We start from the raw sequence: 56,387 nt of genomic DNA, 5'->3' as shown, positions 1-56,387 counted from the left end.
AAGCCACAGGTACACACAGCCGGACAGACGCATAGCCGTCGAAGCCAGGCGCCCATCTTGGTTAAGACAGGCTAACCTAATCTAAGCGTCGATCATCCGCCGCCCCCATGACGCAAGGCAAGTAGCATGCTCCACCCAAAACGGACGGAAACGAACGCTGTCGCCGGCGCACAGGACCCAGTGCGGTTCCTCAGGCATCCCATCCGGGGAGAGTCCGGGCCACCGGACGACGGGCGGGCGCGGGCGCCAGGCTTCTGGAACCGGCGCCCCGATTCGCCCGGACGGGCATTCGAGAACGCTTTGGTCGCGAGGCGTAGTCGCTCCGCAGCCGGAGGGCGGACGAGCGAAAGAAGCCCACCCCGTCCGCCATCCGGTCTTGGCACCGGCCGAGTTGGCCTTCACCGGTGCAGACCCGAGACCCACCGCACCCAGCGCCCGCCAAACCCTGCACCCTCGACCCCGCCGACACAGCAAGCCCCCGGAAGATCGCGAAGGCCCCCTTGCCGAGGAGGAGCCAACCGGCCGGAGCACACCCGTGTCAGACGAATTGCCGCTTATATTCCATCGAGCACCCAACCCGGTTCGGGTAGTTTCATCCGTTATGCATTCGACGAGGTCGTGTACGAGTTCCGCTACATCGACCTGGAACGGCCCTTGCGGGCGCTGTCCTCCTATCGAACGACGGCCACCGCACCAGTTGACGCTCTCCGGACAGGTGCACTGCCCGCTGAGGGCACACTCCGCGCTCGATCACTCCCCATCCCTGGCGTCGGGCGGAGTTGCGGGCGCTCACGAAGGCAGCTCGGTTCCGGCCTGCTCGGCCACCATGTAGTCCGCGTACCAGTCCGGCCAGTTCGGATCCTGCGCGCCGGTGCGCGCCTCGTGCTCGCCGTGTGCGGCCGCGGCGCGGCGCAGCGCGGCCGCGAGGTCCGGGGAGGACGAGAAGGTGGTGACCGTGGGGTCCATTCGTCCCGGGAGCCGGGTGGTGATCTCCTGCAGGACCCAGCCGTTGCCGTCCGGGTCGCTGAATGACAGGAACGAGCCGTAGCTGCTGCGTCGCGGATCCGGGCCTGTTACCCGGTCGTCGGTTCCGGCGTGGTGGAAGACACCGCCTGCGTCGTGGAACACCTCGCTCGGGTCGGCGCCGAGTTGCTTGAGCTGGTCGTGGGCGGCCTCGATTGCGTTGACGATCAGGTGGAGTCCCTGAGCCGAGCCCGGTGTCTGGGAGGTGACTGAGGTGCCGAAGATGACCGACGCCGGCGAGCCGGGCGGGGTCACCTGCACCACCCGGAAGTTCTCGTCGGTGGCGACGTCGGCGTCGAGCCGCCAACCCAACCCTGTGTAAAAGTCCTTGGCCCGGTCGACATCGGCCACCGGCACCACGACGACTTCGAGCTTCATGTCCATGACCCGCGCCTCCTGCGCTCGTCCGAAAATGCCGACAAGGCGAGACTTGCACGGCCCGATCACCGGGGCACCCCCAGCGCATGGCAGGGGTCGATGTGGGCCAGGGAGGTCACGGGCCAGAGCGTCCCGCGTGCCCGGTACGGCTCGTGCGGTGAGGCGTCAGCAACCGACGCTCAGGCAGCCCGCGTTGCTGCGGATCCCGCGAGTGGCGTACTCGAACGCGAGAGCCTTCGGGGCGGACCGGAGTCCACCTTGGTCAGCGAGCGAGCACGGAGGGGACGGCCAAGTGGGCGTGATCGACCAGGCTGGTAGTTCTGCACGACGTGGCCACCGCCCTGACACAACATCTGCCCTCGAGTACTACCTCAAAAGTCACCCGTCCGGCCCATCCGTGGTCGTGGTCACGCACGTGCTGGCGTTCGCTGGTGTGCAGGGACCGGTGCGCCACGCCTAGCGGGTTCCGTGCGGCATACGTGGGATGGCCCTCCTCGTCACCGTCTGGGGCCCGCTGAAGCCGGCAGTCAGCTGAACCGTGCGAGGAGGTTTCCTTGATGGCACACCATTCCATCGCCGCGGGCAGTTGCCCGTGACGCCGCAGGGGCGCCCCGACCGGGGGATGGCCGCGCGACGGCACACGCCCCGCTCGGCTCAGGGCGATTTCGAGCCGCACTCCAGAGAGCCAGGGCCCGAGGGAGGTCATCGAACGCCGGACGGGCCAGTCGAGACCCGCGTATGTATGCGCCTAGCGGGCGTAATGTCGGCTTCGCGCCCATACGGCGGCTGCGCTCGAGAGAATGGATATCGTATGGCCACTCTGATCGCCGTGAACGTCGGCATGCCGAAAGGCGTTGCCTGGCATGGCAGGACCACGCATACCGCCATCTGGAAGCACCCTGTCGCCGGACCCCTGATGGCGCGGCGGCTCAATCTGGACGGCGACGGGCAAGGCGACCTGTCCGGGCATGGCGGCGAGCAGCGTGCCGTACTGGTCTACCAGCTGGACTCCTACCGCCACTGGCAGGAGCACATGAAGCGGGACGACTTCACGTACGGCCAGTTCGGCGAGAACTTCACCGTGGAGGGACTCGCCGACGACGAGGTGTGCATCGGCGACCGCTACGAGATCGGCGGTGCGCTCTTCGAGGTCACGCAACCCCGGGTGACGTGCTACCGGGTGGGGTTGCGGCTGGGAGAACCTCGGATGGCCGCCCTGCTCGTGTCCCACCGCCGCCCGGGCTTCTACATGCGCGTGCTGGCAGAAGGGCAGGTGCAGGCCGGAGACGAGATCGTAAAAGTCGTCTCGGGCCCCGAGGAGATGACGGTCGCAGAGATCGACGCGCTGCTCTACCTGCCTGGTCACGCCCGGCCGCAGCTCGAACGCGCCTTGCGCATCCCAGCACTGAGCCCTGGGTGGAAGACGTCGCTGCAAGCCTTGCTCGACGACGCGGATCGCGGCCCTGGCGCCGTGGGCGGCAACAGTGGGCTCAGCGTCACCAGCCCGCCTCCGGCATGGCCCGGGTTCCGCCCGCTCGAAGTCGTCCGCATCGAACCGGAGAGCGCGAGTATTTTCTCGCTCACTCTGGCGTCAGTTGACGGTGAACCGCTCCCAGCCGCGTTGCCGGGGCAGTTCCTCGGAGTCCGCTTGCGGCCGGACCCACAGGCCTCCCCGGTCATCCGGAACTACTCGTTGTCCGGCCGACCGGGCGCCGAGACCTACCGCATCAGTGTCAAGCAGGAACCGCACGGTCTCGCCAGCACCTACCTTTCTCAGCACGTGAAAGTGGACGATGTTCTCGATGTCGCCGCTCCGCGCGGTACGTTCCTGCTGGCGGACGCGGATACTCCTGTTCTGCTGCTGTCCGCCGGTGTCGGCGCCACTCCGGTCCTGGCCATGCTGCACGCTCTGGCAGCGAAACCCTCACGGCGCCCGGTGTGGTGGCTGCAGGCGGCTCGAGACGGCGAGAACCACCCCTTCGCCGACGAAGTGCACGCGCTGCTCTCCCGGCTCGCCGCAGGCCGGTCATTCGTCTCCTACAGCCGTCCGCGCAGCGTTGACCGCCCAGGTATCGACTACACGATGACGGGGCGGCTCAGCGTCGAGCGGATCCGCGCCCTCGAGCTGCCTCCGGACGCCGACGCCTACCTTTGCGGTCCAGGCGCGTTCATGCAGGACGTGTCCGAAGCCCTGGAGTCCTGTGGCATGCCGTCCTCGCGTATCCACACCGAGATCTTCGGGGCCGCACCCGCCGTCACCCCCGGTGTGGTCGCGGGATCCGCCAGGGCACCGCACCAGCCGGCCCATCCTCCCGGCGGACAGGCGGGGCCGTCCGTGTCCTTCGCTCGCAGCGGGCTGACCGTCCCCTGGCACCGCGACTACGGGACCCTGCTAGAACTCGCCGAGGCATGCGACGTGCCCGTGCGCTGGTCCTGCCGCACCGGCGTCTGTCACACCTGCGAGACCGGGCTGCTTTCGGGCCACGTCGACTACTCCCCGGAGCCTGTAGACCTCCCCGCCGAGGGAAGCGCCCTCATCTGTTGTTCGACGCCGCCTGCCGATTTGGTCCTGGACATGTGACCGGCTTGCGTCCGCAGCCAAGGGCGTCACGCTGCTGCGCCCGTATCCGTTCGCTGCGCCGCTCCGAGCGAGTCCGCGAGGCGCTGGAAGACGTCCAGGAACAGGTCATCGACGGTGAGTGCGACGACGAGGCGTTCTCCGGCCAGGGCTGGGAGCCGTCGCACGCCGGACCGGCGGAAGGTCCGGTACGCGGCTTCCACGTTGTCCGTGGCGTCGAGCGCGGCGTCCCGCTCACCTTCCCCCCAGCAGAGCCCTCCCCTGACCTGGCCGACAGGGAACATCGGTCCTGTTTCACGGGCCGTTGAGCGTCCTCGGCTCCACGGCACAGTGGCGCGGCCGGCGAGAGCCCCGGCCGCGCCGCGGAACATCCGCGGCCGTACGTCGTCCGTACAGGCACAGGAACGGGCAGTTCGGTCCTCCTGCGCAGCCCCTGCACTCAATAGTGCGCGTGGTGCGGCTGCCGGGGCCGGGCCAGGACAGCATCCGGGATCCGGCGGATCTGCGACCGCCGCGTGCGCCGAGCGGACAGCCGGTCCACGACTGCCTCGGCGGCGAGGGTCGCAACCAGTACCAGCACCATTGCGGCGCCCAACATGTACACAAAGAGCGTCCAGAAGTCCGCGGTCAGGGTCGTATACACGGCGGTCATCTCCTCACATCTGCTCGTCAACAGGAGCTTCCGTCCCTCAGCCTCCCCCCGCTGCGCGCCCTCCGCCCGGGGCCGGATGGGTCATTCGGGGCCCGTACGGCCGGTCATGTGTAGGCCGTACGGCCCCTGATGCGGTACAGCAGGGAACAGGATCCTGGAATCGCACCCGCACAGTCCGTGAACGTTCGACGCGAGGAGGAAGCGATGAGTGCGAAACTGGAACGGCGCCAGGGATGGCCGCCGCTGCTGCCGGAACTGTTCGACTGGATCGAGGCCGGCATCCCCGCCGTGCCGGGCATGCGGAACGTGCCCGGACTGCACGGCATCCGCATCGAGCAGCAGCTGGCCGAGGGCGCGTACGTCGTGAAGGCCGAGTTGCCCGGAATCGACCCGGACCAGGATGTCGAGATCAGCATCGACAGTGATGTGCTGGTCATCCGCGCCGAGCGCACGGAGAAGGCCGAGGGCAGGCACCACTCGGAGTTCCGCTACGGAGCGTTCGCCCGTTCCGTCCGGCTGCCCGCGGGCGCCCGGGCGGACGAGACCACGGCCGACTACAAGGACGGCGTCCTCACCGTGAACGTCCCGGTCGCAGAGCCGAAGACCGGGGCGCGCACCATCAAGGTGCAGCGCGCCGACGCGTGAGAACCCCGTGATCCCCCGGCACGACCGGGACGGGGAACGACGACCCCGACCGCGCGACTCCGGTCCGCGGTCGGGGCGGCCGCACGCTCCCAGAGATACCGGTCCCACGCCAGGATCCTCCGGCGGCGACCGTCCACCGGAGCGGGGGGAGTTGCGTGCCCGGGTGGTAGAGGCCGGCAGGCACTTGCTGCCGGGGCTTGTCGTGCTGTCCGGCTACCGGCGGGCCTGGCTGCGCGGAGATCTGCTCGCCGGGGTGACCGTGGCGGCCTACCTGGTTCCTCAGGTGATGGCGTATGCGGGGCTGGCGGGGTTGCCGCCGGTCGCCGGCCTGTGGGCGATCGTGCCGCCGCTGTTGCTCTACGCGCTGCTGGGCTCGTCCCGGAAGCTGTCGGTCGGGCCGGAGTCCACCACGGCGCTGATGACCGCCACCGTCATCGGGCCGCTCGCCGCCGGGGACCCGGCCCGGTACGCGGTTCTGTGCGCTGCTCTCGCGGTCGCGGTCGGGCTGCTCTGCCTCGTCGCCTGGGCGGCGCGGTTGGGCTTCGTCGCCGATCTGCTGTCCCGGCCGGTTCTCGTCGGCTACATGGCGGGGGTGGCCCTGATCATGATCGTGGACCAGCTACCCCGGCTGACCGGCGTGCCCGTGCACGGGACGGAGTTCTTCCCGCAGCTGTTCTCCTTCGCCCGGCACGTTCCGCAGGCCCATCCGGCCACGCTGGCCTTCGCCACGGCGGCCCTGGTCTTCCTCTTCGCGGTGCAGAGCTCCTTCCCCCGGCTGCCGGGGCCGCTGCTCCTCGTCGTCCTGGGAACCGCTGTTGTCGCCGTCTTCGGGCTGGAGCACCACGGGATCACCGTCATCGGCGCCATCCCCTCGGGGTTGCCCCGACCCGCACTGCCGGACCCGGGCGACCTGCCGCACCTGCTGCTGCCCGCGCTCGGCGTACTGCTGGTCGGCTACACGGACGTCATCCTCACCGCCCGCGCCTTCGCGACACAGGACGGCGGTCACCAGCTCGACGCCAATCAGGAGCTGCTGGCGCTGGGCGCCGCGAACCTCGGCGCCGGAGCCCTGCACGGCTTCCCGGTGAGCAGCAGCGCCAGCCGTACGGCGCTCGCCGACGCGGCGGGCGGCCGCACCCAGGCCTACTCCCTCGTGGCGCTCGGCGCCGTGCTCGCCGTGCTGCTGGTCGCAAGCCGGTTGCTGGCCCATATCCCGGCGACCGTGCTGGGCGCCATCGTCGTCTACGCCGCTCTACGGCTGATCGACCTGCCCGGTTTCCGGCGGCTGGCCGCATTCCGCCGCAGAGAGCTGTTGCTGGCGCTCGGCTGCCTCGTCGGCGTCCTGGCTCTGGACATCCTCTACGGCGTGCTGGTCGCCGTCGGCCTCTCCGTCGCCGAGATGCTGGCCCGGGTGGCCCGCCCGCACGACGCGATCGAGGGGCGGGTCCCCGGGATGGCCGGGATGCATGATGTCGACGACTATCCGCAGGCTCGCACGATCACCGGGCTGGTCATCTACCGCTACGACTCACCACTCTTCTTCGCCAACGCCGAGAACTTCCGCCGCCGCGCCCTGTCCGCCGTCGACGAACACCGGGGGCCGGTGGCCTGGTTCATCCTCAACACAGAAGCCAATGTCGAGGTCGACATCACCGCACTGGACGCGGTCGAATCCCTGCGCAAGGAACTCGGCCGGCGCGGCATCGTGTTCGCCCTCGCCCGTGTGAAGCAAGAACTGCGCGACGACCTGGACGCGTACGGACTGACCGAGGCGATCGGCCCGGAAAGAATCTTCGCCACGTTGCCCACTGCCGTGGCGGCCTATCAGGACTGGCTCGCGAAGCGCCACGGGGCAGGCGCTCCCTGACGAAGGGCAGGACCGGGGGCGGGATCCGTGCGGCAGAACGGCAAGGAGGCCGCCGCTCCGACCACTCGGCACCGGATTCACCCATCCTTCGATCCTGCCGGAACAGCGTCGTAGCGATCGGACCGCCAACGCCACGATCGCCGGACTTCCGTCACGGTTTCGTCGCCTCTGTGCCCGTTCCGCGGTTCCTCAGAGCTTCCGGATCCAGTCGTCGGCCACACCGTGCAGTGCCGGTTCGGCAACCTTCAGGTGCGAGTCGTCGAGCTGGTACGTGAGCTTGTCGACCACGGCGACCACTCCGTCGATCAGCGGGGTAAGACGTAGCGCGATGCCGATCTCGCTGCGGCGTTCCAGCCGCCCCTCCAGCGTCACCACCCCATCATCCACGGTGACGCCGATGGCCTGCGGGACGACCCACAGGGTGCGGACCAGCACCTGGTCGATCACATCGCGGCGGATGTCGCTGTCCGGCCGCAGGAAGACCTGGAGCAGGTCGCGGCGGGTGACGATGCCGATCAGGCGGTCCTGCTCGTCGACGACGGGCAGCCGCTCCACCTTCTGCTCCATCATGGTGCGGGCGGCCTCGGCGATGGAGTCCTCTGCGTGCACCGTGACCGCCGGCTGGGACATCAGCTGCCCCGCGGTACGGGCCCGGACCTTGATCTGCTCCCGGCGATGGCCGTGGAAGAGCCGGCTCCACCGCGAAGCGGTTTCAGCGACGCTCGCGGCCTGGCGCATCATCAGGTCCGTCTCGGAGATGACACCGATGACCTTGTCGTCGCCGTCGACGACGGGAAGTCCGCTGATGCCGTGCCGGGACAGCTGCTCTGCAACCACTTTGAACGGCGTGGCGTGGACGGCCTTGACGACATTGGCCGTCATCACGTCGGTGATCCTGTTGTGCCTCATCACTGATTCCCCATCTCGGTGTGAACGCCCTTCTGCGGTGACGACTTCAGCGTCCACCTGTGCGAGCCGCCTTTCCAGAGGCCGCCCGGCCCTGCGGCGTGGGCCGTACGGTCCACTCATCAGCGGGCACCCCGCTGCAGCGGGATCCGTCCAGTCCGGCTCACCTCGAGAAGGCGACCCCGACGCCACGCAGCCTGTCCCATGCCGGTTGTCCCCAGCCCTGAGGCCAGAACGCTGTCCGGCTTCGGTGGTGGAACCGGCATCGACCCGGTCCTGTCACCGGCGGTGTGCGTCAGGCCGGAACGAACGCGACCGGACTCTCCGCGAATTCGGCGACCGCGTGCCCCACCGGGCCGAGCCCGTCCGGTCCGCGTCCCAACACGACCAGTCCCGCGTGCGAGGACGCGTTCACCAGAGCCCACGACGCGGTGAACAGCCGCACATCCGGAAGAACATCCACCTCGGCGTACTTCTCCCGCCAGCGACGCAACGCGTCATGGAGGACCTGCACTTCCTCGTCCTCCCATTCGGCCCGGTCCTCCTCCAGAACCGTGTACCGCGCACGGCCCTTCACTGGCGCCGGCAGCCGCCAGGCGTGCACCACGCGTAGCCGACAGCCCTGCCGTTGCGCGGCGTCAAAAGCGAAGCCGGTCGCAGTTGCCGCCGGGTGGCGCGCGTCAAGCCCAAGGACGATCTCGCCGGCTGTGGCTTCCCGTACCAGGACCACGGGGCACTGTGCGCCGGCGGCAATCCGTCTGGCATCGCGGTTCATCGCACTGATCACGAGGAGGCCGGCACCGGCCGAAGCCGAAAGGAGGGCGGACTGCGGGCGCTCATCTCGCTGAGTCGTCATCGACAGCGCGGGATGCCGCACCCTTACAGCGGCCAGCACCCCGTCAAGGCCACCAGGTAATCCGGAACCCATCAACCGTAATGCGCAGCGACGCCGTTGCGCCTCCGCCGCTGCCCATTCAGCAGTCTCCAGACCCTGAACGGAACCGTCCACACCAGCGACCACACAACGCTCCCCCATGGAGCTCACCTCCGGACTCCACTTTCGGCTCGTCATAGGAGTTTCCGCTTGGGTCGGTCAGTCCCTGGTCTGCAGCAGGCCGCAGACCGGTTGGGAGCATTACCGCTGATGCATCGTGGTCAGCGCGTTCATGAGCACTCGCGGATCGCGCTGTCCCTTATAGACCGACGGCGGCTCCTTGCCGAGCTTGAGGAGTGTGTTGACGGCGGTCCAGGCGGTGCGTACCGAGTACTCCACCGTGAAGACCACGTCATCGGGAACCTCGGCGAACTGGCCGATGAAGGCCAGGTTGGTGGAGCCCTTCGGTACTACCTGCGGACGGTCACCGTGCTCACGGACCAGGAACTGGCTGGTGATGTAGGGCATCAGGCACGGGATGACGGTCGAGGTCTCCGCAATGCGGTCCAGGTTCGCTTCGAAATTCAGGTGGTGCAGGACCTCGCGCAGAATCTCCTGCCCTGTGCAGTCGGTCATCGGCTTGCCGACGTAGTCACCGGATCGATCCGGGAAGAGCCCGTAGCCCCACCAGACCGTGACGCCGTCGGGCTGCTCGCGGTACACCGGCTGGTGGTTCAGCACGATGGTGAGCAGCCAACTGGAGGACGGGAAGGTCATCAGACCGCCCTCGCCGGCCTCGCGCCCGCTCAGCGCCTCCATGAGCTCGACGAACAGTGGGTCCTTGCAGGTGACCGTGAAGGACTCCCAAGTGGAGTCCTTCACACTCCGGTCGAAGACGTGAGGGTTACCGAAGTCGTCGCGTCCTCGGGCCAGCCACTGCCAGAGCCGCCAGGACCCCGGCTGTTCGGAGGCAGCAATGACGGGTATCGGGGCCGCGGTATCGGATCCCAGACTGGAATTGGCGGTCATGGATCCGTTGGTGACGAGAACGAGGTCGTCGGGCGCTACGTGGATGTCTTCTCTGAGACCACCGTGGGTGTACAGGATCCGCTCGACGGTGGTCGCGTCACCCGGTGCGAACGCCAGGTCGGTGACCAGGCAGCCGGTGCGGGTGGTCACGCCTTGGTCGTTCAGCCACTTCTGGAGCGGACGCACGATGGAGTCGTACTGGTTGTACCGGGTCCGGTAGATCCCTGACATGGTGGCGAAAGTCGGGAACAGGTGCACGAAGCGGTTGAGGTAGCGCCGGAACTCGATGGCACTGTGCCATGGCTCGAACGCGAAGGTCGTGCACCACATGTACCAGAAGTTGGTGGTGAAGAACTCTTCGCCGAAGCAGTCGGAGATCCGCTTTCGGTTCAGGAGGCGCTCGGGAGTGGCCATGCAGGCGACCAGATCGAGGCGGTCGCGTTCGGAGAAGCCCATGGAGCGGACATCGATGATCTTCCCGTCGCTGTCGACCAAGCGGGCAGCGTCATCCCAGGGAAAGGCTTCGTGAGCAGCGAAGGTGTCCTCGGTAACCGAAATCGACGGATCGTCGACGGAGGGGATGGACGACAGCAGATCGTAGGTACAACGGAACTGGCCCTCGAACATTCGGCCGCCCCGCATCGAGTACCCGGTCTCCGCGGTGCCTCCCGCATCCAGGCTGCCACCGATCACCTCCTGCTCCTCCAGCAGGTGGATGTCACAGCCCGCGAATCCGCCGTCGCGGATCAGGAGAGCGGCGGCTGACAGTGCAGCGATGCCGCTCCCCACAAGATATGCCTTGGCCATAACATGCTCCTCTTCATCGTCACTGCGCCCACAGCTGTCACCGGCCGAAACGCCATCTGCTGCGGGCCGCCGGCGGCTCGTCCCCCGGGATCACCACTCTTCGCGGTGATCAATGCTGCGGCCAGGGCCTAATGGCCACCCCCGGCCCGTCCGACCGGTCCAACAGTGTTCATGAGATCGAGCCGCAGGGCCCGGAACCCCAGCCCCGTCGCGCCAGGGCTCTCAGGCGTGCGGTACCACCGCGACCGGTGCCGAGCAGTGGTGGAGCACGGCGAGTGTGATGGGGCCGATATGCCTGCCGATCGGTGAGTGGCTGGTGCGCCGACCGACGACCAGGAGTGACGTGTCCGCAGAGGCGGTCAGCAGGTGCTCCGCAGGCTTTCCCGGCACGGACTCTTCGATCAGCTCTACTGCGGGATACTTGTCCCGCCAGGGACGCAGCATCTCGGTCAGGGCATGCGCCTGTTGAGTTACGAGAGCGGATTCCGGAGTGCTGCCGACCGTTGCGTCGCGGTGCTTGTAGGCCGACGGCAGCTTCCAGCAATGGATGACGCGCAACCTCGCGGAGCGTTGCAGAGCTGCGTCGAACGCGAACTCGAGCAGTTCGTCGCAGGGCCGTGCGAGATCGAGGCCGAGTACCACATCGCGGTACGGAGTGACGGTCGACGCAAGCCCGGCTTCGTCGGGTTGGTGTTCGTCCTGCGCGGTCTCGCCGGACCGTATGAGAACCACCGGCCGCTCGGCGCAGGCGACCGTTGCCAACGACGCTGATCCGACGAGGAAGCCCGAAATGCCCTTCGCCTGGAGGGAGCCGAGAACCAGAAGCTCGGCTTCTTCCGCGACGACCGGGAGAACAGCCGCGGGTTGCCCTCCCACCTGGTCAATGACGATCTCCAGCGCGGGGTACTCCCGGGTGAGCTCAGCGGCGGCCTCGCGCGGTATCCGCTGGGCCCAGTGGCGTTGTGCTTCCAAGCCGTCAGATGTCTCGCCGGGATGGGGATGCCAGTTCCAGACATGGACGAGCCGCACTGGCAGGTTCCTGCGCAGCGCATCACGGGCTGCCCAGCGAGCGCCGGCCATGCTTTCAGGGGAGCCGTCCAGGCCGACAGCAATGGGAGCGGACACGAGAGTTACCTCCAGAAGAGAGTTTCGGTGAACTCGTTCGACAGCAGCCTCCGGCTCTCCACACGCCCGGTACAGGGGCCGCACGGCCCGCTCCGGGGCCGATCGGCCTTACCCGCGGCACGGTTGACGCAGTATCGCTCGACCGTCAAGTGCCACCTGTAAGCGCGAGCAAGTCTGCAGGAGGGCGCCGCCAGGAAGGCCGGCACGACGCCGGTCACCGACGGTGACCCGCGCACACTGACCGTTCGCCCCGGGGTCGGGCACCGGCCCATGCAAGGGGCCTACTGCGCGGGCGAGCGGGACCGACCGGCCCTACCGCGTGCGGCACACCGCGTGTGAACTGACAGAAGGTGCGGTTTCGCACCCGCCGACGGATCGAGTCAAGCGACCGGTCGACAGGTCGTCGCACACATGGCCGGAATCGGCCTGTCGAGGTGTGGAGAAGATCATGAGCATTGCATGCGTGCTGGCGGCCGTTGACGGCTCTCCGGAGAGTCTGCGAGCCGTGGACTGGGCGGTGGACGACGCCTTCCGCCGCGGAGCGCGGCTGCGGCTCGTCCACGCTTCTGTCTGGGAGCAGTTCGAACAGGAAACCGTGGACGACATTGAACTCGCGCCCGAGCGTAAGGCAATCGAGGACATCCTGGACTCCGCGGCCGAACGGGCGTCCGCGCGCCGGCCCGGCGTAGCGGTGGATACCGAAATGCTCGCCGAGGACGTCCTGTCCGCGCTGCTGGGCCTGCAGCGCTACTCCCCGCTGCTGGTGCTGGGAATCCGCGGCCACGGCGGATTCCCCGGGTTGCTGCTCGGCTCGGTGAGCCTGCGGGTCGCCGCGAGGGCCGCGTACCCCGTCGTGGTGGTTCGCGGTGAACGTGAGCCCGCGGAGGTCGGGCGCGGCCGTGTGGTGCTGGGTGTGGGGTCGCACGATGTTTCAGCAGCGGCGGAGTTCGCGGTCGAGGAAGCGGCGGCGGGACATGCCGACCTGGAGCTCGTGCACGCATGGCGCCCCGAGATCGACATGTCAGGGGTGTCAGTGGTGATGGACGCCGGTGCGGCGGCCGACCGCGCACAGAACCTGCTGGGCGCAGTGCCCCTTCCCGAGACGGGAGTCAGCGGTCTGCGGGTACGGCGCAATGCTGTGCAGGGCCGGTCTGCCTCCAGCTTGCTGCGTGCGGCTGCCGGAGCAGACCTTCTCGTACTCGGCGCACGCCGCCGGCACGAGCATCCGGGCCTTCAACTCGGTTCGGTGAGCCACGCCATGCTGCACCATGCCCCGTGCCCGGTGGCGATCGTGCCCGCTCGCTGACCCCCGCCGCCGGAGGCGGCCGCCTTGCACCAGGGAGGACCACTCAGGGGCGCACACCACGCTGCGGCCGCGATACGGCCCGGTGCATCGCAGGTTCTGGTCCTTGCACGCACGGTTGTCGTCGCCTTTGAAGGGCCCGACCAGACTGATCCACGAGGACCATTCGGCGTTCAGCGGGACCTTCGGCCCCTCACGCATCCGGGGACGGCAGAGCACGCTGGGTGCAGAGCAACAGGCACTCGCTCACAGCGCCACTTCCAACCCGGACCTTCACCGGCGACTCCCGGACGTTTCGTACACGTCGCGTGTCTCCACCGGTGCACGTGACATCGATGCGGCGCTCGTCGCCGCATGCACGCGGACCCGGTCGATGCCATCCGTCCCCCGAACACCCGCGGTGGTCCCATCACAGCGGGTGTTCCTCAGCCCTTCCCCGTAGAGCTCGGTCGGCTCGAAAAGCGGGCAGCGAACCAATCTCAGGAGATCGACATGCCGAAGCAGACCCAGGGACCCGCCCGACGTGTGGTCGTCGGAGTGGACGGGCCGGAGTGTTCCACCTCAGCGCTGCGCTGGGCGATGGCCTACGCACAGTTGACCGATGCCACAGTAGAAGCCATCACCACATGGCAGAACCCCGACATGTACACGTACAGCTACGGGTGGGTACCCGGCGTCATCGACCTCGGTGACATCGCCGCCAGCATCCAGAAGAACCTCGACGAGGTCGTCGCGAACGAGTCGGAGCGCCTCGACCGGCCGGTCGAAGTGCTGGCCCGCGTGGTGGAAGGCCATCCCGCGGAGGTCCTGCTGGCCGCAGCAGCGGGAGCCCAGCTGTTGACCGTGGGCACCAGGGGACACGGCACCTTCGCCGGGATCCTCCTCGGCTCGGTCAGCCAGCACTGCGTCCAGCACGCACCGTGCCCGGTCGTCGTCGTTCCTGAATGAGATGCCTGCCGGCCAGCTCCTCCGTACCGCCCCGCGAAAGAGAGCTTGGTCGGCCCCTACCCATCGCCACACCGGCGCCATCGGATCCGCGGACCATCGATCATGCCGGGAGGCAGCCATGATGAACACGACAGCAGTGAAACCAGGACGAGGACCCGTCGAACGGCATCCGGGCGAGCAGGTGTCACTCGGCTCCTTCCCCACCTACGACGAGGCGCAGAGCGTCGTCGACTACCTCGCCGACCACGAATTCGAAGTGGAGACCACCCAGATCGTCGGAAGCGACCTCCGGATGGTGGAGCAGATCACCGGGCGGCTGAACTGGGAGCGCGCTCTGCTGTACGGAGCCACGAGCGGAGCATGGTTCGGAGCCTTCGTCGGCCTGCTGCTGAGCATCCTGAGCACGACAGCCTTCTGGAAGGCCATGGTCTGGGGCCTGAGCTGGGGTGTGCTGTTCGGCGGGATCTTCGCGCTGTTCCAGTTCGCCATGACCGCGGGACGCCGGGATTTCACGTCCAGAAGCGCCGTCATTCCCAGCCGTTATCAAGTACTGGTCATGGCGTCGCACGGCGATCACGCGCGATCAGTACTCGGCACCCGGTGAGCACCTGGCAGGCCGAGACCACGGTCCGCCGCTGCCCTCGACGCTAGGAGACAGTCCGGCCCCACAGAGCCGGCCGGCGGGTCCCCCGTCGGCCGGCTCTGTGGCGCTTCGGAACGCACCGGGTGGACGACACACTCACCGTGACCTGGTACCACCCAACCTGGTGGTCAGGCCTTCTCAAGACGGAATCCGGTGATGAGACCGGGCCGAATGCTCAGCACGCGGCCCATCGGGCCGCCGATCAACGGACGGAGCAGTTCCCCATACCGCTGGCCGTCGCGGCCGTCCGTAACGGGCATCGCATAGCCGGTGACGACCACGCTCCAACCGAGGTCCGTCTTCGGGTCGATGGCATCGGCCTCATAGGCCACGACAATGCCGGGGCAGTCGTCGGGCGCCGTGAGCGCGGCGATATCTCCGCCGTCGAAACCCCAGAGGACGATGTCCCCGGCGTCGATGATGTGGTTGACCGGGCATACTGCCGGCAGTGCGTGGCGGGTGAAGACGATGCGGCCGAGAGTGACCGTGCCGAGCAGTCTCAGGGCTTCGTCGGGTTCGAGCGTCGCCGTATGCCGCGGCCCGATTGCGGTGCGATCAGCCGTCGGCGTTCTCGGGGTGATCCCGTGGTACATCCTGATCGCCTCCCTCTCCAACTCCCCTACAGATCACCGCTGTGCCGAACACCGAGTGCTTCCTGCGCGGCTGGGGCCGTCGCCGTCGTGATCCTCAGCCGAGAGGAACCGTGAGCACCGGGCAGTGTGCCCGGTGGAGCAGTCCGTGTACGACGGAGCCGAGTTCCGAGCCGCTCGTGGTACTTTCCACGGTTCCTCCTCACCGAGAACCAGCAAGGGTCCAGCTCTCACGCTGCCACAGCGGACTCTCCACGCGGAGGGCCGTTCAGGTCTCAGACGTGGGCCAAGAGTCCCCGTGTACACCCTCCCCAACAGCAGGCTGCTGCGTGCGGAGTGCGTGATCCGGTCCGGCGTCCCGGGGGTGGGCGGGGGCTGGTCGGTCCGACCAGGGGCCGTTTGGCCCCTCCTCCGCATCCTTGTCCCGGGCCACTCTGAAAGACCGCAGACCCGCCGCTCCGCCGGCTACCGCTGGAACGTGCCCCCAGGAGGCTCCCGCCATGAAACGCCATGTGACCGTCGGCATCGACGGGTCACCCGAGAGCCGGGCAGCAGCCATATGGGGTGCACGGGAGGCATCCTTGCGGGAGGTCCCGCTGCGACTCGTCCACGCGGTCGACTGGCCCATGAGCCCAGCCATTCCGCGGTCGGGCCGGGAGAGCGCCGACCGATGGGCCGACGAGGCGCTCACCGAGGCTTCGGAGGACGTACGCCGCCGGTACCCGGGCCTGGAGATCACCATCCGCTGTCTCTCCGGCAGGCCGGCCGCAGCCCTGGCAGCCGAGGCCACCGACGCAGAGCTGCTCGTCCTCGGCTCCCGCGGCCTGGGCAGCCTGGTCGGCTTCTTCGTCGGTTCGGTGGGCATGTCGACGCTCGCGGCCACGGAAACCCCGGTGGCCCTCGTACGGCCGCCGGAGGAAACCGGGCCCACGGAGCCCGCCGGGTACGGCGAGATCGTCGTGGGCGTGGACATCCACGAAGCCGCCGACAGACTCCTCTCCTTCGCCTTCGAGGAAGCTGCCCGTCGCAAATGCGCCCTGCGGGCCGTGCATGGCTGGAAGCTTCCTCCCGCCTACGAGTACATCCCCTTCTTCGACCCCGACAACGAACGGGACATCGGCCGGAGTGTCACGCAGATGCTGGACGACATGCTGAAGCCGTGGCGAGACAAGTTCCCCTCCGTTCGCGCGGACTCCCAGGCGTTCATGGGACCTGCCGGCAGCCGACTGGTTCAGGCTTCGGTGGGCGCGGACCTCGTCATCGTCGGCCGGCATCTGCGCCGCTCGCCCCTGGGCGCCCATCTCGGGCCGGTCGCCCACGCCGTGCTGCACCACGCCATCGCCCCTGTCGCCGTCATCGCCCACGACTGACCACCCGGAGCACAGCCCCCGAACGGAGGCGGTGCGTCCACGGCCAAGGCCGTTGAGCTCACCACCGGTGTGCGCTGCGACTGCTCGCCCTCCAGCTCCGACATCCTCATGCGCTTTGATAGAATTGCAAAAAATGGCAATTCATTACATGCTGTGAGTGCTGTGTCTGCAGTCATCGATGGCACAGGACGAAGCCCAGTCCGGTGGAAGCCGGCGACGAGGAGGGCGCGCTGTGGCGGTTCCGCTGTATCAGGCCAAGGCAGACTTCTTCCGGATGCTCGCGCATCCGGTGCGGATCCGGGTGCTGGAGCTGCTGCAGGACGGGCCCATACCGGTCCGCAAGCTGCTGACGGCGATCGAGGTGGAGCCGTCGAGCCTGTCGCAGCAGCTCGCCGTGCTGCGGCGGTCCGGGATCGTCACGTCCACCCGGGACGGTTCGACCGTGGTGTACGCGCTGGCCGGCGGAGACGTGGCCGTGTTGATGTCCGTGGCGCGCACCATCCTCGCGCAGGTTCTCACCGGCCAGAACGAGCTTCTTGCCGAGCTGCGGAAGAACGAGGTCGTCTCCCGGTGACTACGGTGCTGCACGATGTCTGGGGTTCGATCCGCTCGCTGCTCCCGGTCCGGGCGGATTTCTCCGGGATGCGACGGCAGCCGCGCCGGGATCTGCTGGCCGGGCTGACAGTGGCGATCGTGGCATTGCCGCTGGCTTTGGGGTTCGGGGTCTCGTCCGGGCTCGGCGCGGAGGCGGGGCTGGCCACCGCTGTGGTGGCCGGCGCGGTGGCTGCCGTCTTCGGCGGGTCGAATCTGCAGGTGTCCGGGCCCACCGGGGCGATGACCGTGGTGCTGGTCCCGATCGTGGCGCGGTACGGGCCGGGCGGGGTGCTCACCGTCGGGCTGATGGCCGGGCTCATCCTGATCGCACTGGCTGTGGCGAAGGCCGGCCGGTACATGAAGTACGTTCCGGCGCCGGTCGTGGAGGGCTTCACGCTGGGTATCGCCTGCGTGATCGGACTGCAGCAGGTGCCGGCCGCGCTGGGTGTGGCCACGCCAAAAGGCGAGAAAGTACTCGTCGTGGCCTGGCGCGCGGTGGAGGAGTTCGCGGCGCATCCGAACTGGACGGCCGTCGGCCTGTCGGCCGGTGTCGCGACGCTGATGCTGGCCGGTGCCCGTTGGCGTCCGACGGTGCCGTTCTCCATCGTCGGGGTCATCGCAGCGACCCTCGCGGCACAAGCCGCCCACTTCGACGTGGCCCGGATCGGGCATCTGCCGGCCGGCCTTCCCGCGCCCTCCCTCGGATTCCTGGACCTGTCCACAGTGTCCTCGCTGCTGGGTCCGGCGATCGCGGTGGCCGCGCTCGCCGCCCTGGAGTCGCTGCTGTCGGCGACCGTGGCCGACGGCATGACGGTGGGGCAGAAGCACAATCCGGACCGTGAACTGTTCGGGCAGGGCCTCGCCAACCTGGCTGCTCCGCTGTTCGGTGGAGTTCCCGCGACGGCTGCCATCGCGCGTACCGCGGTCAATGTGCGCTCCGGGGCGGGTTCCCGGCTTGCCGCCCTCACCCACGCCGTGGTCCTGGCGGCGATCGTGTTCGCGGCGGCGCCGCTGGTGGCCCGGATCCCGTTGGCCGCGCTGGCGGGGGTCCTGTTGGCCACCGCGATCCGGATGATCGAGGTCGGTTCGCTGCGGGCGATGGTCCGCGCCACGCGGGGTGATGCGCTCGTCCTGATCCTCACCGCGCTGGCGACACTGGCACTCGACCTCGTGTATGCGGTAGTCCTGGGGCTGGTGGTCGCGGCGGTGGTCGCCCTGCGCGCGGTCGCCCAGCACGCCCGGTTGGACCGGGTCCCGCTGGAGCACGACCCGGCGGGCGATCACAGCGTCGAGGAGCATGAGCTGCTGGCCGAGCACATCGTGGCGTACCGGATCGAGGGGCCGCTGTTCTTCGCCGCCGCGCACCGCTTCCTGCTGGAGCTGACCGATGTCGCCGATGTGCGGGTGGTGATCCTGCGGCTGTCACGCATCACCGCACTGGATGCCACGGGGGCACTGGTCCTCAAGGACGCGGTGCACAAACTGAGTCGTCGCGGGATCACCGTGATGGCATCAGGCATCCAGGCCGGCCAACGGCAGGCTCTGGACGCGCTCGGTGTCCTGGATCCGTTGTATGCCAACGGCGGAGTCTTCAGCACCACGCCGGAGGCGATCCGCGCGGCCCGAACCCACCTGCAGCGCACGGGAGTTCTGGTGATCCCCGCTGAAGCCGCCAAAATCCCTACCGAGGAGCCGGCCGGATGACCTCCATGTCCCACAGAATGACGGAAATGATGGGGCCCGAAGCCCTGTGGCTGCTCAGAGGCACCACCGGTGGCCGTCTGGTGTTCGTCCAACGTGGGCTGACCCAGGTCCGGCCCGCAGTCCATGTCCTGGAGAACGGTCGTCTCATCGTCCGTGTCCCGGCGCCCGAAGGCGCCCTCGCGGGACCAGCCGTTGTGACGTACAACGCCGAGGAGATCGTTGCGGCACGGCGCAGCGGGTGGTCGATCAGCGTCACCGGACCGGTCGGACTGATCGTTGACGTCGACGAGGCCGCACACTACCGCCGTACGCTCCCCGGCTGGGTCTTCGGTCCGCATGACACGCTCGCCCACATCAGCCCGCAAACCGTTCGCGGCTATCGGCTCGCCGCTGCTACGGCCGCCACTGCGGAGATTGCCGATTCAGGAAGGTCGAACGGTTCGTGACCCGGATCGCTGACTTGCATCACCGGCACGTGATGACCGTTCCCATGGCGCCCGGTGCGGTGGCCCGGGCGCGTGAGACCGCCGAAGACGTCTACCGCGCCTGGGGCATCAACCGGGCTCACCCCGTCATGGGGCCCGCGCTGCTCATCCTGAGCGAACTGGTCGCGAACAGTGTCCGGCACGCCGCTACGGCGTCCCCGCAGGCCACCGTCACGTACGCGGCCGGGGCGGATGTTCTGGCCTTCGCGGTCCACGACCGTCATCCCCATCAGCCGGACCTGGTCGAGTTCGCCGTCGCCGGTGGTGGCCTGGCGATGATCGCCGAGCTGACCGCCGAGCTCGGGGGTACCTGCACGGTGCGTCCCGACGCCGACGGAGGCGGGAAGAACATGTGGATCACCCTGCCGCTGTAGAAGCCCGGCCCGCAGCGGTCACATCGAAGAAGGAAGAGCGAGAAACAGAACATGACCATCCAATGGCACTACACCACCCTCGAGGGTCTGGGGCTCCTGTCCGTCTCCGGCTTCCTGGGCGCTGACTCCGTCTCACGTTTCGGCGGAGCGGTGGGCTGGGTGCAGGCCCGAGGCGCCGGCCCCGTGATTCTCGACCTGGCTCTCCTGCAGGGATGGTCAGCAGCGGGGCAGGAGGCCGTGACCGAAGCGGGCCGCCGCCTCGCTGCCGCCGGCCGGCCGCTGGAACTCGCTGCGATCCCCGCCGACGGGCTGGTCGTCCCCGGCGAATCGCATCCGCCGGTGACCATCCACTACGACCTGGCCGCGGCCTTGTCAGCCCATTCCGTGTCTGCTGAGGACTCGAGCGGCCAGCAGGAGTGGCGGACCACCGGCTGGCCGGAGAACGGTCTGACACCCACCACCTGAACCACCGCCGGACCGACTCGTCAGGGCTGGCTCCGGCGGGGCCTCGAAGCCGAAGGCCGCCGGGTTGCCGGTGTTGAGTTTCACGATGGGGTGCCCCGCAGCCTCCAGCCGCATTGCCTCGTGGAGCACTGGTCCGCGAATATCGTAACAGACATTCGCCAGCTTGGCGGACTGGGTCACCTGCATGCGCATCGCCTTACGGGTAGAGAGCGACCAGGGGTGTGATCCCTGGGGTCAGACATCGGTGGGGTGCGAGGAGCCGGGCAGCAACGCGAGCGTCAGCGCCTGGACCAGCCCGGCTTGCCCGACCGGCGGCAGCAGGCCCCCTGCCGGAGCCCGTGCGGCCAGCGCCCGCACCGCGCTCACCAGGCCGTGCGGACCCAAGTGGCGGGTGCGGGCAGCGACGGTGAGCAGGGCCGGCAGTGCGTGAAAGGGGTGTGGCTGCTGAGTGCTCGCATGCAGAGGCGGGAGCTCCTGCGGGCAGGCACGCAGGACCGGAGTCCCGTCCCGGGGTGCCGGCAGACCGAATAGATCCACCACCAGATCAGCGGGAAACGGCGTGATAGGTGAGCCGGACGTATCGATGGTCAGGTCACGGATACCCGCGGACAGCAGTAGACCGGACAACTCGCAGCCGGCTTCGGGCCCGGACAGCACCACCCGCGCCGTGTCCAGCGGAATCCCTTTGCGGTCCAGGGCGTTGAGCGCGGCTGCCGCGGTGGCGACGGCATGGGCGTGGCAGACGGCATCGACGACGGGGGTCGAGGAGCCCTCCAAGGCCGCCCGGACGGCATGGGCGTACAGGGGATGGGTGTGGATCAGGCACAGGACAGCGAAGCCGGGTGCGAGAGCTGTGGCGATCGTGGCGAGGGCCCCAGGGGTGTCTGCCGCCACCGGCAGGGGGTGAATGTCCAGGCCGGTGGCACGGCGCAAATGGACCGCGGCGGACTCCAGAGCGGGCAGCACACAGGTGACCGGCAGGGGACCCAGGCCGGCGACTGCGGAGGCGTTGGACAGCAGCGCGATGCGCCGACCCCGGCCGGTGTACCGGTCCACGTCACCGCGTTGGAGGAGCAGGTGCTCGATGACGCGCCGGTCCGCCGTGCTGTCCAGCAGGGCCCGATCGCGCTCAGAGGCGGCCGGCACGCACAGTCGCTGCGTGGTCTTGCCGGTGGCGGCCGCTTCGAACACGGGGTCCGCCAGGTGGATCAGGTCGTCGCCGAGCCGGTCACGCAGCAGGTTGCGCAGGCGGTGCAGGGTCTGCGGACCATCGGTGTCGACCATCACGCGCTGCGCACCGGTGTCCGGATGGATGTCCTCAGCGACCAGTGCCGCCCCTGCGGTCACGGCGAGGATCGCCGCCACCGTGGAGAACGCCGGACAGCGGAACGTCACCTCAAGGCCGTACTCGGGTCGCGTTCGGGCAGGGGGCTGGGTCATCGGGCATTCCCCCTGCTGGACGCTGCCGACCGGTGCGGCACCCGGAGTGCACCCGTCACCAGGTGTCGCGGGTAAGGCGGTATCCCGTGATGCGCCGGGGGTGGATGAGCAGGAAATGCTCGGCGTGCACCGTTGCTGTGGCACCCAGTCGCGCCCGGTAGTGCCTCAGGCGGGTGCCGGTGATCTGGTCGGCGAGACCGGTGACGATGACGGTCCATCCGGTGTGGTCCCGCATGTTGATCTGGTCGACCTGATAGGTGAGCTGCCTGGGGAAGGCGAACCGGGATGCCGGGGCGGGCCGTTGCGCGCGCAGGATGAGTTGTCCGTCGTCGAGCAGGTGATGCTGGACCGGGATGGCCGCCAGGGCAGGATCGCAGCGTGTCAGCCGGCCGGCCCTGTCGGACGCCAGCAGGGACCGGGCCATGTCCGCAGAGACGGGCAGCAGGTTGGGCAGGGCTTGCGTCATCGGTGGGCTCCAATGTGGGAAGCGCTCTGTGGGCATGGGGCGGCCGAGGCCGCAAGGGTGCGCGGGCGAGCTCCCACGGCCGGATCGCCTGCGGTGGAACAGGTCGGGCCGAATACCCGCGCCTCCTGTCGCGCACGAGCCCACGTCATGGCTCGGCGCCAGATCCCCCTCGCCCCGGGCCCTGGCACGGGGATCCGCGGTGGGTGGCAGGAGGAGCTCGAGCCGCGGCACGACACCAAGATCACCTCTGCCTCACCGCGGCAGGCGGCACCGGGACCGGCAGTTCGACATCGTGCGTCCGTCCCAGACGCTGCAGTTCCTCCAGGTCGACCGAGTACACGGCGACCATCCACACGTCTCCCGCCTCGGCGGCATCAGCCAGCGCCTGACACAGCGTGGCCGCCTGCCGCTGCAGAGCGGCCCTGAATCCCTCGCCCATCAGCAACTCCCTTGTTTTCCGCCCACACCCGGTAGCGGGGAACGACGGACCGGCAACAGCCATCGGCGCACCTGTGCAGTGGGTGAAGTGGCCGCTCCGGATGTCAGGGCCCCGGAGCGGCCACTAGATGACAACCTTAGCACTTGCTAAGATTGGCAACTATGAAGAATGGAATGAAGAGGCGGATGCGCATCACACCCATCCGCGGCGACGAAGCTCCGGTCCTGTTCTGCCCCGCCTGCACCCTGCGCTGCAGGCCCGCCGCCCTCGACGCGAGCAGCCGCTGTCCGCGGTGTGGGAACGACCGCATGCTGCCCCCGTTCTCCAGCACCGCACGCCGTGCGGGCCGGAGCGCTCACGCGATGCCGCCCCATGAGAACGGCCAAGCCGGAGGCGACCTCGATCAACATCACCCCTGGCCGGGATGGCTCCCCTCCACATGGGCGCGGCGGTTTCGCGACGGGCACCTGGCAGCAGGGCCGGCGGTGGCCACCGCCGGCCCTGCGGGTGCGAGCCCCAGCAGTGAGCGACGGGGGCGGAAGTAGCCATGGAGTGGAATTTCGAAGACCGCAACGGCACCGGCGTGCTGCATCTGTACGGCCATCTGGGCCGACGCGTTACCGACCGCTTCGCCGGAGCGGTCGGCTGGGCCCGGGCGCGAACCACGGGAACGCTGGTGCTGGACGTGTCCGGGCTGATGGGCTGGAGCCCGGACGGAGAGGCCGCGATCCTCGCTGCAGCGCCCGCCGGCTTGGCGCTGTGCGGGCTCCGAGGTCGCCCCACCCCGCTGCTGACGGAGAATGCCCTGGTCGGTGTCCGGGTCTTCCCCGACCTGGATGTCGCTTTGACGGCTCTTGCCCAGGCTCCGGAGCCCGCGGAAACCGGCCGACGGCGGCAGGCGGGGCCCTCGCGCGCCGCCTGAACGAGGAGAACCGCACGGAATTGCTAAAGTCGGCAAGAGATCAGTTCCTTGCTTCGCCCGGGTCGGGACAGGGTGCTCGCACGCCGTTGCTGCCCGGAATCCACCGACCATGTGCCGGGACCCGGCCCCGGAACCCTGGAGGCGGCCCACGTGAGCGCCCCGCTGTACCAACTCAAGGCCGATTTCTTCAAAACCCTCGGCCACCCGGTCCGCATCCGCGTGCTGGAACTGCTCAGCCAGCGGGAACACGCGGTGGCGGAAATGCTGCCCGAGGTGGGAATCGAAGCCGCCCACCTCTCCCAGCAACTCGCCGTGCTGCGCCGCGCGAACCTCGTGGCAACCCGCAAGGAGGGCTCCACCGTCTACTACCGGCTCACCAGCCCCCAGGTGGCCGAGCTCCTGACGGTCGCCCGCACCATCCTCAGCGGCGTCCTGGCCGGCCAGGCCGAGCTCCTGCAAGACCTCCGTGCCACCAATCCCACCCTGACGACCTCGCCACCCGGCCACTCCTGACCGGACCGCGGGCCCGAACCTTGCGGAGCCGACCATGACCGATGCCGCCCGCCCGACCGTCGCCGACGCCATGGCGCCCCCCGAGCTACAGGTGAGCGACCACACGACCATCGACCGAGCCCTCGCCGTGCTCCACGGCGCCCGCACCGACCACGTCCTCATCCGCGACGACGAGGGCCACTGCGCCGGCATCGTCACCCGCGATCAGCTCACCGCCCACAGCGCCCAGCCCTGGTATACCGAGGCCACCCGCGTGCGCGACATCCCCCACGACTGCAGTCCCTTCGCCCTCTCAGACATGCCCCTCAGCGAGGCCGAGGCCACCATGCGCGAGAGGTCACTGGCCGTGTGGCCCGTAGTGGACGACGACGGCGTTGCGCTCGGCGTCCTCACCCTCGGTCCGAACCCAAGGACGGCGGCGTGACGGCCACCGGCGCAGCAGCTGGAAGCGGTTCCGCCGAAGAAACGCTCACCTGTCATGCTGTGGCCAACCTGTGGCCCGGGCGGGGAAATGGGCCCTACCGCCCGCAACATGCCGCCTAGCGGTGCCTGCCCCTGCATTACGGTCCCACCGCAGGCACAGCTTGCGCGTCCCCGCTCTACACAGGCTCTATAGTTGCTAACATTGGCAATTAACGAGTCTCGTAGATTCAGGTGGCCAACGGACCACCCCAGAGGGCCAACTTCCTGCGCCCGCCTGGTTCGACCTGACACCCACGAACGGCGGCCGCCCCGCAGGAGAACCCCCGCTCCGGCAATGCGGGGTGGCCGCTGCACCACGTGCAAGGCGCACCATCGATCGACGGGTAAGGGCCTGGATGATCCTGCTGCGCGGGATCCGCGACACCGGGCGGGTCGCGGAGGCCTCATCGCCACGACTCGTGCCGGATCCGCCTCCCGGCACGCGGACGTAACCCTGGTCACCGGACCATGACACGGAGCATTGCCGAGCCGCTGCACCGAACCGTCGCGGCAATGCCCCAGCCCTCTGATGGTGGCGGTAGTTGATCGCGTGATCGACTGTGGTGAGTTCGCCAACGGCCACGGCACCCGGGGCGCGGTACCGGACGTCGCGCCACGACGCTTCACCGGATGACCTGATCCCCGTTGACTGCGTCATCCGCTCCCTGGTCCGCGTGAAGTTCTGCCAGCAGTCCCTCCTGGCCCGCCAGCAACTGCCCCAGGGTCCGCCGTGCGGCTTGCAGCAGATCCGCCACATCGGCGCCCGCCAACTCATAGTTCACGGTTGCCCCCGAACGGCTGGCGACCACGATCCCCGAACGTCGTAGAACAGCCAACTGCTGCGAAAGGTTCGACGGCTCGACCTCAATTGCGGCCAGGAGATCCCGAACCAGCATGGGCCCAGCTTGGAGGAGCTCCAGCACACGGATGCGTACCGGATGCCCCAGCATTCGAAAGAACTCCGCTTTCGCCTCATAAAGCGGAATCTGCACGTTTGGCAACGTCCCATCTCCCACCTTCTGCAGCCTTCGCTTACGCCGAGCTCCGCCACGAACGCTGGGCAGCGTTCCGGTCCCCCAGCCGCTGCCCTCACGCCACGCGAGTCGACCTGTTCACACCTCACATCGATGAAGGGCCTCGTCACACCTCGCCAGTCGATCCTCATCCATTAAGCAGTCCGTTAAATGCCAAATTGAAGAACTCTTCAAGTGTAAGTCATGTTGGGCCGGTCGGACGGGCCTGCTGGTCGCCCGGACCGCCCGACCAGCCGAACGATGAACACCAAGGCCCAACCCTGTGAACATCGCCGCCACCGCCGCGTGATGGCCAGGGTTCATGGGGCCGGTCGGGCCCTTGGCCGGGCCCTGCGGCCCCTCCCCCAGCGGGTTCACGGCCTTCAGGCTGGAACGGAGCCGGTCCGCCGGCCACCGGCGGGCTCGGGGACGGAACGCGCTGCCGCGCCGCACCGAATTCGCCGGCTGTGAAAGCTGTCAGGAGACCTGTGATGACCGAACGCGTACTCGTCGCGTATGCATCGAAGAACGGCTCCACCGCGGGCATCGCCACGATGATCGCCGAGGCGCTGCGTGAGCAGGGTCTGGCGGCGAAGGCCCGGGCTGTCGGTGAAGTGGAGAGCGTCGGCTCCTACGACGCTGTTGTCCTCGGCAGCGCCCTGTACGCGGGCCGGTGGCGGCGGGAGGCGGTCCGCTTCGCCGGGCACCACGAGGCGGATCTGACCGAGCGGCCCGTCTGGCTGTTCAGCAGCGGACCTCTCGACGCCACAGCCGGCGAACGCATCCTCCCTCCGGTGTCAGGTGTCCAGCGCCTCGTCGACCGTCTCAAGGCCCGCGGACACGTCACGTTCGGCGGCTGCCTGCAGGACGGCGCCAAGGGCCGGATCGCCCGCATGATCGTCAAGTCCGGCCGGGGCGGAGACTTCCGCGACCCGGAGCAGATCCGGCTGTGGGCACGCGGTGTCGCACGCGAACTGGTCAAGGAGGTCGCGTCACCGTGAAGAAGCAACTGTGGTGGCGGCAGCGGCGGAGCAATCCGCTGTGCCGCCGCTCGGACGTGATCGAGAGTTGGGTGAACCTGGCAACGGCACTTGCGCTGTTGCTCCTTCTGCCCGCGGCCGCCTTCACCGCCGGGCGCGCGGCCCACACCGCCGCACTCCAGGCCTCGAAGGAGCAGCGGGCGTCGCGGCATCCCGTGGCTGCGGTCCTGCTGGAGAACGCGCCGGAGGCGGTTCCGCGACCGGGCGGCGGCACTGTGCACTATGACGTCAAGGTGCGCTGGACCGCCGCCGCCGGAACCACGGGGACCGGTGCGGTGCAAGCAGATGCCGGAAGTCTGCGCGGTTCGAGGACCACGGTGTGGCTGGACCGGACCGGCCGGCAGGTCCCGGCGCCCGTGGCCGGCGAAGAGCTCACGTCGATGACGTTGGTCGGTGGTGCGCTGGGCGCCGGCTGCGCGGCATTCGCGATCGTCATGGTGCGCGGACTGGTCCGCCGGGGTGCCGATCGGCGGCGCATGACGGAATGGGAAAGGGCCTGGGCGTTGACCGCTCCCGAGTGGGGCCGGCGTCCGGTGTGACGACGAACCGCGCCTCGACGCCAGCACCGAACAGGTCGGAATCAACGTACCCGGTCGGCTGAACGGGCCCTCGGAGTAGGGACGTTCGGCCCGGTCGTCGGGACTGCGGGCCCCTGCGCTCCCGCTCCCGGCGACGGCACATTGAGAGCGGACGCGGTTGCCGCGTCCGTCCTCCAGATCCCGGAAGGGGCACCGCCATGATGGCGCTGATGTGGATGGCGGAATGGCCGCCGGCCCGGCACGGCTCCGACGGAACGCTGAGCATGTCCAGCAACCCGCTCGTCGACTACCACCTGCTGTACGCGGCCGTCATGATCGCGCTCGCCGTCGCCTCCGCCGGCACCGTCTGGGGCCTCGGCCGGATCCGGACGCGACTGCCGGTCGTCCGCGACCACCGCTGGCTGCTCTGACCCCCACCCGGCACCCGCCCAGCACCGTTGCGTCCAGCCACGTCGCACGACCCGGCGGGACACGACGGACCATCACCGACCGAACGAGGAGACGTCATCATGGCCATACGTGTAGGCATCAATGGATTCGGCCGCATCGGGCGCAACTACCTGCGCTGTGTCCTGGACCGGGCAGACGCCGGCACCGCCCCGGTCGAGGTGGTGGCCATCAACGACATCGCCCCGGCCGCGACACTGGCCCACCTGCTGGAGTTCGACTCGACCTTCGGACGCCTCGGACGGGCGATCAGCCACGACGAGGAGTCGATCACGGTCGACGGCCGGCGCATCGTGGTGACCGCGGTCCGCGATCCGTCGGAACTGTCCTGGGGTACCTACGGGGTGGACATCGTCATCGAGTCCTCTGGCCGCTTCCGGACCCGCGACGAGGCATCGCTGCATCTGAAGGCCGGGGCTCGCAAGGTGTTGATCTCCTCGCCGGCCAAGGACGTGGACCTCACCGTGGTCATGGGCGTCAACGAGACCGACTACGACCACGGCCGGCACCACATCGTCTCGAACGCGTCCTGCACCACCAACTGCGTCGTACCCATGGTCCACGTTCTGCACGAACGCTTCGGGATCATCAAGGGCATGATGACCACCGTCCACGGCTACACCAACGACCAGGCACTGCTCGACGGCCCCCACAAGGACCTGCGGCGCGCCCGGTCCGCCGCCGTGAGCATCATCCCGACCAGCACGGGCGCCGCCCGCGCAGTGGGCATCGTGCTCCCCGAACTGGCCGGGGTCCTGGAGGGCATCGCGGTACGGGTTCCGGTGGAGGACGGGTCCCTGACCGACCTGACGGTGCTGCTCCGGCAGGACGTCACCTCCGAGGAGGTCAACGCGGCATTCACGGAGGCCGCCGAGGGGACGTTGCGAGGCGTCCTGCGAGTGACCGACGCGCCGATCGTCTCGCGCGACATCATCGGCGACCCGGCGTCGTGCATCGTCGACGCGGGGCTCACCCAGGCGCAGGGTGACCTGGTGAAAGTCTTCGGTTGGTACGACAACGAGTGGGGTTACAGCAACCGCCTGCTGGACCTCACCACCTACGTCGCGGCCCGGCTGTGACGACGGCGGGCCACGACGCCGCGCGACGGCTGCGCTCCCGGACGAAGGAGAACGCCGACGCGTCAGCGACGCCGATGCTGCCGATCCTGCAGTCGGTCCGGGCCGTGGTGTTCGACACCGACGGGGTCATCACCGACTCGGCCCGGGTGCACGCCGCCGCCTGGCAGACCGCATTCGACGCCTGCCTGCGGGCAGCGGGAGACGACCGCCCGTTCGACCCGGTGGAGGATTACCGGCGCTACGTCGACGGTAGGAGCCGCCTCGACGGCGCGGCCGCCTTCCTCGCCTCGCGCGACCTGCGGCTTCCCCTGGGCGATCCCGACGACCCGCCCGGAACGAGTACCGTGCAGGCGGTCACCGCCCGCAAGGAGCAACTGTTCACGCGGCAGCTGCGGTCAGGTGGCATCGCCGCCTGGCCGGGCACCGTGCGGGTACTGCACGCGCTGCGTGCCGCCGGTGTGCCCTGCGCCGCCGTATCCGCCTCCCGCCACGCGCCCGAACTCCTGGCGGGCGCGGGCGTACAGGACCTGTTCCGGACCGTGGTGGACGGCAAGGAGGCCGCCCGGTTGAAACTGGCGGGAAAACCCGACCCTGCACTGTTCCTGGAAGCCGCCCGTCGCCTGGGCGTACCCGCGGCGGAAGCGGCCGTGATCGAGGACGCTCTGGCGGGCGTGGAAGCGGGCCGCCGGGGCGGCTTCGGCCTGGTGGTCGGCGTCGACCGCACCGCGGGACCGACCAGCGCCACCGATCTGCGCGAACACGGCGCGAGCATCGTGGTCCGCGACCTGGCCGAACTGCTGATCGGTGGAGGAAGCTGACGATGCCGGACCGGACCTGGAACTATGAGGGATACGACCCAGCGCAGGAGCGGCTGCGCGAATCGCTGTGCACCCTCGGCAACGGCTACTTCGCCACCCGCGGCGCCGCGCCCGAGGTGGCGGCGGGCACCGCGCACTATCCGGGGACCTACGCGGCGGGCTGTTACAACCGGCTGACCTCGAACATATCCGGACGTACGGTCGAGAACGAGGACATCGTCAACCTGCCGAACTGGCTGCCGCTGCGCTTTCGCGCCCGTGACGCGGCCTCCGACCCGGATCCCGACGGCGGCACCGCGCCCGGCCCCTGGTTCTCCCCCGACGACGGTTCGCTGCTGGAGTACCGACAGGTCCTGGATCTGCGCCAGGGAACGCTGACGCGACGGATGCGGCTGTGTGACGTGCGGGGCCGCCGGATCACCGTGGTGCAGTCCCGACTCGTGCACATGGGCGATCCACATCTGGCCGCCCTGCGAACCGAGTTCACCGCCGAGGGCTGGGCAGGCGAGCTGGAGGTGGAATCCGCCCTCGACGGCGATGTCACCAACTCGGGCGTCGACCGCTATCGCGATCTGAACGGCCGGCACCTCGGCCGCTGGCACACCGGGGTCACCGCGCCGGACACCGTGTGGCTGGAGTGCCGCACCACCACCTCCGACATCCTCATCGCGTTGGCCGCCCGAACCCAGGTGGCCGGCAGCATCCCCACCTCGGTACGGCTCGTCGCAGGGGACCGCACCGCCACCCATGCGCTGAGGCTGCCGATCGCGCCCGACGCCCCTGTCGTCGTCGAGAAGACCGTCGGCCTGCACACGTCGCGCGATCCGGCGATCAGCGATCCGCTGCACGCGGCCATCGGCCGGGTGCGGCGGGCCGGCGACTTCACCACGTTGCTCGCGTCCCACGAAGCCGCGTGGGAGCGCCTGTGGCAGCGGGCGGAGCTGGAGGTGCCGGGCGAGGCCGGAGAGGTGCTGCGGCTGCATCTGTTCCATGTGCTGCAGACGCTCTCCCCGCACACCGCCGATCTCGATGCAGGCGTGCCGGCCCGCGGGTTGCACGGCGAGGCCTACCGCGGCCATGTCTTCTGGGACGAACTGTTCGTCCTGCCCTTTCTGAACCTGCATCTCCCGGAGGTCTCCCGGGCCCTGTTGTCCTACCGCTACCGGCGGCTGGGCCAGGCGTGCCGGTCGGCGACCGCGGCCGGCCGGACCGGCGCCATGTATCCGTGGCAGAGCGGAAGCGACGGCCGCGAGGAGACCCAGACACTGCACCTGAATCCCCGGTCGGGACGGTGGCTGCCCGATCACTCACGCCTCCAGCACCATGTCGGTTCGGCGATCGCCTACAACGTCGTGCAGTACTGCCAGGCCAGCGGGGACACCGAGTTTCTGCACACGGCGGGCGCGGAGATGCTGTTGCAGATCGCCCGCTTCTGGGCGGACAGGGCGGTCTGGGACAAGGAATACGGCCGTTACCGGATCCGCGGCGTGGTCGGCCCGGACGAATACCACGACGCGTATCCCGGTGCCGCAGAGCCAGGCCTCGACGACAACGCGTACACCAATGTGACCGCCGCCTGGGTCCTGACCCGCGCTCTGGAACTCGCCGCGAGCCTGCCGGCCCCACGCCGCCAGGCGCTGTTCGAGCGCATCGGGCTGGACACGGGAGAACTCAAACTCTGGGAGGACGTCTCGCACCGGCTGCGGGTGCCCTTCCATCGCGGGATCATCAGCCAGTTCGAGGGCTATGGCGACCTGGCCGAACTGGACTGGGACGGCTACCGTGCCCGGCACGGCGACATCCGGCGCCTCGACCGGATCCTGGAGGCCGAGGGCGACACCGTCAACGGGTACCAGGCGTCGAAGCAGGCCGACGTACTGATGCTCGGCTACCTCTTCTCACCGGCCGAACTCACCACGCTCTTCCGACGCCTCGGGTACGGACTCGACGACGACACCTGGCGCACGACCGTCGACTACTACCTGCGCAGAACGAGCCACGGTTCGACCCTCAGCGGGCTGGTCCACGGATGGGTACTGGCCCGGGCCCGCCGAGCCGGTGCCTGGAAGTACTGCCAGGAAGCGCTCACAGGCGACGTTGCCGACCTTCAGGGCGGCACCACCGCCGAGGGCATCCACCTGGGCGCCATGGCCGGCACGCTCGACCTCGTCCAGCGCGGTCTGACCGGACTGGAACTCCGCGAGGACGAGCTGTCACTCGACCCGGCGCCGCTCCCGGAACTGTCGGAATACGGCCTCTCCATCCGCTACCGAAGCCATTGGGGCATCGGGCTGACCATGCACGCCGGAAGCCTGAGCATCAACGTTCCGCCGTCCGACGAGCCTCCCGTCCGCATCCGGCTCGCGGGCCGCGCCCTCACCCTCGCCCCGGGAACCTCCCGCACCCTCCAGCTGCCCGCGGGCGGGATGGGGTGCGGTGGCGGTGAGACCACCTGTGAGCCCATCGAAGACTGAAGGGGCGGTGCGGGCGGGGCGGGGGGATCGTCACCTTCCGTGACCAGCTTGCAACAGCGTCGTACCCGGGCCGCCCTGCCGCCGGCTGAGGACGTTCGGCCCCTGCCCACGTCCGCGCCCCGGGGTGAGGATGAGAGGGCAGGCAGGAACGACGGTCGACCAAAGCGGCGAAGCGCGACCACGCCTGCACACGTCGAAGACCGCGGAGCCGCGGAAACGGACAGTGCGATGTCCATGACACACTCCATTCTTGACACGCTGACCACCGCACACCGTGACCGACTGATGGCGCTGTCCAGACCGGTCGCCTTTCCCGCGGGCGCACGGATCTTCGACGCCGACCAGGCCGCTGAACGCTTCTGGGTCCTGGACCGCGGCGAGGTGAACCTGGACCTGCACGTCCCAGGACGGCAGGCAGCCGTGGTGCAGACCGTCTCGGCGGGCGAACTCCTCGGCTGGTCCTGGCTGTTCCCGCCGTTCCGGTGGCAACTCGGCGCCCAGGCGCACACCGCCGTGCGGGCCACCGAGTTCCCGGCGGCGGCGGTCCGCGACCTGTGCTCCGCCGATCCCGCTCTGGGACATGAGTTCGTCCTGCTCTGCGCCGCGGTCATCGGAGACCGGCTCAACGCCACGCGCACCCGGCTGCTCGACCTGTACGGCCCCTTCGGCGTGAACCACGGCGCCTCCGTATCGGTGGGCGGTCCGGAGGACGACAGCTGACACCGGAACTGACACCGAACCCGGGGACCCACCGACATCACCAGGGAAGCGATTGGCCATGAACCAGCAGACGAGAACAGACGCCGCTTCCGTCAGTCACCGGCCTGTCGGAGACATGGGACGGCGCATGGCATTGCGTCGCGAGCAACTGGGCCTCACCCGCGAACAGGTGGCCGACCTGGCAGGTATGGCCACGCCCTATCTGGAGTACCTGGAGCAACAGCCGACCGCAGTCCCCAGCGCGGTCCTCCTCCTCAGCCTCGCCGACGCGCTGCAGACCACGGTGTCCGAGCTGCGCGGGGGCGGCACGGATCTGCCACCCGGCCTCGGAAAGGCGGCGCGCCATCCGGAACTGGTGGAGATGACGCCGGAAGAATGCCGAGCACGGCTGTCCACGCACGGGGTGGGACGCGTTGCCGTGACCGGGGACGACGGTCCCGCCATCGTCCCCGTCAACTACCAGATGGCGGACGGGTCGCTGGTCTTCAGAACATCGCCGGGATCCGCGCCCGCACTGTCCATCGGGGCCCGGGTCGCCTTCGAGGTGGATCACATCGACGAGGCGTTGAGCCAGGGATGGAGCGTGCTCGTCGTCGGCAACGCCGAACATGTCACGGACCCGGACACTGTCCGGCACCTCATCGAACGGACCCACAGCGGGCCATGGGCCGGCGGCGACCGCGCCATGTGGGTGCGGATCGCCCCGGACCGGATCACCGGACGCCGGATTCACGTCCGTTGACCCCGTCGGTCACCCGGAGCCGCGCACGCTCAACGGGCTGCGGCCGGGGCACAGCTGCTGACCGTGGGCAGCCTGGGGCACGGCACCTCCGCCGGCCCAGCTCAGCAGCCGGGCCGGCGGAGGTCATCAGCGCACGGCTGCCGCGTCCGCCCCGGCCGTCATCCCGCTGCTCGTATCCGAAGAATCGCCGGGGACGACGACCGTTCCGGCGTCGCCCGTGAGTACCGCCGCGGCGTCGTCGAGCGATCCGATGGCGGCTGTTCTGCCGGTGGCCCCGACGAAGTGCCGACAAGCCGCGATCTTGGGTCCCATGGAGCCTGCGGGGAAGTGCAGCGCTGCCAAACCGTCCAGGGCCAGCCGACGCAGTGGGGTGGCCTGCGGGGTGCCGAAGCCCTCCATCACCGCGGGCACGTCCGTCAGGATCAGCAGTCGGTCGGCCTTGACGGCCACCGCGAGAAGAGCGGCCGTAGCGTCCTTGTCGACCACCGCCTCGACACCCTGCAACTGACCGGTACCGTCCTGGGTGACCGGGATACCGCCGCCTCCCCCGCAGATGACGATCGCTTCGTGGTCGAGCAACAGGTCGATCGATTCCTGCTCGATGATCCGCAGTGGTTCGGGTGAGGCGACGACCCGGCGCCATCGGTCGCCGTCCACTGCGATCGTCCAGCCGTGCCGGTCGGCGAGCTGCTGGGCCTGCCGGTGCGGGTATCCCGGCCCGACGAACTTCGTCGGGGTCGCGAAGGCGGGGTCCGACGGGTCGACGAGCGTCTGGGTGACCAGGCTCATGACCGGCTTGGTCACCCCCGCGTTGCGCAGCGATTGGGCCAGCCAGTAACCGATCATGCCCTGGGTCTGCGCGACCAGTGCGTCGAACGGGTACGGGTGCGTCAGTTCGCGGTCGTTCTCGCTCTCCAGGGAGAGCATCCCGACCTGGGGACCGTTGCCGTGGCAGATGATCAGCTGGTGCTGCAGTGCCAGCCGCGCGAGTGCCTGGGCGGCGGCTCGGATGTGGTCGACCTGCACGGTGGCATCGGGCCTCTCACCGCGCCGCAGCAGTGCATTGCCGCCGATCGCGACCACGATGCGCATCTCAGGCACCCAGCGCGGCGACGAGGACGGCCTTGATGGTGTGCAGGCGGTTCTCGGCCTGGTCGAAGACCACTGAGCGCGGCGACTCGAAGACCTCGTCGGTGACTTCCGCCCCGTCGAGGCCGAAGCGGTCGAACAGCCGCCGGCCGAGCTGCGTGCTGCGATCGTGGACGGACGGCAGGCAGTGGAGGAACTTCGTGTCGGGCTTGCCGGAGGCCAGCAGCACCTTCTCGGTGACCCGGTAGGGCAGCAGTTGCGGTATGCGGGTACTCCACTGCTCGTCCGACTCCCCCATGCTGACCCAGACATCGGTGTAGACGAAGTCAGCGCCCGCCACGCCCTGCTCGACGTCCTCGGTCACCATCACCCGTGCCCCGCTGGTCACCGCGAGCCGGTCCGCTTCAGCGATCACGTCGTCCGGGGGCCACAGGTCGCGCGGTGCGGCGATGCGGACGTCCATGCCGAGCAGTGCCCCGGTGATCAGCAGGGAGCGGGCCACGTTGTTGCGGCCGTCGCCCAGGAAGCAGTAGGCGATCTCCTCGACGGGGCCGGCATGGTGTTCGGTCATGGTGAGGACGTCGGCGAGCATCTGGGTCGGGTGCCATTCGTCGGTGAGCCCGTTCCACACCGGGACGCCGGCGTGGTCGGCCAGTTCCTCCACGGTGTCCTGGGCGAATCCGCGGAACTCGATACCGTCGAACATCCGGCCCAGCACCCGGGCGGTGTCACGGATCGACTCCTCACGTCCGATGTGGGATCCCTCCGGGCCCAGGTAGCTGACATGTGCGCCCTGGTCGTGAGCAGCGACCTCGAACGCGCAGCGGGTGCGCGTGGAGCTCTTCTCGAAGACCAGCGCGATGTTCCTGCCCTCCAGCTGGGGGCGCTCGGAGCCGTTCGCCTTGGCTGCCTTGAGCTGCCCGGCCGCGGTGATCAGCGCCAGGAATCCCGACTTGTCGAGATCGAGTTCCTTCAGGAGGGAGCCGGGCCGGTGGTGGGTGGCGGTCGTGGGCGTCGACGTAGGCATGGGGAAGTCCTCACAGGGGGCTGATCGTGGATGGTGGCGGATTCGCCGGGGCACGGGTCGCGGGGTGGGTCAGATTCCGTCGCGCTGGGTGGGGCAGGTCATGCAGCGTGCGCCGCCCCGACCGCGGCCCAGTTCGCTGCCAGGGATGCTGATGACCTCGATGCCGTTGTCCCGGAGCATCGCGTTGGTCACGGTGTTGCGTTCGTAGCCGACCACGACCCCGGGTGCGACGGTGAGGAAGTTGTTGGCGTCGTCCCACTGCTCGCGTTCGGCCGCCCGAGCGTCCTCATCGGCGGACAGCACCCTGATCTTGTCCAGGCCCAGGGCGTCGGCGATGGTGGCGAACAGGTCGTCGCGCTGCTCGACGTGCAGGCCGCCGGTGTCGTGCTCGACGGTCTCCTGCGGGTCGGCGGGGACGATCACCCAGGTACGCAGGGCCTTCGGGTCGAGGTAGGGATAGCGGACGAAGGTGTCGACGTCGATCATCGTCAGCACGGTGTCCAGGTGCATGAAGGCGTGCGATTTGGGGAGCTGGACGGCGATCACGGTGCTGGCCCGTCCGCTGCGGAAGAGCTCGCGGGCCAGGATCTCCACGCCCGTCGGAGTGCTCCGCTCCCCCATCCCGATCAGGACGACACCTCGGCCCAGGACGTGAATGTGGCCGCCTTCGAGGGTGGCCGGCTGGTGGTTGGTGTCGTCGTTGCCGTAGTACACCGGGAAGGTCGCGTCCGCGAACAACGGGTGGAACGTGTACACGGCACGGCTGTGCAGGGACTCGCGCTGCCGGGCGGCCTTGGCCATCGGGTTGATCGTGACGCCTCCGTAGATCCAGGCCGAGTTGTCGCGCTGGAACAGCGTGTTGGGCAGCGGCGCGAGGACGAAGTCGTCCAGTTCCAGGCTCTGCCAGCGCAGGCTGCGCACCCGCAGGGGCGACAGGTCGGCGCGGGTCACTCCGCCGATGAGCAGTTCGGCCAGCGTCTCCGGGTCCGCCTCGTCGGCGAGCCGTCGCAGGGGTGTCGCCAGGGTCGGGCCCACCAGTTCCGGGGTGCAGATGCGGTCCAGAACGAAGGCCCGTGCCTCCGGGCGCTCCAGCGTCCGGGCGAGGAGTTGGTCGAAGTGGTGGACCGTCGTGCCGCGGTCGCGGAGTACTTGGACGAAGGTGTCGTGCTCCTCGCGGGCCTTGGCGGCCCACAGCACGTCGTCGAAGAGCAGTTCGTCGCAGTTGCCGGGCGTTAGGCGGTTCAGCTCCAGCCCGGGGCGGTGGACGATGGCCTCGCGCAGCGGGCCGACTTCGGAATGCACACCGAGGGTGCGGGTCATGGTGGTCTCCTTGATGTGCGGCGAAGGTCGGGCGCCGGTTCCGGAAGGGGTCAGGGGCCGGGTCACGTCGTGTGCCCCACTGGGGTGTCCGCCGGAGCCGCGGGTGGGAGCGGGACTGTGCCTGCGACGGAGGGCTCACCGTCCGGGATGACGGGGGTCTCGCCGTACTCGTTGCGTGCGGCCTTGAGCCAGATGTAGACCGGCAGACCGAGGAGCAGGCAGAACAGCCCGTAGTAGACGGCCTGGTAGCCGCTGCCGGCGAGGGACCAGAACGAGAAGGCCAGGGCGACGGCGGACACCCCGCAGTCGCGGAACAGGTGCGGCCACCGGGTCTGGCGCCCGCGGGTGAGCAGCCAGTACAGCTGGGCGCCGGCGCTGAAGATGTAGGGGATCACGGCGGTGACCACGGACAGCAGGACGAGGGTGGTGAAGACCTTCTCGAACTGGCTGTAACTGACGGCGGTCAGGACGGAGGCGAGCAGCGTCGAGCTGATGATCCCGAATGCCGGGACGCCCTTACGGGTGCGACCGAAGGCGGCCGGGAACAGGCGGTCCTTGGCCGCGGCCATCGGCATCTCGGCGACGATGAGGGTCCAGCCGATCAGGGCGCCCAGTCCGGAGACGATCGCGGCGACCGCAACGGACTGGCCGGCCCATCGGCCGCCGAAGATGGCATCCGCCGAGTCCGTGAACGGCGCGGCCGACTTCTGCAGAGCCGCGTTGGAGACGGTGCCGAACACCGTCACCGTGCCCAGGATGTAGACGACCGCGCAGCCGACGGTGCCGAGGATCGTTGCCCGGCCCACGTTGCGCTGCGGGTCCCGTACCCGTCCTGCGGCCACCGATGCGGTCTCGATCCCGAGATAGCTGAACAGGGCGATGGCCGCGGCGGCGGAGATCGCGGCACCGGCGGAGGTGCCGCTGGCGTTGAAGGCGCCGAAGTTGTGAGCCTTGATGAACAGCAGCCCGACGGTGGCCATGAACAGCAGTGGGACGAACTTCAGCACGGTGGTGACGATCTGGGTGACCGCCATGTTCCGGATACCGGAGAGGTTGATGACCGCCGGTATCCACAGTCCGACCATGGCGATGACGATCGACCAGGTCTTGGCGTGGCCGGTGTTCCAGAACACCTCCACGTACCCGACCCAGGCCACGACGATGGCCGCGTTGCCCGCCCACGCCGTGATCCAGTAGGACCACGCGTTGAGGAAGCCGGCGAAGTCGCCGAAGGCGTCCCGGGCGTAGACGTAGGGGCCGCCGGATCCCCGCACCCGTTTGGACAGCGCACCGAACGTGAAGGCCAGTGCCAGCGCGCCGACGGTGACCAGCACGAACGCGACCAGGCTGATCGGCCCGTACGGAGCCAGTGCGGTCGGCAGGGCGAACACCCCGGTACCGATCACGGAACCGATGACGAGCGCGGTCGCGGTCGGCAGTCCGAACATCCCCTTCCTCGGTTCCTGGTTTGGAAGGTCGGACTTCGTATCGTTGTCAGCCGGCGGGTTGTTGGTCATCTCAGGCACGGATCTTCCTCACTTCTGAACACGGTCGCGGTCGGCGGACTACTTGCTGATCGCGCGAGGAACGCCGTTGGAGGAGACGGCCGGGGTGTCGGCTGTCGTGATGTCCACGAACGCGGGCTCGGTGGCAGGTTCCGCTTCCGTGTTCCTGGCCGTCGGCGGGACGACCGGGATCGCCGCCGCGGTCTCACGGGCGAGGAAGGAGCCGAGTTCACCGATGGTGCTCATCAGCGGGGCCGGGAAGACGACGGTGGTGTTCTTGTCCACGCCGATCTCCACCAGGCTCTGGAGGTTGCGCAGTTGCAGGGCCAGCGGGTGGGCCATCATCACGTCCGAGGCGTCACCGAGGGCCGCGGCGGCCAGCGACTCGCCCTCAGCGTTGATGATCTTCGCGCGCTTCTCCCGCTCGGCCTCGGCCTGACGGGCCATCGCCCGCTTCATGCTGTCGGGCAGCTGAATGTCCTTCAGCTCCACCAGCGTCACCTGGACGCCCCACTCGACCGTCGTGACGTCGAGGATCTCGCGGATGTCCAGGTTGATCGTGTCCGTCTCGGACAGCGTCTCGTCCAGGGTGTGCTGTCCCACGACCTTGCGCAGCGTGGTCTGCGCGATCTGGTCGATCGCCGCGTACACGTTCTCGATGGCGACGACGGACTTCACCGGGTCGACCACCCGGAAGTAAGCGACCGCGGACACATCGACGCTGACGTTGTCGCGGGTGATGATGCCCTGCGACTGGATCGGCATGGTGACGATCCGCAGCGACACCCGGTGCAGGACGTCGACGAACGGAATGATCAGCCGCAGACCGGGCTTGCGCTCGCCCAGCACCCGGCCGAGCCGGAACAACACTCCCTGCTCGTACTGCTTGACGATCTTCACGGCCATCGCACAGATCAGCAGGAGGAGCAGGACCACGACAGTAATGATCAGGACGGGCATGGCGTGCCTCGGTTCGATTGGCGGGCGAGAGCGTCGCTGGCGGCCGTGGTCCTCAGGCCTGCCGGTGCGTCTCGCCACTTCAGAGCACGGCCGGATCGCCGTCTGCCCTCATCCTGATGCGGGTTCGAGCCGGGCTGGAGGGCCCGCCGGGACCAGAAGGAGGGCCATTGGTCCCGCAGGTGGGAGGAGTGAACGGCTGATGGTCCTGCCCGCCCTCTGCCCCCAGGCCATCACCCCGGCACCCCCTTCGCTCCGAGGGACAAAGGTCCCTGGACCTGGGTACCGGACAGCCCACGACGGCGGTGACTCTCGTGGCGTTGGCTGGGGATCCAGCATCGGACCGCACACCTGTCGATCAGGCGGAGCGGGCTCCGACGCATCGGTCCCAGCGCTCTGGGCGGCATCAAAGGGGAACCAGCACATGGACACAGCACGGCACACCCGGGCCTATCTGGTCGGCGGCGGCATCGGAGCACTCGCGGCAGCGGTGTTCCTGATCCGTGACAGCGGCCTCCAGGGCGAGAACATCCACATCCTGGAGGAACTCCCCATCGCCGGCGGTTCCCTGGACGGCGGCGGTGGCCCGGAAACGGGTTATGTGACGCGTGGCGGGCGGATGCTGGAAGAGGAGGCGTACGTCTGCCTCTGGAACCTGCTGGAGACCATCCCCACGCTGGACGACGAGAACGTCTCCGTGCTGCAGGAGACGCGGGAGTTCAACCGGCAGACCGTCACCGGCGCCAAGGCCCGGCTCATCGCCGGTGATCACTCCATCCTCGACGCGGCTCAACTCGGGTTCAACACGCGTGACCGGGTCGACCTGGCCCGCCTTCTGGCACTCCCGGAGTCCGTGATCGGCCCCCGCCGGATCGAGGACTTCTTCTCACAGCACTTCTTCGACACGAACTTCTGGGCCATGTGGCGCACCACCTTCGCCTTCCAGAACTGGCACAGCGCCATCGAACTCAAGCGGTACTTCCTGCGCTTCATGCAGGAGTTCCCGCGGATCCACACTCTCGCCGGAGTGCGGCGCACCCGTCTCAACCAGTACGACTCCCTGGTCCGCCCGGTGCAGAAGTGGCTGGAGAGCCGCGGTGTACGCATCGAGTACGGCGTGACGGTGACCAACGTGGACTTCGTCGGGGACATCGGTGACCGGCGCGCGTCACGGATCGAGTTCCAGCAGAACGGCAGCAACGGTGGTTACGACCTCGGCCCGGAGGACTACGCGTTCATCACGCTCGGCTCGATGACCGCCGACAGCACGTACGGCGATGACGACACCGCCCCCGAGCTGATCCGCGACAAGCGCGACGGCGGCTGGACGCTGTGGGAGACCCTGGCCCGCAAGGCGGAGGACTTCGGCCGCCCCAGTTCCTTCAACGCCGACGTCGACGAGGCCAAATGGGAGTCCTTCACCCTCACGATGCGAAGCCCGGCACTGCTGAAACGGATCGAGGAGTTCTCCGGCAACGCGCCCGGTACCGGCGGCCTGATGACGTTCAAGGACTCCAACTGGCTGATGTCCATCGTGGTGCCCTCCCAGCCGCACTTCGACGGCCAGCCCGACGACGTCTTCACCCTCTGGGGCTACGGCCTGTTCGTCGACAACGAGGGCGAGAACACCGGGAAGAAGATGTCGGAGGCTACCGGCCAGGAGATCCTCACCGAGCTCCTCGGCCACCTCGGCTTCCAGGACATCGCGCGGGAAGTCGCCGCGACCACGACGGTGAGAACCGTGATGATGCCGTACATCACCAGCCAGTTCGAGCGCCGCAGCGTTCGGGACAGGCCGCTGGTGATCCCCGCGGGAGCGGCGAACTTCGCCTTCCTCGGGCAGTTCGTCGAGATTCCCGAGGACGTGGTGTTCACCGTCGAGTACTCGGTCCGCGGTGCCATGCACGCCGTGTACGGGCTGCTGGACGTGGACAAGGAGATCCCGGGCATCTACCACGCCCTCTCCGACCCGAAGGCCGCCTTCGAGGCGCTGAAGACCGCTTTCAGCTGAGGAGACGCGGCCGGTTCGGCCAGGCACTCCGACGTCACGGACCTCTCTCCGCGATGCGGGCCGGTTGGACCCCTGTACCGGGTCCGAGTGGCCCAAGCGGCCGGCACCGGTGCCGGGCCAGGCTGTACCTGAGGGACTGCGGAACGGACACCGGCCCGCCGGCCCGTTCCCACGGCACGCGGCCGAGGTCCCCCGGCGGAAGCCGCAGCAGGACGCCGGACGCATTCGATGAAGGGAACGATCACATCGTGGTCACCGCGCACCGCAGACAGGGCCTGCTGGGACCTCAGCTCGGCCCGGTCGCCACCACTCTGCTGCACCACTCCCACTGCCCGGTCCTGCTCGTCCCCGAGACACCACAAGGCTCGTTGCCCGGCCCATCGCACAGCTGAGTCAGGCCCACTGAACGGCGCGTCGACGGCAGGGCCGCTCCCGGCCCCGATTCAATCCTGCGAAGTGAGGCGGCCGCACCATGGTCCAGTACGTGTACGACTTCACCGAGGGTGGCCGTGAGATGGCCGGCCTCCTCGGGGGGAAGGGCGCCAATCTCGCCGAGATGACCCGTATCGGCCTGCCCGTGCCACCCGGCTTCACCGTCACCACCGAAGCCTGCCGGGCCTTCCTGGCCACCGGAGGCGAGCCGGACGGCCTCGGAATGCAGGTTGCCGCCCGGCTGGCAGCCCTGGAGCTCGCCGGCGGGCGCAAGCTGGGCCACCCGGACGACCCGCTGCTGCTCTCGGTACGCTCCGGTGGACGTTTCTCCATGCCCGGCATGATGGAGACGATCCTCGACATCGGTCTGAACGACGACTCGGTGCACGGTCTGGCGAAGACCACCGGCCGCGAGCACTTCGCCTGGGACTCCTACCGGCGACTCATCCAGATGTTCGGCAGCACCGCGATGGGAGTCGACGGCTCCCTGTTCGCCGACGCTCTGGCGGAGCACCGGGACCCGGACGACCTGCCTGACGTCGTGGAGGAGTTCAAACGGATCGTGCGTGACGCGACGGGTGAGGACTTCCCGCAGGACCCCGCCGACCAGCTCAGCCGCGCGATCCTCGCCGTCTTCGAGTCCTGGAACGGCGAGCGGGCCCGGCTGTACCGCAGGCGCGAGCACATCCCCGACGACCTCGGCACGGCCGTCAACATCCAGACCATGGTCTTCGGCAACCTCGGCCCGGACTCCGGCACCGGCGTGGCGTTCACCCGCGATCCGGCCACCGGCCGCCGGGGCATCTACGGCGACTATCTGTCCGACGCCCAGGGCGAGGACGTCGTCGCCGGCATCCGCAATGCTGTTCCGCTGCAGGAGCTGGAGGCCATCGACCCGCTCTCGTACACACAGCTGCGCGACTACCTGGGCATCCTGGAACACCACTACCGGGACCTTTGCGACATCGAGTTCACCATCGAGCGCGGCCGGCTGTGGATGCTGCAGACCCGCGTCGGCAAGCGCACGGCGGAAGCGGCCTTCCGTATCGCCGCCCAGTTGATCGACGAGGACGTCATCTCCCCGGCAGAGGCCCTCCGCCGGGTGACCGGTGAGCAGCTCACCCATCTGATGTTCCCCCGCTTCGACGACGCGGCAGCGGGAACACCGCTGGCGCGTGGCATCCCGGCATCGCCGGGTGCGGCCGTCGGCGCCGTGGTCTTCACCTCGGCGGAGGCGGTACGCCTGGCTGCCGCGGGCTCCAGGACGGTGCTCGTCCGGTGTGAGACCACCCCCGACGACCTGCCGGGAATGATCGCCGCGCAAGCCGTCCTCACCAGCCGGGGCGGCAAGACCAGCCACGCGGCCGTGGTGGCGCGAGGCATGGGCAAGGTCTGTGTCTGCGGAGCCGAGGAGATCACGGTCGACGAGACGGCCCGGCACTTCACCACGCGCGACGGCACCGTGGTCGCCGAGGGCACGGTGGTGTCCATCGACGGCTCGGCCGGCACCGTCCACCTCGGCGCACAGCCGCTGGTCGAGTCACCTGTGATGCACTACTTCGAAACCGGAGAGCGACCTCCTGGCGTGGTGGACGCGGTGGCCCGCATCCTCGCGCATGCCGACGAGGTGAGCCGGATGGAGACCCTTGCCAACGCCGACACCCCCGAGGACGCCGCGCGCGCCCGGCGCTTCGGCGCCCAGGGCATCGGACTGTGCCGCACCGAGCACATGTTCCTCGGCGAACGCCGGCGGCTGGTCGAGTCGATGATCCTGGCCGACAGCGACACCGGACGCAAGCGCGCCCTGGACGCGCTGCTGCCCCTCCAACGCGCGGATTTCACCGCCATCCTGGCGGCGATGGACGGGCTGCCCGTCACCATCCGGCTGCTGGACCCCCCGCTCCACGAGTTCCTGCCCGACCGCGTCGAACTGGCCGTACGGGTCGCCTCGGTCCGCGCCACCGGACAGACTCCGGACCCGCACGACGTCGACCTTCTCGCCGCCGTCGAGCGTATGCACGAACAGAACCCGATGCTGGGACTGCGCGGCGTCCGTCTCGGTCTGGTGGTGCCCGGCCTGGTCGCGATGCAGGTACGGGCCGTCGGTGAGGCGGTCGCGCAGCGGCTGAACGACGGCGGGCACCCGCAGGCCGAGATCATGGTTCCGCTGGTCGGTACGGTCGAGGAACTGCGCACGGTACGCCGGGAGGTGGAAGCCGTCCTCGCACAGGTCTCCCTCTCCGCGGGAGTGACGGTGACGTGCCCCATCGGCACCATGATCGAACTTCCGAGAGCGGCCCTGACCGCCGACCGGATCGCCGAGGAGGCCGACTTCTTCTCCTTCGGCACCAACGACCTCACCCAGACCACCTGGGGATTCTCCCGCGACGACGTGGAAGGGTCCTTCTTCGCCACCTACCTCGCTCAGGGCATCTTCGCCGCCTCGCCGTTCGAGACGATCGACCGGGACGGTGTCGGCCGCCTGGTGGAGATCGCGGTACGGGAAGGCCGTGCGGCCCGGCCAGCCCTCAAAATCGGCGTCTGCGGCGAGCACGGCGGCGATCCCGACTCGATCGACTTCTTCGAGCGGACGGGACTCGACTACGTCTCCTGCTCCCCGTTCCGCCTGCCGGCCGCCCGGCTGGAGTCCGGACGCGCCGCACTGCGCGTGAACTCCCCCGAGGACAACGACACATAGTCCTGGAACCACTGCAGCCGGGGCCGGCCCGCAGGCCGGCCCCGGCTGTCGTCGACTGCTGTCGCCCTCAGAGGGCTTCCCACGGAGCCGCGTGCGTGGTGGTGTGCCGCACCGACCGCGGGCCGGCCATCAGCTCCCGGACGCTCTGCCGGTTGTCCACGTCGCCCGCGGCGCACATCAGCCAAGCGGCGCGCTCGGGGTCGCACTCCGGCGGCACGATCAGCAGGTCCCAGCGCCCGACGGTGTAGGAGAGCAGCAGCAGGTCGTCGGGGTCCTGCTCGGCGTCGAACCATCCGACGCTCACGGTATGGATTCCCGCGGGCACCTTCTTCGGGATCTCCCGCCAGCTGTGGGGATTCACCGCGACCCGGGTGATCCGGCCCCAGCGCTCGTCCAGGACCGCGACCAGGAACGGCAGTTCACGGGCCAGGTCACGTGTGCGCGGCCACCAGGCACCGTCGACCATTCCCCGGTCCGCGCACTGCGGTTTCAGCAGCATCCGGACCTCGGGGATGGCGGTCACGTCCGGGTGCGAAGCCTGCGACAAGCTGATGGTGGTCATGATGCGAACCTGTCCCCGGGTCCGGGACCCGGTGTCGTTGCGATCGGAGTTACGCGGCGTCGGGGTCGTCGCCGGGGACGACCAGGACCGGAAGGTGTGCGTGGTGCACGACCTCCGTGCTGGTCGAGCCGAGCCTGAGGCGCCCCCAGGAGCTCGCTCCCCGGGTGCCGACCACCAGCAGACAGGCGTCCGCACTGGCTTCGAGCAGCACCTGCGAAGGGCGTCCCGGTTCGACCACGACCTCCACCTCCACCGGGGTACCGCCGAGCTCCTTCTGGAGTTCGGCGACGGTGTCGGTCACAGCCTGTTCCGCGATGTCACGCAGCTGCACGTACAGACCCGCGTTGTCCGACGCGGTCAGCCACTCGTAGCCGGCATAGCGGTCGGGCCCGTAGTCGTAGGCGCAGACGGCCCGCAGTCCGGTGCCGCGCAGCTGTGCTTCGCGCAGCGCGACGAGCACGGCGTGGCGGGCGGACGGTGAGCCGTCCGTGCCCACCACGATGGGGCCGTCGGAAGTGTTCGCGCTCGTGTCGGACATGGAGCCCTCCGGAGAGTCGTCGGACCGCGGTCGATGGTGTACCGCACGAAGTCATGGACTGATGTGCGGTCTCCCGCTCGCTTCCAGCCTCACAGGCCCAGGAGCGGATGCAGAGGGGCCTTGCAGGTCCCTCCGGGGGGCCGAACGTCCCTGCCCGCGGCCTACACGGCCGGCACGCCGTGCACCCGGAACTGACCTCGCACCCGTTCCAGGAGCGCGGGCCCCGGTGCGGGGGTGTCACGCAGCACGAAGGGGATGCCGAGGTCGTCGTACTTGTGGGTGCCCATCGTGTGGAAGGGCAGCACGTCCACCCCTTCGACGTTGTCCAGACCGGCGACGAAGGCGGCCAGGCCGTCCACCGCGGCCCGGTCGTCGGTCAGGCCCGGCACCAGCACATAGCGGATCCGGACCGGGATTCCCAGTCGGTCCAGCCGTCCGGCGAAGCTCAGGGTGGGGGCCAGGTGGCCGCCGGTGAGCCGGTGGTAAGCCTCGATGTCGAAGGACTTGATGTCGAGCAGGACCAGGTCGGTATCGGCGAGCAGCGCGTCACCGGCGCGGGCGCCGAGAGCGCCGGAGGTGTCCAGGGCGGTGTGGAGACCCAGCTCGTGGCAGCGGTGCAAGACTTCGGCGGTGAAGTCGGCCTGCAGGAGCGGCTCACCTCCGCTGAGCGTGACTCCCCCGCCGGCGGTGTCGATGAAGGAGCGGTATTTCGCGATCTCTGCCATCACCTCGTCGACAGTCATACTGCGCCCGTCGCGCAGTTTCCAGGTGTCGGGGTTGGCGCAGTACGAGCAGCGCAGCGGGCAGCCGTTCATGAAGAGCACGAACCGGGTGCCGGGCCCGTCCACACCCGTGGACAGGTCCCAGGAATGGATCCGGCCGGTGCTCACATCGCACCGTGGAAGGTGCGGCTGATCACGTCGAGCTGCTGCTCGCGCGTCAGGCGGACGAAGTTGACGGCGTAACCGGAGACCCGGATGGTCAGCTCGGGATACTTCTCCGGATGCTCCATGGCGTCCTCCAGAGTGGCCCGGTCCAGAACGTTGACGTTCATGTGGAAGCCGCCGGAAGCCGTGTAGGCGTCGAGGATGCCGACCAGGTTGGGGGCACGTTCCGCGGGGTCGTGCCCGAGCCCTTCCGGGGTGATGGTCGAGGTCAGCGAGATGCCGTCACGGGCCTGCTCGTACGGGATCTTGGCCACCGACAGGGCGGAGGCCGCCAGCCCGTGGCGATCACGGCCGTTCATGGGGTTGGCACCGGGCGCGAAGGGCAGCCCTGCGCGACGGCCGTCCGGGGTGTTGCCCGTGTGCTTGCCGTAGACCACGTTGGAGGTGATGGTGAGCACCGACTGGGTCTGCTCCGCGCCCCGGTAGGTGGGATGCCGGCGCAGCTTGGCCATGAAGGTGTGCACCAGGTCGACGGCGATGCTGTCGGCACGGTCGTCGTGGTTCCCGTACGCGGGGTACTCGCCCTCGACCTCGTAGTCCGTGGCCAGTCCGGTGTCGTCCCGGATCACCTTCACCCGGGCGTACTTGACGGCCGACAGGCTGTCGGCTGCCACCGAGAGGCCGGCGATTCCACAGGCCATGGTGCGCTGCACGGGATGGTCGTGCAGCGCCATCTCCAGCCGCTCGTAGGCGTACTTGTCGTGCATGTAGTGGATGACGTTGAGGGCGTTGACGTACGTGCCGGCGAGCCAGTCGAGCATCCGGTCGTACGCGGCGGTCAGCTCGTCATGGTCGAGATACTCGCCGGTCAACGGAGTGGACACCGGTGCGACCTGCTCGCCGGTCATCTCGTCCCGGCCGCCGTTGATCGCGTACAGCAGGGCCTTGGCGAGGTTCACCCGGGCGCCGAAGAACTGCATCTGCTTGCCGACCGCCATCGCCGAGACACAGCAGGCGATCGCGGTGTCGTCACCGGTCCGCGGGCGCATCAGCTCATCGGACTCGTACTGGATGGAGCTGGTGTCGATCGACACCTGGGCGCAGAACCGCTTGAAGCCCTCGGGCAATCGCGGGGACCACAGGACGGTGAGATTGGGCTCGGGGGCGGGCCCGAGGTTGGCGAGGGTCCGCAGGAACCGGAAGGAGGTACGGGTGACCAGCGGCCGACCGTCGTCGCCGATGCCGCCGATGGACTCGGTGACCCACGTCGGGTCGCCGGAGAACAAGGTGTCGTACTCCGGGGTGCGCAGGAACCGGACGATGCGCAGCTTGATCACGAAGTCGTCGATCAGCTCCTGGGCGCGGCTCTCGTCGATCCGTCCCTCGGCCAGATCCCGGGCCAGATAGACGTCCAGGAACGTGGAGGTGCGGCCCAGGGACATCGCGGCGCCGTTCTGCTCCTTCACCGCCGCCAGATAGCCGAGATAGAGCCATTGCACGGCCTCATGGGCGGTGGTTGCCGGGCGGGTGACGTCGCAGCCGTAGGAGGCCGCCATCTGTTCCAGTTCGCCCAGCGCGCGGATCTGTTCGGCGATCTCCTCACGGTCGCGGATGACATCGGACGTGGAGGGCCGGGCGTCCAGCAGGGCCCGCTCGGCACGCTTGACCTCGATCAGCCGAGACGTGCCGTACAGGGCGGCTCTCCGGTAGTCGCCGATGATCCGTCCCCGGCCATAGGCGTCGGGCAGGCCGGTGATGAGGCCGGCCTTGCGTGCGCGGAGCATCTCGGGGGTGTAGGCGTCGAAGACGCCGGCGTTATGGGTCTTCCGGTAGGTGCCGAACACCCTCGTGACGAACGGGTCGGGCTCGTATCCGTAGGCCCGCAGGCTGTTCTCGACCATCCGCAGGCCGCCGTTGGGCATGATCGCCCGCTTCAGCGGGGCATCCGTCTGCAGACCGACGATCAGCTCACGCTCCCGGTCGATCCATCCGGGACGGTGCGAGGTGATGGTCGAAGGCGTCCGGGCGTCGATATCGAGAACGCCTCGGCGGCGTTCCTCGGGGAACAGCGCGGAGACCTTGTGCCATACCGCGAGGGTGCGCGTCGTCGGGCCTGCCAGGAAGGAGGCATCGCCTTCGTACGGTGTGTAGTTGGTCTGGATGAAGTCGCGTACATCGATGCGGTCGCGCCAGGACCGGCCGGAGAACCCCTGCCACGCGGCCTCGGACACGCCCATGGTGGATGGCGTTGTCACAGTCATCGTCGCCTCACTCCTTCACAGTTCAGGTGTCTCCATGCTCGTTCGCCGACGAGGGGCCGCCCAGGGTCCGCAGGTCCCCGCGGAGCAGCCGTTCGGCCCTGCCCGGCTCACAGCTGTCGGGACCTCCGCACCCATCAGGGCCCAACTGCCCTCGCGGCTGCCCCGGCCAGCCCCTGCGCGCTGCCCACCGTCGGCAGGATCGTGGAGCGGAACCCGAGGTCGCCGGCACATGCCGGTCCTGACCGTCGACACCGGCGGCCCGCACCCCGGCCGGCGTTCGGCCGCCGTAGGCAGCGCGGACCATGACGTCCCGGCCACGGCAGGCGCTGTTCACCCAAGCCGGAGTCATCGTCACCCGAACCCTTGGCGAACTCCTCGACGCCGCGGCCATGATGCACTCCCAGCCGCTGCCGCCCGGGACCAACGTCGCCGTGGTGTCGAACTCACGCGGCGCGGGCATCATGGCCGCCGACGCCTGCCGTATCGCCTGCGATCCGCTTGCCGAACCGGCCACCCGGCCCGCCCCGCTCACCGAGCGTGACGCTCGAGCGCTGCTCGCCGACCCGCGCTGCTCCTCGCTGCTCCTCGGGCGCCACGGCGGTAGCGCGGACATCGGGGGGGGTGAAGACGCTGCTGCTGCGGTTGTCACGGATGGCCGAAGATCTGCCACAACTCGCGGAAGCCGCCATCGACACGGTCGTCGCCGGGCCCAGCGGCGTCACCGCGCGCGACGCCCGCGTCCGCCTGCTGCCCCGCCGCGTCCACGATCCGTACCTGCGCCGGCTGCGTTGAACCCGGGTCCGCGAAAAGGCACTTCACGGACGTGCGGAGTGCGGCCGGTCAACCTGCGCGTCGGGGCCCCGGGGCTCAGCCGCGCACGTCCTGTCTTCCCTGTTCAGCCGGCCCGTACGAGGGGCCGGCGGTGGCCCAACCGGCCGGGAACACTGAAGCCGGCCCGACGGCGCCGCAGATGCCGCCAGGGGTCCCGCCTGCGGATCGGATCGGCCGGAGCGGCGGACTGTTGCCGGTAGAAGAGCCGTTTGCCGATCTCGATGAGACCCAGATAGCAGCCCACCATGGCCGCCAGGGCGGCGAAGAAGCCCAGCGGGAGCGGCGCGAAGCCGAGTGTGTGCGCCAGGGGCGTTGCCGGCAGTACCGCTCCCACGGCGACCACCCCGAAGGCGGCCAGTGTCAGCGGCAGGCTGGGACGGCTGCGCCAGAACGGGCTGCGGCGGGTGCGGATCGCGAAGATCACCAACGCCTGGGTCGCCAGAGACTCCACGAACCAGCCGGTGCGGAATTGGACCGGCCCGGAGTGGAAGACCCACAGCATGACGCCGAACGTGGCGAAGTCGAACACCGAGCTGATCGGACCGAAGCAGACCATGAAGCGGCGGATGAACCCGATGTCCCAGTGCGAGGGCCTGCGCAACTGCTCCTCGTCGACATGGTCGGTGGGGATCGCCAGCTGGCTGGTGTCGTAGAGCAGGTTGTTGAGCAGGATCTGGGACGGCAGCATCGGCAGGAAGCCCAGGAACAACGACGCACCGGCCGCGCTGAACATGTTGCCGAAGTTGCTGGACGTGCCCATGAGGACGTATTTGATGGTGTTGGCGAAGATCCGCCGCCCCTCCACCACGCCGTCCGCGAGCACATCCAGGTCCTTCTCCAGCAGGATCACGTCCGCGGCGTCCTTCGCCACATCGGTGCCGGACTCCACGGAGATACCCACGTCGGCGGCGTGCAGAGCCAGCGCGTCGTTGACTCCGTCGCCCAGGAACGCGACGTCGCCGCCGGTCGTCCGCTGGATCCGGACGATACGTGCTTTGTGCTCAGGGCTGACCCGGGCGAAGACGGTGGTGCGTACGATCGCCGCGGCGAGTTCGGCGTCGTCCAGCGCGTCGAGGTCAACCCCGGTCAGCGCTCGTCCGGCGGGCAGTCCGAGGTCGTCGCAGACCTTGATCGCGACCGCCGGATTGTCCCCCGTGACGATCTTGACCGTGATCCCGAGACCGGCCAGCCTCAGCAGCGCCGCGGCAGCGTCGGGTTTGGGCGGGTCGAGGAAGACCAACAGGCCGGCGAGACGAAGGCCTCGTTCATCCACGGCCGTGGGCCGTTCTTCGCCCACCGGCGTACGGGTGGCCACGGCGACCACGCGGTTCCCTGCGGCGAACTCGGCGGCCAGCGCTTCGCGGGCCGCGTCAGGAACATCGACGCAGCGCTCCAGCACGCTCTCAGGAGCGCCCTTGGTGACCAGCGTCGTCACACCCGCGCTGTCACGCACCACGGCGGAGACCATACGCCGGTCGTGATCGAACGGCAGCAACCCGAGCCGAGTACTGCCCGCCAGGGTCCCGCGGAGGCTCTGCGACGCGGCCGACTCCCACAGGGCCTCGTCCAGGGGATTGCCTCCCACCGCCGGACCGTCCGTACCGCCGCTCTCCGTGCACAGCAGGCCCCAGCGCAGCAGCGCGTCCGCCGTGGAACCGTCGGCGGGCAGCGCCCGCATGAAGTCGATGCGGCCGGCGGTCAGCGTGCCCGTCTTGTCGGTGAACAGCACATCGACGTCTCCGAGGTCCTCGATGCACACCAGCCGCTTGACCAGTACCTTCCGCCGGCTCATCCGCCGGGACCCGGCGGCCAGACTCGTCGACACCACGGCCGGCAGCAACTGCGGCGTGATCCCGACGGCGATCGCCAGCGAGAACAGCAGCGCTTCCAACAGCGGTTTGTGCAGGAGGACGTTGACGGCGAAGATCGACGTGGTCAGCGCGCCCGCGACGTAGACCAGCAACATCGAGAATCGGCGCAGTCCCACCTGGAACTCGGTCTCCAACTGGTGCGTGCCCAGGCCCGCCGCAATCTTCCCGAACTCCGTCGCTGCACCAGGGGTCACCACCACCCCCCGGCCACTGCCGGCGTGCACGACCGTGCCCATCAGAGCGCAGCCCGACAACTCGGCCAACGGGGTACCGGACGGCACCGCGGACGTGCCCTTGGGCAGTGGCAGCGACTCCCCCGTGAGGACCGACTCGTCACACTCCAGACTCACAACGTCAAGAAGCCGGATGTCGGCCGGAACGATCTCTCCAAGCCTCAGCTCGACCACATCGCCCGACACCAGCTCGGTGACGTCAACCTTGCAGGGACGGCCGTCCCGAAGAACCACCGCCTCGTGGTGGATCTGGCCGTGCAGCGCCTCGGCGGCCTTCTCCGCGCGGTACTCGTTCACGAAGCCGAGCCCCACCGACAGGGCCACGATCGCACCGATGATCACCGCGTCACCGCGTTGCCCGACGAAGTAGGAGGCCGTTGCCGCCGCGAGCAGCAACCCCAGCAAGGGAGAGCGCAGCTGACGCCAGAGCACCGCCGGCAGCCTGGCCTGATGGGAGGTGACCGCATTCGGCCCCCAGGTGCGCAGCCGTTCGGCCGCCTCGCGCGCCGACAGACCGTCCCGCGTCGTACCCGCCGCCCGGAGGGCGTCGTCGCCGGACCGGCCGGCCGCCGCGGTGATTCCGGAGCCGGTGGCCTGCGGTGCGGGTGCGAGAACGGTCACGGGGTCGCCGGCAGCGCGGCCGACGGTTCCGGGAGGGCCGGGGCGTCGTCGACGTCGAAGGCCATCGGATCGTGGACGTTCACCACCCCGTCGACGCCCTGCGCGAGCCGGACCACGAGCGGGCCCAGGCTGCGCAGGCCGAGCGTTCCGCGGAGGGTGACGACGCCCTCCTGCACCTGGACCTGGACCGCGCCCTCGGTGATCTGCAGCGTTCTGCCGAGGATGACATCTCGTACGGTGCGGTGCTGCACGGTCTCACGTCTTTTCGGCAGATGGATCAGGGGCGACACGACCCGGCGGGAACCGGTCCCCACTTCCACATTGAGGCAGCCGGGGTGGGCGCAGCAGGGCCTATCAGGACCCTCCGGAGGTCCGACCGGCCCCATCGTCGGACGGCAGGATGTTCACCCCACTCCACAAGCCGCGGAACCGTCCCGGCAGCACCGGCAGCACCGGCGAGGGACCAGAAGGACGGTCGGATGGCCAGCGGCAGGTGCGGGGCGAGCCGGGGGAGCCACTGGAGCTCCTTCCCGGCCTGCCCGATGGCCCCGGCATGGCGGGGCAGCCGGACCGACAGTTCCTCGCCCAGCCGGTAGATCGCATGGTCCGAACCGGCCGGGTCGAGCAGGCTGAGAGGCAACGCGGCCCACTGCGGGAACTGCGCATCGACCAGGCGCCTGACCAGTTCCGCATCGATCGCCGGACGGGCGTGGGCGGTTGTCCCCGTTGCCAAGAACAGCTCCTGCGGTCGGCCCGCACCGTACGGCAGGCACTCGCAGCCATCACACTGCTTCCCGGGCCGGCCTGTCGACCGGATTTCCCGGCCGGCCGCCCCATCCTCAGCGCGCGCCCTGGACCGGCACCGCAGAGCCGAGCTCGGACGGAAGCTCCGGGTGGCGCCAACCCGGTCCGATCCTCCCCGCACACCCCATCGCAAGGGGAGGCAAGGTCAGTTCGGCCCGGCAGTGCCCGCCTGTTCCTCCCCTGCGGATGGCTCCCGCGTCCCGAAGGTCTCCTCAGACGACTCGGCAGGACCGCCCGGGGTCGTTCCGGCTTGTGTGTGGAGGACCTCGCGGGCCTGCTGTGCGGCGCGGGTGATGCTCTCGCTGACGAAGTCGAGGAAGCGGGCGATGTTCTCCAGGCGGGCTGCGGCCGGAGTGCCGGAGCCGAGAATGCCGACGCCCTGCCGTGCGGTCTCGATGATCTGGGCGTTGGACCGGGCGCTGGCCATCATCGCCTGGTACCAGACGTCGTCATCGACCACGTAGCGCTCGCGGCGGCGTTCGTCGCGTTCGCGGCGGATGAGGCCCTGGCCGTCGAGGAACGTGATCGCTTTGGAGATGGACGCCGGGCTGACCTGGAGGCGCTGCACGAGTTCGGACGCGGTCAGGCTGCCCGCGTCGGTCGTGTAGAGGCAGACCAGCACCCGGGCCATCATCTTGGGCGTCCCCGCCTGCATGAGGACGGTGGTGAACACTTCCTCGTACTCACGCACGGCCTCGGCATCACGTCCGTGAGGTTGCTCGGGCGCTTCCAACCCCCGGGGGGCGGCCTGGCTGCGCCGATGGGTGCGGTGTTCGGTGGCGCGGTGAGCCAGGTCGGCGCGGTAGCCGGTGGGGCCGCCGTTACGTGTCACCTCGCGCGTGATCGTGGAGGTCGGACGGTCGAGGCGTCTGGCGATCTCGGCGTAGGCGAGGTCGTCGGCCAGTCCCAGCGCGATCTGCCGGCGTTCCTGCTGGGTGAGTCTGCCTCCGGGCATCGCGGTCTCCTTCGTGCTCCGTGGTGCCTCGAGTGTAGCGTTCACTCTCAGCTCATTGCAACGAACAGGCAGCCGTCGTTGCATTCAACTCCAGATCCATTGCAACGATTTATGGGCTACCACCTGCAATTACACTGTCCAGGCGCAACGATTCCGTTGTCAGATCTTTGAATGCAACGTAGCGTTTCCTTCATCAGAAACGACGAGTTGCAGGAGAACATGATGCAGAAGTTCAACACCCCGAACCCGATCTCCGCCGTCCTGAACATCCCCGCGGGACGCATCCGGTTCATCGCCGCTGACCGCGCCGACACCACGGTCGAGATCCTTCCCGCGGACACCACGAAGAGCCGCGACGTGAAAGCCGCGGAACAGACCACGATCGAATATGACGACGGCGTCCTGCGGATCGAGGCCTCACCGGCGCAGAACCGGATCGTCGGCAACAGCGGATCCATCGAGGTGACCGTCCAACTGCCCGCCGGCTCCCACATCGAGGCCAGGACCGCCAGCTCCGAGCTCCGGGGCGTCGGACGCCTCGGCGACGTCACCTTCGAGGGCGCGTACCGACAGATCAAGCTCGACGAGGCCGCGAACGTCAACCTCACCGCGATCGACGGCGACGTCGAGATCGGGCGGCTGGGCGGACCCGCGCAGATCAGCACCGCAAGGGGCGACATCCGCATCACCGAAGCCGTCCGCGGCACCGTCACACTGCACACCCAGGTCGGCGAGATCTCGGTCGGCGCCGCCCGCGGCGTCTCCGCCAGCCTCGACGCCGGCACCACCTACGGCCGCATCCACAACACGCTCAAGAACACCGAAGGCACCGCCGACCTGACCATCCACGCCACGACCGCCCACGGCAACATCACCGCCCACAGCCTGTAGCCCCAACGCGACCGCTCGCGGGCCGGCCAGGCAGCACTGGTGGGTGTTCACCAACGGCTGCGGGCGGACCGGCAGACCGTGCCCACGCCGGAGCCCCCGGCTCGCGTCCGCGAGCCGGGGGCCTGCCCGAATTTCTGCTACTTGCTCATGGCGAAGCGCATCAGGGCCTGCTCGTCGCCCTGCTTGATCTTCCCGGTCTCGTTGATCACCTGGAGCTTCCAGCCCGCACCGCTCCGGATCGCCTTGGCCACGGCGCACCCGTTGTCGTTGCTGAGCAGGCTCGGCCAGATGTCGGCGACCTGCTGGGTGCTGCCGCCCGTCGCGTCGTACACCTTGAAGCTGATGTTCCGCGCCTTCTGGAAAGCGCTGTGCTTCTTGTACGCGGCGGCAACGAACACGATGGAGGTGATGTTGGTCGGCACCCGGGCGAAGTCGACGGTCACCGTCTCGTCGTCGCCGTCCCCACGGCCGGTCTGATTGTCCCCACTGTGCACCAACGATCCGTTGCCCAACGGATCCAGGGAGTCCAGACCGGCCAGCCGCACCGGCTCCGTCCCCTGCATGGCGATGGCGATCAGGTCAAGGTCGGTGCCGGTCTTCTGACGGAGCTTCCCTATCAGTCCACCGCTGCTTCCGACGGTGGGATCCCAGGACGCTCCGATGGACAGGTGGGTCACCCCGTCCAGGTCCGCCGGGCCGTCTTCCTTCGTGAGCGTGATCATGCGTGATCCTCTTGATGATGAGACTGCGTACCAGCAGTGTGCCTGGTGCCCTCGCCGACCGGCTCACCAGGTCCAGGAAGAGCAGCGATCGCCGCGCCGTTTCAGGACCTCTGACGTGCGTCGTTTCCGCCCGGCCCGGGGTCACTTCGACGGCGAGCACGGGCCGCTGGTGACGTTCAGTGGCACCTTCGTAACGCATCACACGGACGGCGATCGACCGTGCCGCCGTCATCGCTCAGCAGCCCGTCCTGCGTGCAGCGGCGTCGCCATCGTCCCGGATCCGGCCAACTCAGCCATTGGACGCAACCCCAACCGTAATTCGCTTGACCCCGCCACAGGTCAACGCTGCACTGTGGCGGGGCACCACGAGTCGTGGTGCCGGTATCCCGAGGAGACAGCGGCAGCATGGAGATCCGTCCCACGACCGACCAGGACATCGACGTCTTCGTCGACACCCTCCATGCCGCGTTCGGGCGCTTCCCGGAAACCCCTACGGAGAACGGTGGCGGGGTCTGGTGGTCGGCGCTCGAAATGGACCGCAGCCTGCTCGCCATGACGGCGGACGGGCGGCCCGTCGGTACCGCTGGTGCGTACTCCTTCGAGCTCACTCTGCCCGGTGAGGTCCTCGTCCCGGCCGCCGGGGTGACCGCCGTCGGCGTCGTCCCCTCGCACCGACGCCAGGGCGTGCTCAGCGCGAT

General features: G+C 69.0%; 54 protein-coding genes and 5 pseudogenes (1 of these 59 cut by a window edge). 30 read left to right on the top strand and 29 right to left on the bottom strand.

What is annotated here, in order from left to right:
* Positions 1-789: 789 nt before the first annotated feature.
* Complete coding sequence (locus tag G3I60_RS11410; protein ID WP_164293206.1) at positions 790-1,407, bottom strand: VOC family protein; 618 nt, start codon at positions 1,405-1,407, stop codon at positions 790-792.
* 183 nt (positions 1,408-1,590) lie between these two features.
* Positions 1,591-1,757 (bottom strand): annotated as a pseudogene (locus tag G3I60_RS45335) (3-oxoacyl-ACP reductase); the annotation flags it as partial.
* Positions 1,758-2,212: 455 nt separating this feature from the next.
* On the opposite strand from G3I60_RS45335, the gene G3I60_RS11405 reads away from it, so the two are divergent.
* Complete coding sequence (locus G3I60_RS11405) at positions 2,213-3,982, top strand: MOSC and FAD-binding oxidoreductase domain-containing protein (RefSeq protein WP_164607069.1); 1,770 nt, start codon at positions 2,213-2,215, stop codon at positions 3,980-3,982.
* A gap of 26 nt (positions 3,983-4,008) precedes the next feature.
* Here G3I60_RS11405 and G3I60_RS11400 read toward each other — a convergent pair whose 3' ends face one another.
* Together G3I60_RS11400 and G3I60_RS11395 are read right to left on the bottom strand one after the other, a co-directional pair.
* Positions 4,009-4,263, bottom strand: a complete 255-nt coding sequence (locus G3I60_RS11400) for a hypothetical protein (RefSeq protein WP_203672727.1) — start codon at positions 4,261-4,263, stop codon at positions 4,009-4,011.
* Between the two features lie 155 nt (positions 4,264-4,418).
* A complete protein-coding gene (locus G3I60_RS11395) occupies positions 4,419-4,622 on the bottom strand; it encodes a hypothetical protein (RefSeq protein WP_138351957.1) in 204 nt (67 codons plus the stop codon).
* A gap of 213 nt (positions 4,623-4,835) precedes the next feature.
* Between G3I60_RS11395 and G3I60_RS11390 the strand changes: the two genes are divergently transcribed.
* Complete coding sequence (locus G3I60_RS11390; protein WP_164293204.1) at positions 4,836-5,276, top strand: Hsp20/alpha crystallin family protein; 441 nt, start codon at positions 4,836-4,838, stop codon at positions 5,274-5,276.
* A gap of 184 nt (positions 5,277-5,460) precedes the next feature.
* Positions 5,461-7,143: a sulfate permease gene (gene sulP, locus G3I60_RS11385; protein WP_239069733.1), complete on the top strand. Its 1,683-nt coding sequence runs from the start codon at positions 5,461-5,463 to the stop codon at positions 7,141-7,143.
* Between the two features lie 189 nt (positions 7,144-7,332).
* Here the strand turns inward: sulP and G3I60_RS11380 are convergent, their stop codons facing one another.
* The 4 genes and pseudogenes from G3I60_RS11380 to G3I60_RS11365 form a co-directional block, all read right to left on the bottom strand.
* The gene (locus G3I60_RS11380) at positions 7,333-8,052 is read right to left on the bottom strand and encodes a CBS domain-containing protein (protein WP_164293202.1); all 720 of its coding nucleotides are present in this window, start codon (positions 8,050-8,052) and stop codon (positions 7,333-7,335) included.
* A gap of 292 nt (positions 8,053-8,344) precedes the next feature.
* On the bottom strand, positions 8,345-9,070 hold the full coding sequence (locus G3I60_RS11375) for a universal stress protein (protein ID WP_343241934.1): 726 nt from the start codon (positions 9,068-9,070) through the stop codon (positions 8,345-8,347).
* A gap of 114 nt (positions 9,071-9,184) precedes the next feature.
* A pseudogene (locus tag G3I60_RS11370) lies at positions 9,185-10,765 on the bottom strand (oleate hydratase); the annotation flags it as partial.
* 216 nt (positions 10,766-10,981) lie between these two features.
* A complete protein-coding gene (locus G3I60_RS11365) occupies positions 10,982-11,884 on the bottom strand; it encodes a universal stress protein (protein ID WP_164293200.1) in 903 nt (300 codons plus the stop codon).
* 448 nt (positions 11,885-12,332) lie between these two features.
* Here G3I60_RS11365 and G3I60_RS11360 point away from each other — a divergent pair, with 448 nt between their 5' ends.
* From G3I60_RS11360 to G3I60_RS11345, 4 genes are all read left to right on the top strand, one after another.
* On the top strand, positions 12,333-13,190 hold the full coding sequence (locus tag G3I60_RS11360) for a universal stress protein (RefSeq protein WP_203672725.1): 858 nt from the start codon (positions 12,333-12,335) through the stop codon (positions 13,188-13,190).
* Positions 13,153-13,629, top strand: coding sequence for a DUF5133 domain-containing protein (locus tag G3I60_RS46345; protein ID WP_164293199.1), 477 nt, complete (start codon positions 13,153-13,155; stop codon positions 13,627-13,629). The genes G3I60_RS11360 and G3I60_RS46345 overlap by 38 nt, the downstream gene beginning before the upstream one ends.
* Before the next feature lie 50 nt (positions 13,630-13,679).
* Positions 13,680-14,135, top strand: a complete 456-nt coding sequence (locus G3I60_RS11350) for a universal stress protein (protein ID WP_164607066.1) — start codon at positions 13,680-13,682, stop codon at positions 14,133-14,135.
* A gap of 121 nt (positions 14,136-14,256) precedes the next feature.
* A complete protein-coding gene (locus tag G3I60_RS11345) occupies positions 14,257-14,739 on the top strand; it encodes a general stress protein (protein ID WP_203672723.1) in 483 nt (160 codons plus the stop codon).
* Positions 14,740-14,906: 167 nt separating this feature from the next.
* Here G3I60_RS11345 and G3I60_RS11340 read toward each other — a convergent pair whose 3' ends face one another.
* Entirely contained in the window at positions 14,907-15,371 is a 465-nt protein-coding gene (locus G3I60_RS11340; RefSeq protein WP_164293197.1) for a pyridoxamine 5'-phosphate oxidase family protein, read from the bottom strand.
* 94 nt (positions 15,372-15,465) lie between these two features.
* The gene (locus G3I60_RS45330) at positions 15,466-15,561 is read right to left on the bottom strand and encodes a universal stress protein (RefSeq protein ID WP_239069731.1); all 96 of its coding nucleotides are present in this window, start codon (positions 15,559-15,561) and stop codon (positions 15,466-15,468) included.
* Between the two features lie 307 nt (positions 15,562-15,868).
* On the opposite strand from G3I60_RS45330, the gene G3I60_RS11335 reads away from it, so the two are divergent.
* From G3I60_RS11335 to G3I60_RS11310, 6 genes are all read left to right on the top strand, one after another.
* Positions 15,869-16,738 carry a universal stress protein gene (locus G3I60_RS11335; protein ID WP_203672721.1) on the top strand — a complete coding sequence of 290 codons (870 nt, stop codon included), beginning with the start codon at positions 15,869-15,871 and terminating at the stop codon, positions 16,736-16,738.
* 232 nt (positions 16,739-16,970) lie between these two features.
* A complete protein-coding gene (locus G3I60_RS11330) occupies positions 16,971-17,312 on the top strand; it encodes a metalloregulator ArsR/SmtB family transcription factor (RefSeq protein WP_164293196.1) in 342 nt (113 codons plus the stop codon).
* Positions 17,313-17,380: 68 nt separating this feature from the next.
* Positions 17,381-19,036, top strand: a complete 1,656-nt coding sequence (locus G3I60_RS11325; protein WP_203672753.1) for a SulP family inorganic anion transporter — start codon at positions 17,381-17,383, stop codon at positions 19,034-19,036.
* Entirely contained in the window at positions 19,033-19,482 is a 450-nt protein-coding gene (locus G3I60_RS11320) for a pyridoxamine 5'-phosphate oxidase family protein (protein WP_138351966.1), read from the top strand. Before G3I60_RS11325 ends, G3I60_RS11320 begins: the two co-directional genes overlap by 4 nt.
* 32 nt (positions 19,483-19,514) lie before the next feature.
* Positions 19,515-19,895, top strand: a complete 381-nt coding sequence (locus G3I60_RS11315) for an ATP-binding protein (protein ID WP_138351967.1) — start codon at positions 19,515-19,517, stop codon at positions 19,893-19,895.
* Between the two features lie 51 nt (positions 19,896-19,946).
* Positions 19,947-20,360, top strand: a complete 414-nt coding sequence (locus G3I60_RS11310; RefSeq protein ID WP_164293194.1) for an anti-sigma factor antagonist — start codon at positions 19,947-19,949, stop codon at positions 20,358-20,360.
* 30 nt (positions 20,361-20,390) lie between these two features.
* Here the strand turns inward: G3I60_RS11310 and G3I60_RS11305 are convergent.
* The 4 genes and pseudogenes from G3I60_RS11305 to G3I60_RS11290 all read right to left on the bottom strand — a co-directional run.
* A pseudogene (locus G3I60_RS11305) lies at positions 20,391-20,546 on the bottom strand (aminotransferase); the annotation flags it as partial.
* 48 nt (positions 20,547-20,594) lie between these two features.
* The gene (locus G3I60_RS11300) at positions 20,595-21,800 is read right to left on the bottom strand and encodes a malic enzyme-like protein (RefSeq protein WP_164293193.1); all 1,206 of its coding nucleotides are present in this window, start codon (positions 21,798-21,800) and stop codon (positions 20,595-20,597) included.
* 55 nt (positions 21,801-21,855) lie between these two features.
* Positions 21,856-22,266, bottom strand: coding sequence for a pyridoxamine 5'-phosphate oxidase family protein (locus G3I60_RS11295; protein WP_164293192.1), 411 nt, complete (start codon positions 22,264-22,266; stop codon positions 21,856-21,858).
* 241 nt (positions 22,267-22,507) lie between these two features.
* A complete protein-coding gene (locus G3I60_RS11290; RefSeq protein WP_138351971.1) occupies positions 22,508-22,705 on the bottom strand; it encodes a hypothetical protein in 198 nt (65 codons plus the stop codon).
* Positions 22,706-23,252: 547 nt separating this feature from the next.
* On the opposite strand from G3I60_RS11290, the gene G3I60_RS11285 reads away from it, so the two are divergent.
* The 3 genes from G3I60_RS11285 (at position 23,253) to G3I60_RS11275 (ending at position 24,564) form a co-directional block, all read left to right on the top strand.
* On the top strand, positions 23,253-23,627 hold the full coding sequence (locus G3I60_RS11285) for a hypothetical protein (RefSeq protein WP_138351973.1): 375 nt from the start codon (positions 23,253-23,255) through the stop codon (positions 23,625-23,627).
* 150 nt (positions 23,628-23,777) lie between these two features.
* The gene (locus G3I60_RS11280) at positions 23,778-24,140 is read left to right on the top strand and encodes a metalloregulator ArsR/SmtB family transcription factor (RefSeq protein WP_138351974.1); all 363 of its coding nucleotides are present in this window, start codon (positions 23,778-23,780) and stop codon (positions 24,138-24,140) included.
* 34 nt (positions 24,141-24,174) lie between these two features.
* Complete coding sequence (locus G3I60_RS11275) at positions 24,175-24,564, top strand: CBS domain-containing protein (RefSeq protein WP_164293191.1); 390 nt, start codon at positions 24,175-24,177, stop codon at positions 24,562-24,564.
* A 661-nt stretch (positions 24,565-25,225) separates the two neighbouring features.
* Here the strand turns inward: G3I60_RS11275 and G3I60_RS11270 are convergent.
* A complete protein-coding gene (locus tag G3I60_RS11270; RefSeq protein WP_164607064.1) occupies positions 25,226-25,594 on the bottom strand; it encodes a metalloregulator ArsR/SmtB family transcription factor in 369 nt (122 codons plus the stop codon).
* Positions 25,595-26,106: 512 nt separating this feature from the next.
* Here G3I60_RS11270 and G3I60_RS11265 point away from each other — a divergent pair.
* The 8 genes and pseudogenes from G3I60_RS11265 to G3I60_RS11230 all read left to right on the top strand — a co-directional run bounded on the left by G3I60_RS11265 (position 26,107) and on the right by G3I60_RS11230 (position 33,474).
* Positions 26,107-26,616, top strand: coding sequence for a flavodoxin domain-containing protein (locus G3I60_RS11265; protein WP_164293189.1), 510 nt, complete (start codon positions 26,107-26,109; stop codon positions 26,614-26,616).
* On the top strand, positions 26,613-27,194 hold the full coding sequence (locus G3I60_RS11260; RefSeq protein ID WP_164293188.1) for a hypothetical protein: 582 nt from the start codon (positions 26,613-26,615) through the stop codon (positions 27,192-27,194). Before G3I60_RS11265 ends, G3I60_RS11260 begins: the two co-directional genes overlap by 4 nt.
* Before the next feature lie 188 nt (positions 27,195-27,382).
* Positions 27,383-27,604, top strand: a pseudogene (locus G3I60_RS11255) (hypothetical protein); the annotation flags it as partial.
* 99 nt (positions 27,605-27,703) lie between these two features.
* Positions 27,704-28,720, top strand: a complete 1,017-nt coding sequence (gene gap, locus G3I60_RS11250) for a type I glyceraldehyde-3-phosphate dehydrogenase (protein ID WP_164293187.1) — start codon at positions 27,704-27,706, stop codon at positions 28,718-28,720.
* A 74-nt stretch (positions 28,721-28,794) separates the two neighbouring features.
* Positions 28,795-29,538 carry an HAD family phosphatase gene (locus tag G3I60_RS11245; protein ID WP_138352089.1) on the top strand — a complete coding sequence of 248 codons (744 nt, stop codon included), beginning with the start codon at positions 28,795-28,797 and terminating at the stop codon, positions 29,536-29,538.
* Positions 29,539-29,540: 2 nt separating this feature from the next.
* Entirely contained in the window at positions 29,541-32,012 is a 2,472-nt protein-coding gene (locus G3I60_RS11240; RefSeq protein ID WP_164293186.1) for a glycoside hydrolase family 65 protein, read from the top strand.
* A gap of 228 nt (positions 32,013-32,240) precedes the next feature.
* The gene (locus G3I60_RS11235; protein ID WP_164293185.1) at positions 32,241-32,732 is read left to right on the top strand and encodes a Crp/Fnr family transcriptional regulator; all 492 of its coding nucleotides are present in this window, start codon (positions 32,241-32,243) and stop codon (positions 32,730-32,732) included.
* Between the two features lie 127 nt (positions 32,733-32,859).
* A complete protein-coding gene (locus G3I60_RS11230; protein WP_232486254.1) occupies positions 32,860-33,474 on the top strand; it encodes a pyridoxamine 5'-phosphate oxidase family protein in 615 nt (204 codons plus the stop codon).
* A 126-nt stretch (positions 33,475-33,600) separates the two neighbouring features.
* Here G3I60_RS11230 and G3I60_RS11225 read toward each other — a convergent pair whose 3' ends face one another.
* The 5 genes from G3I60_RS11225 to G3I60_RS11205 all read right to left on the bottom strand — a co-directional run bounded on the left by G3I60_RS11225 (position 33,601) and on the right by G3I60_RS11205 (position 39,351).
* A complete protein-coding gene (locus G3I60_RS11225) occupies positions 33,601-34,566 on the bottom strand; it encodes a carbamate kinase (RefSeq protein ID WP_164293184.1) in 966 nt (321 codons plus the stop codon).
* A gap of 1 nt (position 34,567) precedes the next feature.
* Complete coding sequence (argF, locus tag G3I60_RS11220) at positions 34,568-35,590, bottom strand: ornithine carbamoyltransferase (protein WP_138351984.1); 1,023 nt, start codon at positions 35,588-35,590, stop codon at positions 34,568-34,570.
* 69 nt (positions 35,591-35,659) lie between these two features.
* Positions 35,660-36,910 carry an arginine deiminase gene (locus G3I60_RS11215; RefSeq protein WP_164607062.1) on the bottom strand — a complete coding sequence of 417 codons (1,251 nt, stop codon included), beginning with the start codon at positions 36,908-36,910 and terminating at the stop codon, positions 35,660-35,662.
* 62 nt (positions 36,911-36,972) lie between these two features.
* Positions 36,973-38,358: an amino acid permease gene (locus G3I60_RS11210; RefSeq protein WP_203672717.1), complete on the bottom strand. Its 1,386-nt coding sequence runs from the start codon at positions 38,356-38,358 to the stop codon at positions 36,973-36,975.
* Positions 38,359-38,475: 117 nt separating this feature from the next.
* Positions 38,476-39,351, bottom strand: coding sequence for a slipin family protein (locus G3I60_RS11205; RefSeq protein WP_307811597.1), 876 nt, complete (start codon positions 39,349-39,351; stop codon positions 38,476-38,478).
* Between the two features lie 445 nt (positions 39,352-39,796).
* Here G3I60_RS11205 and G3I60_RS11200 point away from each other — a divergent pair, with 445 nt between their 5' ends.
* The 3 genes from G3I60_RS11200 (at position 39,797) to ppdK (ending at position 44,513) form a co-directional block, all read left to right on the top strand.
* Positions 39,797-41,383 carry an oleate hydratase gene (locus tag G3I60_RS11200; protein WP_164293182.1) on the top strand — a complete coding sequence of 529 codons (1,587 nt, stop codon included), beginning with the start codon at positions 39,797-39,799 and terminating at the stop codon, positions 41,381-41,383.
* 53 nt (positions 41,384-41,436) lie between these two features.
* On the top strand, positions 41,437-41,775 hold the full coding sequence (locus G3I60_RS46340) for a universal stress protein (RefSeq protein ID WP_164293181.1): 339 nt from the start codon (positions 41,437-41,439) through the stop codon (positions 41,773-41,775).
* A gap of 80 nt (positions 41,776-41,855) precedes the next feature.
* Positions 41,856-44,513 (top strand): pyruvate, phosphate dikinase, encoded by a 2,658-nt coding sequence (gene ppdK, locus G3I60_RS11190; protein WP_164293180.1) that lies wholly within the window; start codon positions 41,856-41,858, stop codon positions 44,511-44,513.
* A 67-nt stretch (positions 44,514-44,580) separates the two neighbouring features.
* On the opposite strand, the gene G3I60_RS11185 is transcribed toward ppdK, so the two are convergent.
* From G3I60_RS11185 to pflB, 4 genes are all read right to left on the bottom strand, one after another.
* Complete coding sequence (locus tag G3I60_RS11185; protein ID WP_239069721.1) at positions 44,581-45,075, bottom strand: DUF5994 family protein; 495 nt, start codon at positions 45,073-45,075, stop codon at positions 44,581-44,583.
* A gap of 49 nt (positions 45,076-45,124) precedes the next feature.
* A complete protein-coding gene (locus G3I60_RS11180; protein WP_138351990.1) occupies positions 45,125-45,613 on the bottom strand; it encodes a universal stress protein in 489 nt (162 codons plus the stop codon).
* A gap of 161 nt (positions 45,614-45,774) precedes the next feature.
* Entirely contained in the window at positions 45,775-46,503 is a 729-nt protein-coding gene (gene pflA, locus G3I60_RS11175) for a pyruvate formate-lyase-activating protein (RefSeq protein WP_138351991.1), read from the bottom strand.
* On the bottom strand, positions 46,500-48,761 hold the full coding sequence (gene pflB, locus G3I60_RS11170) for a formate C-acetyltransferase (protein WP_164293179.1): 2,262 nt from the start codon (positions 48,759-48,761) through the stop codon (positions 46,500-46,502). The genes pflA and pflB overlap by 4 nt, the downstream gene beginning before the upstream one ends.
* 621 nt (positions 48,762-49,382) lie before the next feature.
* Between pflB and G3I60_RS11165 the strand changes: the two genes are divergently transcribed.
* Positions 49,383-49,553 (top strand): acetate--CoA ligase family protein, encoded by a 171-nt coding sequence (locus tag G3I60_RS11165; protein WP_164293178.1) that lies wholly within the window; start codon positions 49,383-49,385, stop codon positions 49,551-49,553.
* Between the two features lie 103 nt (positions 49,554-49,656).
* On the opposite strand, the gene mgtA is transcribed toward G3I60_RS11165, so the two are convergent.
* From mgtA to G3I60_RS11145, 4 genes and pseudogenes are all read right to left on the bottom strand, one after another.
* Complete coding sequence (gene mgtA, locus G3I60_RS11160) at positions 49,657-52,317, bottom strand: magnesium-translocating P-type ATPase (protein ID WP_164607060.1); 2,661 nt, start codon at positions 52,315-52,317, stop codon at positions 49,657-49,659.
* A complete protein-coding gene (locus G3I60_RS11155; RefSeq protein WP_164293176.1) occupies positions 52,314-52,607 on the bottom strand; it encodes a BON domain-containing protein in 294 nt (97 codons plus the stop codon). The genes mgtA and G3I60_RS11155 overlap by 4 nt, the downstream gene beginning before the upstream one ends.
* Before the next feature lie 188 nt (positions 52,608-52,795).
* A pseudogene (locus tag G3I60_RS45320) lies at positions 52,796-53,050 on the bottom strand (phosphotransferase); the annotation flags it as partial.
* 216 nt (positions 53,051-53,266) lie between these two features.
* Entirely contained in the window at positions 53,267-54,076 is an 810-nt protein-coding gene (locus G3I60_RS11145) for a helix-turn-helix domain-containing protein (RefSeq protein ID WP_164293175.1), read from the bottom strand.
* Between the two features lie 222 nt (positions 54,077-54,298).
* Here G3I60_RS11145 and G3I60_RS11140 point away from each other — a divergent pair, with 222 nt between their 5' ends.
* On the top strand, positions 54,299-54,967 hold the full coding sequence (locus G3I60_RS11140; protein WP_164293287.1) for a DUF4097 family beta strand repeat-containing protein: 669 nt from the start codon (positions 54,299-54,301) through the stop codon (positions 54,965-54,967).
* 137 nt (positions 54,968-55,104) lie between these two features.
* Here the strand turns inward: G3I60_RS11140 and G3I60_RS11135 are convergent, their stop codons facing one another.
* Positions 55,105-55,689: a TerD family protein gene (locus tag G3I60_RS11135; protein WP_138351997.1), complete on the bottom strand. Its 585-nt coding sequence runs from the start codon at positions 55,687-55,689 to the stop codon at positions 55,105-55,107.
* A gap of 405 nt (positions 55,690-56,094) precedes the next feature.
* Between G3I60_RS11135 and G3I60_RS11130 the strand changes: the two genes are divergently transcribed.
* On the top strand, positions 56,095-56,387 hold the start of the coding sequence (locus G3I60_RS11130) for a GNAT family N-acetyltransferase (protein ID WP_164293174.1). It continues 943 nt past the right edge of the window; the window shows 293 of its 1,236 coding nt (coding positions 1-293); its start codon is at positions 56,095-56,097; its stop codon lies beyond the right edge, outside the window.

Source organism: Streptomyces sp. SID13666, from assembly GCF_010548325.1.
GTDB lineage: Bacteria > Actinomycetota > Actinomycetes > Streptomycetales > Streptomycetaceae > Actinacidiphila > Actinacidiphila fildesensis.
This window is presented reverse-complemented; position numbering and strand designations above follow the sequence as displayed.

Bases quoted from the DNA above. Each gene is read 5' to 3' on its own strand.
- G3I60_RS11410 (WP_164293206.1), bottom strand. From the start codon at position 1,407: ATGGACATGAAGCTCGAAGTCGTCGTGGTGCCGGTGGCCGATGTCGAC.
- G3I60_RS11405 (WP_164607069.1), top strand. From the start codon at position 2,213: ATGGCCACTCTGATCGCCGTGAACGTCGGCATGCCGAAAGGCGTTGCC.
- G3I60_RS11400 (WP_203672727.1), bottom strand. From the start codon at position 4,263: ATGTTCCCTGTCGGCCAGGTCAGGGGAGGGCTCTGCTGGGGGGAAGGT.
- G3I60_RS11390 (WP_164293204.1), top strand. From the start codon at position 4,836: ATGAGTGCGAAACTGGAACGGCGCCAGGGATGGCCGCCGCTGCTGCCG.
- G3I60_RS11380 (WP_164293202.1), bottom strand. From the start codon at position 8,052: ATGAGGCACAACAGGATCACCGACGTGATGACGGCCAATGTCGTCAAG.
- G3I60_RS11360 (WP_203672725.1), top strand. From the start codon at position 12,333: ATGAGCATTGCATGCGTGCTGGCGGCCGTTGACGGCTCTCCGGAGAGT.
- G3I60_RS46345 (WP_164293199.1), top strand. From the start codon at position 13,153: ATGCCCCGTGCCCGGTGGCGATCGTGCCCGCTCGCTGACCCCCGCCGC.
- G3I60_RS11350 (WP_164607066.1), top strand. From the start codon at position 13,680: ATGCCGAAGCAGACCCAGGGACCCGCCCGACGTGTGGTCGTCGGAGTG.
- G3I60_RS11345 (WP_203672723.1), top strand. From the start codon at position 14,257: ATGAACACGACAGCAGTGAAACCAGGACGAGGACCCGTCGAACGGCAT.
- G3I60_RS11340 (WP_164293197.1), bottom strand. From the start codon at position 15,371: ATGTACCACGGGATCACCCCGAGAACGCCGACGGCTGATCGCACCGCA.
- G3I60_RS11335 (WP_203672721.1), top strand. From the start codon at position 15,869: ATGAAACGCCATGTGACCGTCGGCATCGACGGGTCACCCGAGAGCCGG.
- G3I60_RS11325 (WP_203672753.1), top strand. From the start codon at position 17,381: ATGCGACGGCAGCCGCGCCGGGATCTGCTGGCCGGGCTGACAGTGGCG.
- G3I60_RS11320 (WP_138351966.1), top strand. From the start codon at position 19,033: ATGACCTCCATGTCCCACAGAATGACGGAAATGATGGGGCCCGAAGCC.
- G3I60_RS11315 (WP_138351967.1), top strand. From the start codon at position 19,515: ATGACCGTTCCCATGGCGCCCGGTGCGGTGGCCCGGGCGCGTGAGACC.
- G3I60_RS11310 (WP_164293194.1), top strand. From the start codon at position 19,947: ATGACCATCCAATGGCACTACACCACCCTCGAGGGTCTGGGGCTCCTG.
- G3I60_RS11300 (WP_164293193.1), bottom strand. From the start codon at position 21,800: ATGACCCAGCCCCCTGCCCGAACGCGACCCGAGTACGGCCTTGAGGTG.
- G3I60_RS11295 (WP_164293192.1), bottom strand. From the start codon at position 22,266: ATGACGCAAGCCCTGCCCAACCTGCTGCCCGTCTCTGCGGACATGGCC.
- G3I60_RS11290 (WP_138351971.1), bottom strand. From the start codon at position 22,705: ATGGGCGAGGGATTCAGGGCCGCTCTGCAGCGGCAGGCGGCCACGCTG.
- G3I60_RS11285 (WP_138351973.1), top strand. From the start codon at position 23,253: ATGGAGTGGAATTTCGAAGACCGCAACGGCACCGGCGTGCTGCATCTG.
- G3I60_RS11275 (WP_164293191.1), top strand. From the start codon at position 24,175: ATGACCGATGCCGCCCGCCCGACCGTCGCCGACGCCATGGCGCCCCCC.
- G3I60_RS11265 (WP_164293189.1), top strand. From the start codon at position 26,107: ATGACCGAACGCGTACTCGTCGCGTATGCATCGAAGAACGGCTCCACC.
- gap (WP_164293187.1), top strand. From the start codon at position 27,704: ATGGCCATACGTGTAGGCATCAATGGATTCGGCCGCATCGGGCGCAAC.
- G3I60_RS11245 (WP_138352089.1), top strand. From the start codon at position 28,795: ATGCTGCCGATCCTGCAGTCGGTCCGGGCCGTGGTGTTCGACACCGAC.
- G3I60_RS11240 (WP_164293186.1), top strand. From the start codon at position 29,541: ATGCCGGACCGGACCTGGAACTATGAGGGATACGACCCAGCGCAGGAG.
- G3I60_RS11235 (WP_164293185.1), top strand. From the start codon at position 32,241: ATGTCCATGACACACTCCATTCTTGACACGCTGACCACCGCACACCGT.
- G3I60_RS11230 (WP_232486254.1), top strand. From the start codon at position 32,860: ATGGCATTGCGTCGCGAGCAACTGGGCCTCACCCGCGAACAGGTGGCC.
- G3I60_RS11225 (WP_164293184.1), bottom strand. From the start codon at position 34,566: ATGCGCATCGTGGTCGCGATCGGCGGCAATGCACTGCTGCGGCGCGGT.
- argF (WP_138351984.1), bottom strand. From the start codon at position 35,590: ATGCCTACGTCGACGCCCACGACCGCCACCCACCACCGGCCCGGCTCC.
- G3I60_RS11215 (WP_164607062.1), bottom strand. From the start codon at position 36,910: ATGACCCGCACCCTCGGTGTGCATTCCGAAGTCGGCCCGCTGCGCGAG.
- G3I60_RS11210 (WP_203672717.1), bottom strand. From the start codon at position 38,358: ATGTTCGGACTGCCGACCGCGACCGCGCTCGTCATCGGTTCCGTGATC.
- G3I60_RS11200 (WP_164293182.1), top strand. From the start codon at position 39,797: ATGGACACAGCACGGCACACCCGGGCCTATCTGGTCGGCGGCGGCATC.
- G3I60_RS46340 (WP_164293181.1), top strand. From the start codon at position 41,437: ATGCGGGCCGGTTGGACCCCTGTACCGGGTCCGAGTGGCCCAAGCGGC.
- ppdK (WP_164293180.1), top strand. From the start codon at position 41,856: ATGGTCCAGTACGTGTACGACTTCACCGAGGGTGGCCGTGAGATGGCC.
- G3I60_RS11185 (WP_239069721.1), bottom strand. From the start codon at position 45,075: ATGACCACCATCAGCTTGTCGCAGGCTTCGCACCCGGACGTGACCGCC.
- G3I60_RS11180 (WP_138351990.1), bottom strand. From the start codon at position 45,613: ATGTCCGACACGAGCGCGAACACTTCCGACGGCCCCATCGTGGTGGGC.
- pflB (WP_164293179.1), bottom strand. From the start codon at position 48,761: ATGACTGTGACAACGCCATCCACCATGGGCGTGTCCGAGGCCGCGTGG.
- G3I60_RS11145 (WP_164293175.1), bottom strand. From the start codon at position 54,076: ATGCCCGGAGGCAGACTCACCCAGCAGGAACGCCGGCAGATCGCGCTG.
- G3I60_RS11140 (WP_164293287.1), top strand. From the start codon at position 54,299: ATGCAGAAGTTCAACACCCCGAACCCGATCTCCGCCGTCCTGAACATC.
- G3I60_RS11135 (WP_138351997.1), bottom strand. From the start codon at position 55,689: ATGATCACGCTCACGAAGGAAGACGGCCCGGCGGACCTGGACGGGGTG.